Genomic DNA, 55,826 nt, shown 5'->3' on the forward strand with positions numbered 1-55,826 from the left:
CGGGGTATCAACATATCTGGCGTTGACTTTTGGCACGCTGTTGAGTTCTCAAGGAACGGACGCTTCCTTTGTACTCACCCCGGTTTCCCTGGGCTTTCCTCCGGGCGCTTCCCTTCGGTGTTTCGTTCTTGCGTTTCCGACTCTATCAGACTCTTTCGTGTCCGATTTCCTCGGTGCCTTTCCGGTTCCCGCTTTCGCGTTTCCCTTTCCGGCGAGTCCGACTTTATCAGAAGTTTTTCGCCGGTCTGACCGGCTTCAAGGTTCTGATGAGTCGATGGCTTCCCGGGAAATTGAATTTCCGGAAGCAGATAGATGTTAGCTGGTTGCAGTCGAGGTGTCTACCTCTAGGCAACTGTTTGAATCTACCTCCTCGCTCCGGCTGTGTCAACAGCTTTTGCGAGGCGAGGAGGACACTAGCAGGTCAGGCGGGCCCCACGCACATCACGCCGCAGTCGGGAGTGCCGCGCTGCGGTCTCCGGCGTCCAGGTCGCCGGTCTCGCCTGCGCGGGCGGCTCGTCCGCCCAGTACGTAGACGTAGAGGAGGAACAGCAGTTCCGCGGTGATGCCAATACCCACGCGGGCCCAGGTGGGGAGCCCGGATGGAGTGACAAAGCCTTCGATGACGCCCGAGACGAAGAGCACCAGGGCCAGGCCTATCGCCATGCCCAGGGCCGCGCGGCCCTCCTCGGCCAGGGCTGTACGCCGGGAGCGCGGGCCTGGGTCGATCACGGTCCAGCCGAGGCGTAGGCCCGTGCCCGCGGCAACGAAGACAGCGGTGAGTTCCAGGAGGCCGTGTGGGAGCACCAGGCCCAGGAAGATGTCCAGGCGGCCCGCTGAGGACATCAGGCCGATGCCGATGCCCAGGTTGAGCATGTTCTGGAAGAGGATCCAGATGACAGGGAGGCCGAGGAAGGCGCCCAGGATCAGGCAGAGGGCGGCCGCCTGAGCGTTGTTCGTCCATACCTGGGCGGCGAAGGAGGCGGCGGGGTTGCTCGAGTAGTACGTCTCGTACTGGCCGCCGGGCCGGGTGAGCTCACGGAGCTCGTCAGGAGCCGCGATCGCGGCCTGTACCTCGGGGTGGGTGCCGATCCACCAGCCGATGAGGACGGCGACGAGAGTCGACAGCAGCGCGGCGGGCACCCACCAGTGGCGGGTGCGGTACATCGCCGCGGGAAAGCTGGCGGTAAGGAAGTGTGCAGCGTCCCGCCAGCTTGCTTGGCGGGTACCGGTGACGGCGCTACGCGCGCGTGCCACGAGTTGGGTGAGCCTGCCCGTTAGCTGGGGGTCGGGGGCGCTGGACTGGATCAGGGAGAGGTGGGTGGCTGTGCGTTGGTAGAGGACGACGAGTTCGTCGGCTTCCGTACCGGAGAGGCGGCGTCGGCGGCGCAGCAGGGAGTCCAGACGGTCCCACTCGGCGCGGTGGGCGGACACGAAGACATCGAGGTCCATCAGGCTGCTGCTCCTCGTACTGCGGCGCGGTGCGCACTCAGCTTGGCAGACTGGTTGTTCTAGGGGCAGGGCAGGAAGGACAGCGGGTGTGAGTGAGCATGTGACGGGTGAGGCGGTGGCCCTCGAACTGCGTGCGGCAAAGCTGCCGAGCCGGGGGCTGGCCATCCTGATAGATCTCACCGTGGCCATCGGCGCGTATATCGCGCTGTCCATCGGGCTGATCGCCGCGACGGCATCGCTGGACGATGCGGCGGGCGCGGCGATCGCGGTGGCCACGTTCCTGCTGGTGCTGGTCGGTATGCCGATCGCCGTCGAGACGCTGAGTCACGGGCGGTCGCTGGGGAAGCTGGCTTGTGGGCTTCGGGTGGTACGGGATGACGGCGGGCCGATCCGGTTCCGGCATGCGTTGGTGCGCGGGGCGATGGGGATGATCGAGATCCTGGGGACGTTCGGGGTCGTGGCCTGCGTCGCTTCGCTGGTGTCGGCGCGGGGCAGGCGGCTAGGGGACGTGTTCGCGGGGACGCTGGTCATACGGGAGCGAGTGCCCGCGGGCCGGACGCCGTACATTCCCCCTCCGCCGCCGTGGCTGGCTGGCCGGTTCTCCGGCCTTGATCTGTCGGGGGTGCCGGACGGTCTGTGGCTGGCGATACGGCAGTACCTGACGCGGATGGGACAGCTGGACCCACAGGTCGGCTCGGCGATGGCGGAGCGGCTCGCTGGTGATCTCGCGGCCTGTACGGGGGCTCCGGCGCCGGAAGGGGCGCCGCCGACGGCGTATCTGGCGGCCGTGGTGCACGAACGGCAGGCGCGCGACGCCCGGCGCGTCTTCGGTTCTGGAAGGCCTGGAGATTCTGGAGGTGCTGAAGGTTCTGGAGCAGCGAGGACCGGTCAGGGAACCGCCGCGGGGGCGGTTCCGGACTCCGGTCCGGCGGACGCGCCTGTTTCGGTGCGGCCTGCGGCGGAATCGGCACTGCCTGCGGCGGATGCGGGAAGGACCCCGCCGACCACGGGGTTCGCGCCACCGGCGTAGCTGAGACGGGCGGGTACGGGCGGCTGGCAGCCGCGGGTCAGGGCAAGACCGAGGGCGGGGACTCGAGGTGTTCCAGCTCGATGCCCGGGGCGGCGAGCACCACGTCTCCGGCGATGTGGATGGTGTCCCGTTCACCGGTGTCCAGGGCTGTGACCTGGTACTCGTCCACAGTCAACGGGCCGTTGTCAGTGGCGTGTGCTTCGCTTTTCAGCAGGGCCCAGGACTGGTCGAGGGTGCGCGGAGCCAGGACCGGGTCGGTGAAGCGGACCAGACGTACCCGCGTGGCGGGGGTGCCGGGGGTCAGGCGCAGGAGTCGGGCCGTGGCGATCAGGAAGGCGGGGGATGTGCCGGTGAACGCGTGGGCGGGGACGTTGCCTTCCGTGGCGTGGCTGCCGGTGGGGTCGGTGCGCACCCAGGTGACGCCTTCGAGTGCGGCGCCGCGTACCTGCCAGCTCGCGGCGTGGAGTTCGAGGCGGATAGGGCGGCCGAGCTCGTCGATGGCCAGGTCGACGGAGCCCGCGTGGTCGCCGGAGGGGGCGGTGGTCTGGGAGACATAGCGCCAGCCGGACGGGCCGGGGGCGCAGTGGAAGTGTTCTTCGCCGAGGGGGGTGTGATCGTGCGGGTCATGGAGCGAGTAGCGGCCGCGGGGCATGAGAATCGGGTCCTTCACGGGGCAGACCCCCGCCACGGGGGCGAGGGCCTGCGTGATGCCGATGTTGGTGCGTGTGCGCTGGTGCCGGTGTTGGTGCGCCGGTCAGTAGCGGCGCACCGGTCAGTAGCGGTAGTGGTCGGGCTTGTACGGGCCCTCGACCTTCACACCGATGTAGTCGGCCTGCTCCGGGCGGAGCGTGGTCAGCTTCACGCCGAGCGCGTCCAGGTGGAGACGGGCGACCTTCTCGTCCAGGTGCTTGGGCAGCACGTAGACGTCGGTCGGGTAGTCCTGCGGCTTGGTGAACAGCTCGATCTGGGCCAGCGTCTGGTCCGCGAAGCTGTTGGACATCACGAACGACGGGTGACCGGTCGCGTTGCCCAGGTTCAGCAGGCGGCCCTCGGACAGCACGATCAGGACCTTGCCGTCCGGGAAGGTCCAGGTGTGCACCTGCGGCTTGACCTCGTCCTTGACGATCCCGGGGACTGCGGCCAGGCCCGCCATGTCCAGCTCGTTGTCGAAGTGGCCGATGTTCCCGATGATCGCCTGGTGCTTCATCTTGGCCATGTCCGCGGCCATGATGATGTCCTTGTTGCCCGTCGTGGTGATGAAGATGTCCGCCTGCGACACCACATCCTCCAGCGTGGCCACCTGGTAACCGTCCATCGCCGCCTGCAGCGCGCAGATCGGATCGATCTCCGTGACGATCACCCGGGCACCCTGGCCGCGCAGCGACTCCGCGCAGCCCTTGCCCACGTCCCCGTAGCCGCACACGACGGCGGTCTTGCCGCCGATCAGGACGTCCGTGGCCCGGTTGATGCCGTCGATCAGCGAGTGGCGGCAGCCGTACTTGTTGTCGAACTTCGACTTGGTGACGGCGTCGTTCACGTTGATCGCGGGGAAGAGCAGCTGACCGTCACGGTGCATCTCGTAGAGGCGGTGGACACCCGTCGTGGTCTCCTCCGTGACTCCACGGATCTCCGAAGCCAGCTTGGTCCACTTCTGCGAGCCCTCGGTGATGGTGTCGTTGAGGACCTGCAGGATGACGCGGTGCTCGTCGGACTCGGCGGTGTCCACGGACGGGACCTTGCCGTCCTTCTCGTACTCGACGCCCTTGTGCACCAGGAGCGTGGCGTCGCCGCCGTCGTCCAGGATCATGTTCGGGCCGCCGGTGGGGGTGTTCGGCCAGGTCAGCGCCTGCTCCGTGCACCACCAGTACTCCTCCAGCGTCTCGCCCTTCCAGGCGAAGACCGGGATGCCCTGGGGGTTGTCCGGAGTGCCGTTCGGACCGACCGCGATGGCGGCGGCGGCGTGGTCCTGGGTGGAGAAGATGTTGCAGGACGCCCAGCGGACCTCCGCGCCGAGCGCGGCCAGGGTCTCGATCAGTACGGCCGTCTGCACGGTCATGTGCAGCGAACCCGTGATCCGAGCACCGGCCAGCGGCTGCGCCTCCGCGTACTCACGGCGGATCGACATCAGGCCGGGCATCTCGTGCTCGGCGAGCGTGATCTCCTTGCGGCCGAACGCGGCAAGGGAAAGGTCGGCGACCTTGAAGTCCTGTCGGCTGTCGACAGTGGTCATAAGGAGCTGCTCCTCGTGGTGGGTCGAGGTCGGGCATGGCTGATCTGCGGCGGCGGGCACACGAATGCCCGGGCACTCGGAACAGTCCGTCGGAGGCCCTCTCTCCCTCGGCCGGCCCGCATAACGGGCCGCCCGACCGCCATCAGCAGCGACGTCTGGCTCTGGTCACGAATCTACACCGATCGGCCCAGTGCGTCCCAGTCCCCCTCCAGCCGACAGCAGCCGACTCCTGTCACGCCAGCGCTACGCCGAACGTGTCCGCCACGCGTGTCAGTGGTCCGGGGTGGGTCCGCCCGGCGACGCGGCGGGATCGGCGCCGGCCGCCGCGGCGGCCGCGCTGTGGACGTCCGGCTCCAGGTAGATGACGCGGGCGATCGGGACGGCGGTGCGGATGCGTTCCTCGGCAGCGTCGATCGCGGCGGCGATATCAGCGGCCGTCTCGTCGTGCCGTACCGCGATCTTGGCGGCGACCAGCAGCTCCTCCGGGCCCAGGTGGAGCGTGCGCATGTGGATGAGGTGGGTGACGGTCTCGCCGTCCACGAGCGCGGCCTCGATCTTCTTGACCTCGTCCACCCCGGCGGCCTCGCCAAGCAGCAGCGACTTGGTCTCGACGGCCAGAACGATCGCGATCAGGATGAGCAGGACACCGATGCACAGGGTGCCGATGCCGTCCCAGACGCCGTTGCCGGTGGCCAGGGCCAGGCTGACGCCGGCGAGGGCCAGGATCAGGCCGACGAGTGCGCCGAGGTCCTCGAGCACGATGACCGGCAGCTCGGGGGCCTTGGAGTGGCGGATGAAGTCCTTCCAGGACTGCTTGCCGCGGATCGCATTCGACTCCTTGATGGCCAGCCGGAAGGAGAAGGTCTCGGCGATGATCGCGAACACCAGGACGCCCACCGGCCAGTACCAGTGCTCCAGTTCATGCGGGTGCTGGACCTTCTCGTAGCCCTCGTAGAGGGCGAACATGCCGCCGACCGAGAAGAGCACGATCGAGACCAGGAAGGCGTAGATGTAGCGCTCGCGGCCGTAGCCGAAGGGGTGTTGCGGGGTCGCCTCGCGCTGCGCCTTCTTGCCGCCGAGCAGCAGCAGGCCCTGGTTGCCGGAGTCGGCGAGCGAGTGCACGCTCTCGGCGAGCATCGATGACGAGCCACTGAAGACGAAGGCCACGAACTTCGCTACCGCGATCGAGAGGTTGGCAACGAGTGCCGCCACGATCGCCTTGGTACCGCCTGACGCGCTCATCTGAGTCGGATGTCCCTTCATGTGCTTGACATGCCGCGCTCATGCCAGGCGCGGCGAGACATTGTCGCAGCACGATCGGGGCGACTGTGAGTCAGACCACCACAGTGGCACGGAAGACGGTGCCGCTGCCGTCGAGTCCAGCCCGCTCACCAGCCGGAACGAACACCGACTGGCCGGGTGCGAGCTCGCATTCGGCCACCCGTACGGTGCCCGCCGTGCACAGCACGATCTGCGGCGTACGGGCGGTGAGGTCGCGGGGCGCGGAGCCTTCGGCCAGCACCAGGCGGGAGAGCCGGAACTCGTCGATGGGGGTGGCGTAGACCTCCTCGCCGTCCGGGTCCGCCTCGGGGCGCAGCACGCCGGGGTCGGTGGGCTCGAAGTGAACGACGCGCAGGAGTTCGGGGACGTCCACATGCTTGGGTGTGAGGCCGCAGCGCAGGACGTTGTCGGAGTTGGCCATGATTTCGACGCCTAGGCCACCCAGGTAGGCGTGCGGCACACCAGCGCCGAGGTAGAGGGCCTCACCGGGCTGCAGTTGGACGGGGTTGAGCAGCATCGCGGCGAGGACGCCGGGGTCGCCGGGGAAGTGGTGGGCGAGCGTGGCGTAGGGGGCGTACGCGCCGCCCAGGCGCTCCGCGGCGGCGGCGGTCTCGGTGACGGTGGCGGCCATCTCGTCGTGGTCCGCGCTCAGTACGGCCGTCAGGATCTCGCGCAGGGCGGCGTCTTCGGGGTGGGCGTGCAGCAGGTCGACATACGGCTTGAGGGAGTCGATGTCGAGGGCTTCGAGCAGCCGTGCCGTGTCGGCGGGGGCGCGGAAGCCGCAGAACCCGTCGAAGGGGGTGAGCGCGCAGATCAGTTCGGGCTTGTGGTTGGCGTCCTTGTAGTTGCGGTGCGGGGCGTCGATCGGGACGCCCCGGCGCTCCTCGTCCTCGTACCCCTCTTTCGCCTGCGCGAGGTTGGGGTGGACCTGGAGGGAGAGGGGGGCGCCGGCCGCGAGGATCTTGAACAGGAAGGGCAGCCGCGGCCCGAACTTGGCGACGGCTTCCGGGCCGAGTTCCCGTTCGGGGTCGGCCGAGATCACCTCGTTCAACGGCCCGCGCTCCGTGCGGGAGGGCGCGCCGGGGTGGGCGCCCATCCACATCTCGGCCTGCGGTTCACCGGTCGGTTCGACGCCGAGGAGTTCCGGGATGGCGGTGGTCGAACCCCAGGCGTAGGGGCGGATGGTGTTGGTGAGGCGGTCCATGAGGGCTCTTTCAGGTCATACGTACGTTTCTGCCGTACGAGGGACGAGCGACGTTGGTCATGATCGACCCATGGAAGCGAGCGCCAGGTAAACGGCGGCGAAATCTGTGACGGCGATCATCTCCGCGAGTGCCTCGAGTTCGCTGCCCTCTTCGGGTTCGAGCTCACTGATCGCGGTGCCGTGGCTGAGGGCCAGTTCGCGGGCGGCGGGGGCCGCGCTGAGGCCGCCGGCGGGGCGGTCGCGCAGGAGTACGGCGCGGGCGCGCAGGGCTTGCGACTCCTCGACGCGGTCGCGGAAGAAGTCCTCGGGGTCGGCGCCGGCCGCGAGGGAGCCAACCAGCAGGGTGCCGTGAGCGGGCAGCGCCTCGGGGAGTTCCGCGGCCAGCGCGGGGCGGCCGGCCAGCTCGGCGAGCAGGGCGGCGAAGCGGCGGCCGGCGGGGCCAGCGGCAGGGCCCTCGGTCCAGATCAGCGGAAGGGACTCGTCGAGCTCGGCGGCGAGTGTCTTGGCCGGATTGCTGTACGTGGCGATGGCGGGGCCGCAACGCTCGGCGGTGCGGTCCAGGCGGTCGGCGACCTTCTGCAGGGTGCCGGGGTCGGCGTCGACCAGGCCGGTCCTGCCGAGGAGCAGCAGCAGCGGGGTGAGCAGGGCCCACAGGGCGTCCAGGCCGGACACGGTGGCCTCGTCGTACTCATCCTGCGCCTCTTCGTACGGTGCGGTGGCCATCGGGACCGTGAGGCCGTGCTTTCCGCTGACCGCCTCGGCCAGGGGCGAGCGGGCCGGAGCGACGGCGACCACGGTGCAGCCGCGCCGGTAGGCCTGGTCGGCGAGGACCTCAAGGCCGGGTTCGGTGCCGTCCGGGGTGGCGATCAGGAGCAGGTCGACGGGGCCGGCCCAGCCGGGCAGCGACCAGCGCAGGGCGCCGGCGGCGGGTGCGACGCCGGTGGGGCGCAGTCCGGTGACCTGGCATCCCGCGCCGGCGAGCGTACCCAGCAGGTCGGCCACGCCGGTGGCGGCGGTGCCGGGGCCCGCGATGAGGACGGAGCGGGGGCGGCCGTCCGGTCTGAGCTCGGTGATGCCTGCCTCGGCCGCGTGCCGGACAGCGGTACGCACGCGGGCCCCAGCCTCCGCCGCGCCACGCAGCAGCCCGCGGCGGTCGGATCGGGCGAGTGCCTGGGGGTCGTCGAGGAGCGAGTCGTCGAGCACGAGGGTTAATCTCCGATCGCCGATGTCGGGTGTGCCGGGGGTGCACCGCGCCCGGTGGTGTGCCGGAGGCGCCGGGCCTTATGCGGGGCGGCGGGCCTCGTCGACGAGCAGTACGGGGATGCCGTCCTTGATGGGGTAGGCGAGGCCACAGCCCTGGCCGGTGCAGAGCAGCTCGCTGTCCGTCTCCTTGAGGGGGGCGTGGCAGGCCGGGCAGGCGAGGATCTCCAGGAGGCCGGCTTCGAGCGGCATGGGGGTGGGTCCTTTCGAACGGCGAATCCGGACGGGTGCGGGCGGATTCACTGGTGGGGGTTCACTGGCGGATTCACTGACGGGTTCACTGGCGGTTTCGCATGAAATGCAGCCTGGTCAGCGTACCGCCGTGTGGGGTGCCGCGCCGGGGTACGGCACCCGCGGATGCCGGGGCTCGACGCAGCCGGTCGGGGTGAGCGGGCGCCGTCGAGCGTGGTGTGGCTCGACGGCGCCCGGTACGTGCCGGAGGCCTGCGCTACTCGGCTATCCGCGGACGAGGGTGAGGACCTCGTCGCGTACCTGGGACATCCTGGCCGCGTCGCGCGCCTCGACGTTCAGGCGCAGGAGTGGCTCGGTGTTGGAGGGGCGGAGGTTGAACCACCAGTCCGAGCCCGCCACGGTGAGCCCGTCGAGCTCGTCGATGGTGACGCCGTCCTGGTGCTCGTACGCGGCCTTCACCGCGGCCGTGCGGCCCTGCTGGTCGGCGACGGTGGAGTTGATCTCGCCGGAGCCCGCGTACCGGTCGTACTGCGCGACCAGCTCGGACAGCGGGCCGTCCTGGCCGCCGAGGGCGGCGAGGACGTGCAGGGCGGCCAGCATGCCGGTGTCGGCGTTCCAGAAGTCCTTGAAGTAGTAGTGCGCGGAGTGCTCGCCGCCGAAGATGGCGCCGGACTTCGCCATCTCCTCCTTGATGAAGGAGTGGCCCACTCGGGTGCGCACCGGCGTGCCGCCGTGTTCCCGCACCACCTCGGGGACGGACCACGAGGTGATGAGGTTGTGGATGACGGTGCCCGCGCCGCCGTTCCTGGCTAGTTCGCGGGCGGCGACCAGTGCGGTGACCGCAGACGGGGAGACGCCCTCGCCGCGCTCGTCGACGACGAAGCAGCGGTCCGCGTCGCCGTCGAAGGCGATGCCGAGGTCGGCGCCCTCCTCGCGGACGCGCTTCTGCAGGTCGACGATGTTCGCCGGGTCGAGGGGGTTGGCCTCGTGGTTGGGGAAGGTGCCGTCCAGCTCGAAGTACATCGGGACGAGGTCGAGCGGCAGCCCGGCGAAGACGGTGGGGACGGTGTGGCCTCCCATGCCGTTGCCCGCGTCGACGACGACCTTCAGCGGCCTGATGGAGGTGAGGTCGACCAGGGACTTCAGGTGGGCCGAGTAGTCCTGGAGAGTGTCCCGCTCGGTCAGCTTGCCCTCGGGGCGCGGGCTCGGCGGGACGCCGTCGGCGAGCCACTGCTCGACCAGCTCGCGGATCTGGGCCAGCCCGGTGTCCTGGCCGACAGGGGCGGCACCGGCCCGGCACAGCTTGATGCCGTTGTACTGCGCGGGGTTGTGCGAGGCGGTGAACATCGCGCCCGGCAGATCCAGCGCGCCGGAGGCGTAGTACAGCTGGTCCGTGGAGCAGAGGCCGATCACCGTCGCGTCGGCGCCACGAGACATCGCGCCCTGGGCGAAGTTCGACGCCAGGCCGGGCGACGAGGGGCGCATGTCGTGGCCCACCACGATCGCGTCCGCTCCGGTGACCTCGACGAAGGCCGCGCCGAAGAGTTTCGCGAGCCGGTCGTCCAGCTGATCCGGGTACACCCCTCGCACGTCGTACGCCTTCACGATCTGCGACAAATCAGCCACGGCCAACCCTCTCCCCTACGTCCTGAGTTCTGCGTCCTGTAAGCCCGGCGCGAGTCCTCTGAGCCCTGTGAGTCCTGCGCGGACAGCTAAAACTACCCGGCCGGACTGACAGTGGTTCCGGGAACGGTGGTCAGGCGTCGGGAGACCGCAGTACGCGTAGGTGACCTCGGCGTGCGACCTCCATCGGGTCCGCCGCCCGCGGGCCGTCTCCACCGGCCTGTGCCGCGCGCTCCTGGGGCCTGGCGGCTTCGCGTACGGCGTTGGCGAGGGCTTCGAGGTCGTCGCCGCTGGGGCGGGTGGGGCCCGCGCCGTCGGTGAGCCGGACGACGTCCCAGCCGCGTGGCGCTGTCAGGCGCTCGGAGTGCTCGGCGCACAGGTCGTAGCAGTGGGGTTCGGCGTAGGTCGCGAGCGGTCCGAGTACGGCCGTCGAGTCGGCGTAGACGTACGTCAGCGTCGCGACGGCGGGACGGCCGCAAGCGGTGCGCGAACAGCGACGTACAGGGCTCACGATGTTGGACGGTACCGCACTCTTGAGCGGGCTGCGACGACTCTCCGCGAGGTCACCCCACCGTGTCGTGGCGTGAATCCTCCCCTCGGTGCCGCTAAAGCCACGGGGCTGACCTGCGGGGACCTCAGGACACAGAAGGGCCACTGATGGTGAACGCGGTCACTACCTGGCATAAATGCCGTCATTTGCCATGCGGGCGATGGTCCGTGAATCAACCGCAATCGGGCCGAAGTCTGGCTGGAACGGTCAGGAAACGACAGGCCTTGCGCCAGAGGGAGAACCGGTGGTGCGGAGGACTACGCTGCGTCAGTGATGGACAAGCCCGTACCGCCCCCCTCCGCCGACCCCAGGCCCCGCCGCCGCGACCGCCATGGCCGGGGCATGCGCGGCCCGGTGGCTCCCCCTCAGGTGCCACTCTCGGCAAGCCGGTCTGAGGTGTTCATGGATCTGGTGCAGGACTCGGTCGAGCGCATCGAGCGGCGGGTGCCGCAGCTCGCCGACATCGAGTTCCTGGTGCTCGACGTGCCGCGCCTGGACCGCCCGGCCGACGCGGCGGACGGCTGGGGCGAGTCCGTCCCGCTGGGCGGCACGATCGCCGCGCGTGAGGGCAGGCCCGCGCGCGTCGTCGTCTACCGGCGGCCGGTGGAGATCCGTACCAAGAACCGCGAAGAGCGCGCGATCCTCGTCCACGAGGTCGTCGTGGAACAGGTCGCCGAACTGCTCGGGCTGTCTCCCGAGACGATCGATCCCCGGTACGGCGAGGACTGAGCGCGTCAGTCCCCGAGCACGGAGAGGTCCTGCCTGGCGTCCGGAACCGCGACCGTCCCCCGGTCGTCCCGGAGGGTCTGCACGGTGAACATCGGCACGCCGTCCTCGGGCATTTCGAGCGTGCGCGCCGCGTGGACCGTGCCGGACAACTGCTCGACCGTCAGCGCGTAGGCCCCCTTCAGACCGTTCGGTACGAGCGATTCGATCTCGCGGGTCGTCCCGCCCTTGACCTCGTACGTCTTGGTCACCGGCGAGCCGCCCTCGCTGCCCGCCGACGCGGTGACCCGGACCTTGGCGGTCTTGTCCGGGGCCACCAGGGACAGGGTGGTGCCCTTGGCATGGTTTTCGGCCACCGTCGCCCGGTCCCCGACCGGGCCCGCGGCTGGGATGAAGGCCACCTCCCGCTGGTCGCCCTTGCCCCGGGTGACCCGCAGCGCCGCCACTACGGGCGACTCCTCGTCTACTGGCGTGAGCAGCAGCGAACCGGGCTCGCCCTTGGTGACGTCACCGAGGTCGACGGCGGCCGTCATCCCTCCCTTGACGTGCAGGGTCTCGTTTCCCGCCGGGGTGATCAATCCGTTCGGACCGGCGATGGACACCTTCAGGTCGGCGTCGTCGGAGCCGGGCGCGAAGGCCACCAGGCGCACATCGGTCGCGTCCTTCGGGATGCCGGGCAGGACGACGGTGGCGGCGGGGTCGGCGGACGCGGGCAGCCAGTCGGCGCCCAGCTGGTCGTCCGATGCCTGTACGGAGGCGCCTACGCGGCCGGAGCGTGCGGTGACGTGGGCCGTCAGGTTCGTCACCGCCGTGTCTGACGTGTCTGATGTATCCGATGTGTCTGATGTGTCTGAGGCGGCCTTGTCGGAGTCTCCGTCGGTGTCCTCCGCATCCGCGCCGTCCTCGTCGTTCTCAACGTCCACGCTGTCCTCGACGTCCGCGCTGTCGGTCAGCGTGGACAGCAGCACCGAGGCGGTGGACCGGGGCGGGACCTGGATGCCCTCGCCGGTCTCGGACTTGATCGCGCCCGCTGGCCCGTGCAGTGCGATGTCGACCACGGCGACGGAGTCGTCCGGGTTCGTCAAGTGGACATAGTCGCTGCGGTTCTTGGCGGTACTGGCTCCCGGGAACCAGAACTCCGTGCCGGGCGTTGAGCAGGTGACGCCCAGCAGACCGCGGCCGCCGCCCGCCGTGACCCGCGTGGTCTGTTGGACCGTCCAGCCGGGGGCGAGCGCGCCCGTGGCCGTACCGATCAGTGCGGGGGCTTCGGCGCCGGAGACCTCGCCTGCCACGGGCTTTCCGGGTGCCTTCGGTTCGAGGACGGGCTTGGCCTTGTCCGCCGCCTTGGTCTTGCCCGCCGCCTCGTTTGGCGCGCCCTGAACTTCAGCCGAGCCCTTGCCCCCGGAGGTTCCGGAGGTCTTGGGAGTGAAGGAGGTGTATGCCGTTTCCGCGAGATCCGATGCACTCGGCGCCGGGCAGAGCAGGGTCGATCGCTCGACGGGCCGCTGGGCCGCCGCCTGCGCTCCCCCGTCCTGGGTGCCGTCTGGCGCGGTGAGCGTGGCGAAACCCGTGACGGCGGCGAGCGCGACGCCCGCCGCGATCAGCGAGAGGGTGGTGCGGTTCACTGCTGGCTCCCGTCGGGGCGCTCACGGTAGGGGTCATATGACTGCGGCTCGTGGGGCTGTCCGCCGGGCTGCTGCCCGTACGACTGGCCGTCGTACGCGTACGGGTCGTACTGGGCCCCCTGATAGGGATCGGCCCGGTAGGGGGCAGCCTGGTACGGATCGGCTTGGTACGGATCGGCCTGGTACGGCTGGTCGTACGAGCCTGGCGGGGCGTACCCGTCCGGTGGGTACTGCGCGCCGTCGCCCTGGTACTGCTGTTGCGCGTACGCCCCAGGGGCGGCGCCCGCCTGCGCGTTCGTGTCCCACTGGTCGTACGACGGCTGCTGGGGCACCTCGGCCGGTGCCTGCCGCGGCGGTGGGGGCGGTCCTTCGGCGAGCGGAGCGTCCTGCTCGTTCTGGGCACGCAGCCTGCGCGCCCTGCGTCCCTCTCCAGCCACCGGCTGGGCCGGTACCGGGGTCTCCACCTCCGGAAGGTCGTCGTCGACGGTGCGTCGGCGCCCGGGCAGCGCGAGCACCACCAGGACGACGCCGAGCGCGCCCTGTGCCCACAGCCAGCCGGTGTGGGCACCCGACGCCTGGTAGGTGACGTCCAAGCGCCCGCCGGAGGCCGGGAGTTCGAAGCCCTGAGCCCAGCCGTCCAGCGTCGTCGTGGTCAGCGGCCTGCCGTCCAGTGTCGCCGTCCAGCCGTCCGCCGCCGCGTCGGCGAGGCGGAGCACCCGGCCGTCCTGGCCAGCGGGGATCTTGGTGTGGATTTCGACGGGTCCGGCCGGTACGGGCCGTGGCGCGCCGGACTCGGGCACGATCGTGGCCCGCGCGACCTCCTGGTCGACCCGCCACAGCGCACTGCCGTCCTGCTGGCTGAGCCGGGTGAGACCGGGTGTGCTGTCCAGTACGCGGCTCATGGCGCGGGGGGCTCCGTCGCGTACGAGGACGTAGCGCACCGCGAACGGGGCGAGCTGGTCGGCCTGGTCCGCGCCGGAGCCCGCGACGAGGTGGGCGACGGCCTTGTCGAGTCGGCTGTTGGTGCCGCCCGCCGCGGTCAGTTCGGCGTCGCCGAGCCGGGCGCCGGAGCCGCGTACCAGCGTGTACGCGACCTCTGACGCCTTGTCGCCGCCGAGCACCAGGGTGCGGGCCTGGTCCCGGGTGCCCGCTTCCTCCGCGACGAACGCGGGTACCTGTACCGGGTCACGGCGTTCCAGTGGGCCGTCCGCGCCGCGGATCATCCAGCCCACGGCAGCCAGCAGCGGTCCGGCCGCGGCGGCGAGCGCGATCAGCACCGCCACCGGCTGGCGCCAGCCGAAGCTCTGCTCGGCCACCCGGAAACGGGCCCCGTCGGCGCCGAGTACGGCGGCGGCGAGCAGCGCGATGCCGTACACGAGGGTCGCGGGCCCGGACCAGCCGGAGTTGTTGGCGAGGACGGCGACGACGAGCGAGGTGAGCGCGACGGTCCAGGCGCCGCTGATCGCCAGCCGCCGGTCCTGGCGCAGCAGCGCGGCGAGCGCGGCGAGCACGACGCCGAGCATGAGCAGTCCGCTCGCTGCCCCGGGGCCACCGGGGCTGATGCCGAGCAGGTCGAGCGGTTCGGCGGAACCCTCGCCGTACTCCAGGCCGGTGGCGCGGAAGAAACCGAACGGCAGCAGTGAGAGCGACCAGGGGGCGAGGATCAGCAGCGGTGTGCCGAGCGCGGCGAGGAACCGCGGCCCGTAGGCGATGAGGTCGCGGCGGCGCAGGACCAGCAGCGCGACACCCAGGACCAGCGCGATCGGCCAGACGCTCGGCGTGAAGGCCGTCGCGATGGTGAGCAGCAGCGCGTACGTCCAGGTGGCGCGCCAGCTTCCGCGCGCGCCCGGCGCACTCGCCGTGCTCGCCCCCTCGGGCGAGGTGCCGGAGGAGTCGGAGGTGGCCGAGGTGCCGGAGGAGTCGGTGTGCAGTCCGGCCGCGGAGATCCCGGCGCGGGCGATCAGTGGCAGCAGGATCGCCAGGACGGCGGTGCCGATCCTGCCGCCCGCGAGTGCCCCGGTGACGGCGGGCAGGAGGGCGTACGCGACGGACGCCCAGGCCCGCAGCAGCCGCGAGCTGACTAGCGGCCGCGAGGCGAAGTACGCCGCCGCCCCGGCCAGCGGCACCGAGCCGACGAGGAGCACCGTGACCGCGAGCCCGGTGGAGCCGAAGAGCAGCGTGGCCAGTGCGGCGACGAGGGCGAGATAGGGCGGCGCCGACTCGGTGTTGCCGGTGCCGACCGCGTGCCAGCCGTCCAGGTAACGCGCCCACAGCTCGCTGGGGTCGGCGGGCGCGGGCAGCAGCGCGCCGCCGGTGAGCGCGCCACCGCCGATCAGCGCACGGCAGGCGACCAGCGAGACGAGCAGCAGGGCGGCGAAGAGCAGCGGTCCTGGCTTGCGTGCGAGCCGCTTGGCGCGGGCGAACTGCTCGATCTCCAGATAGTCCGCGTCGTCGTCGCCGGGACCGGACTCGACGGCGCCGTGCCGCCCGGCTGAGGCGCTTTCGGTGTCGGCCCGGCCGCCCAGGCTGGAGGCGACCTGCTCGACGGTGGCCCGGACGGTCGCGCCGGGCGGCGGGAAGAGCGGGCGCAGCTCGGACGCTTCGACGGCGGCCTTGCCGCGGCGGCGCCGGGCACTCATGATCCGGCCGGGCCGCAGCACGGTGGCGAGGAGTCCGGCGATCTCGTCAAGTGCCTGACCCGGCGCCTTGCCGACCAGGTAGGCGATCGTGCGCAGTACGGTGCCGAGCGTCAACCGGAGCAGGACCCAGGGCAGCGCGACGGCGCGCGCGTTGACGAGCAGGGTGTAGGCCGCGCCCGCCTTGTCGACGCGGTGCGGGCTCGCTGCCGTACGCCCGACGCAGTCCACTGTGCGGCGCTCGCGGGCGGATGCCTCCGCGTGCCGCAGTACCGCGTCCGGCGCGATGAGTACGTGGTGTCCGGCGGCGTGGGCGCGCCAGCACAGGTCGACGTCGTCGCGCATCAGGGGGAGCTTGCGGTCGAAGCCGCCGAGCTCCTCGTAGACATCGCGGCGGATCAGCATGCCCGCGGTCGAGACGGACAGCACGGGGCGCGGCTGGTCGTGCTGGCCCTGGTCCTGCTCGCGGCGGTCGATGCCGGTCCAGCGACGGCCGCTGTTGGCGATGGTGACGCCAACTTCGAGGAGCTGGCGGCGGTCGTACCAGCCGCGCAGCTTGGGGCCGACGATCGCGACGTCACGCCCGGCCTCCCGCTCTCCCTCGACGCGGCGCAGCAGTTCGGCGAGCGCGTCGGGTTCGGGCGCGCAGTCGTCGTGCAGCAGCCAGAGCCACTGCACCGGCTCGCCGTACGGCAGGTCCGGGAGGTCGTACGCGTCGTCACGCCAGGTCCTGCTGACCGGGTCCCAGCCGCTGGGCCGCTTCAGGTAGGGCAGGTCGTCGGGGGTGAGGACACCGGCCGTACGGGCCGCCTCGTCCACGGCGGTGCCGAATCCGGTGCGCCGGGCGAGGTGCAGTACCCGCTGGGCGCCCAGCGCCTCGGTGACGAGCGCGGCGGAGTCGTCGGCGCTGCCGGTGTCGGCGGCGATGGCGTTCTGCACGGGGCGTTCCTGGCCCACGAGGCCGGCGAGCGCTTCGGGCAGCCAGCGGGCGCCGTCATGCGAGACGAGTACGGCGGTGACGACGTGCCGGGGGAACTCGGGTGCGGCGGCGTCGTGCGGGACCGCCGGGTGGCTGTGCGCGGACATCGAGGTACGGGCCCCGGTTCGGTGGGTTGCGGTGGACTCCTGCGCCCCGCGGGGGCACTGAGGTCTCGGACGGGGGCCACACTAACGGCTGACAACACAGCGGTCCGCTGCCTGTGGATAACCCACGGACAGCGGACCGTTCGACATAACGTTCGACTAAACAGGAACCTTTCAGACCGCGGCCTTCTTCAGTCGGCGGCGTTCACGTTCCGACAAGCCACCCCAGATTCCGAATCGCTCATCATTGGCCAACGCGTATTCGAGGCATTCGGAGCGGACCTCACAGGCGAGGCAGACCTTCTTGGCCTCACGCGTCGAGCCGCCTTTCTCGGGGAAGAAGGACTCGGGGTCGGTCTGGGCGCAGAGTGCGCGCTCCTGCCAGCCGATCTCGTCTTCCGCGTCCTCGACCAGCAGTTGTTCGAACAGCTCGGTCATGTGCGCCCCTCGTCTGTCTGTGCAGTCCCCGTGATGCTGCCGCTACCGGTTTCGGCTGAACGACACGAGTGAAATTACAAGTGTGCTGATCCAGGCCAGTCAAGCCGAGATCTGCTATTGGGCCTCTTATTCACTCTGCGGAACCAAGGGTTTGCGGAAAGTGTTCAAATCGGCCTAAACCATGACACTTGGCGCTGGCCCCGCTGACCCCTCCACGCGCCCTGCCGATAACAGGAAGGACGGCTTGGAGTTTGATCTCGTTGCCCTTCGAGCACCAAAGCGAGCCTGATCACAGTCAGATCACGGGACCGCGAGGTTTACCCGCCCGGATGGGGCCCCACATGTCCCGCGCGTCGGATGCACAAACCTTTCACCGGGAAGAACAACCGGATGCGGTGAAACATGTCTCGCAATACGGACATCAAGTTGACAGCTGGACGTGTGAGCCGGTCTCCTATGGGGCATGCTCGCGACCTCAGCGCCGACCCGGACCCACGCCAGTGGTCCGCTCCGCGCTGCCCGCATGAGCTGTCAGAGCTGTCTGAGCTGTTGCTGTTCCAGCTGTTGAGCCTCACCGCGCTCCAGCTTCACCACCGCACCACCCCCGCCTCTGGCCCGCGATCCGGGCGATGCCCCTCCCGCCCGTGACCCGGGCGACTGCTCCGCGACACCCCAGCACTCAATGCCGAGGAACCACCGCCCGATGAACAGCAGCGACAGTGACCTGCAGATCGCCGGCGACCTCTTCGAGGTCCCGCACCTCCTCAAGGCCCCCCGCGAGCACCCCGAGACCGTGGCCGACTTCGTGGGCCTGGCCCGCTCCATCGCCGCCGACCGCTCCCAGTGGGAACACCTCGTCGAGTACGACGCCACCAGCCGCTGGTACCACCGGCTGCGCACGGGACCCGGCTACGAGGTCTGGCTGCTCAGCTGGGTGCCCGGGCAGGGCAGCGGGCGGCACGACCACGGCCAGTCCTCCGGCGTACTGACCGTCCTGGACGGCCGGTTGACCGAACGCGCCACCATCGAACGCAGCACTATCGAACGCGGCACGACCGAGCGCAGCACGACCGAACAGGCCCAGGTCGCCCGCGAACTCGGCTCCGGAGCACAGCGGGTGTTCGCGCCCGGTTACGTACACGAAGTGGTCAACGAGACCCTCGAACCCGCCGTCAGCCTGCACGTCTACTTCCCCGGTCTGACCGAGATGCCGATGCGTTCGGCCCAGTGCTCCCCGGGCGCCCACACTGTCAGTGTCGCCTGACAGACTGCGTGCATGCGCATTGTTGTTCTGGCCGGCGGCATCGGTGGTGCCCGTTTCCTTCGCGGCCTCAAGGCCGCCACACCCGACGCTGACATCACCGTCATCGGCAACACCGGTGACGACATTCACCTGTTCGGCCTCAAGGTCTGCCCCGACCTCGACACCGTGATGTACACGCTCGGCGGTGGCATCAACGAAGACCAGGGCTGGGGCCGCAGCGACGAGACCTTCCAGGTCAAGAGCGAACTCGCCGCGTATGGCGTGGGACCCGAGTGGTTCGGCCTCGGCGACCGGGACTTCGCCACCCACATCGTGCGTACGCAGATGCTGGGCGCGGGCTACCCGTTGAGCGCGGTGACCGACGCCCTGTGCGACCGGTGGCAGCCGGGTGTACGGCTCATCCCGATGTCCGACGACCGGGTTGAGACCCATGTCGCCGTCGAGTTGGAGGGCGAGCGCAGGGCCGTGCACTTCCAGGAGTACTGGGTACGGCTGCGGGCTTCCGTGGACGCGCTGGCCGTGGTGCCGGTCGGCGCGGAGCAGGCGAAGCCCGCGCCCGGTGTCCTGGAGGCCATCGCCGCGGCCGACGTCGTGCTCTTCCCGCCGTCCAACCCGGTCGTCAGCGTCGGCACCATCCTCTCGGTGCCGGGCATCAGGGAAGCCATCGCCGACGCCGGGGTGCCGGTCGTGGGCCTCTCCCCGATCGTCGGGGACGCGCCCGTGCGGGGGATGGCCGACAAGATGCTCGCCGCGGTGGGCGTGGAGTCCAGCGCCGCCGCGGTCGCCGAGCACTACGGCTCGGGCCTGCTGGACGGCTGGCTGGTCGACACGGCCGACGGCGCGACCGTCGAGCGCGTCGAGGCGGCGGGCATCCGGTGCCGGGCGGTGCCGCTGATGATGACCGACCTGGACGCCACGGCCGAGATGGCGCGCGCGGCGCTGGCGCTGGCCGAGGAGGTACGGACATGACCCCGCCCTCCCCGGACACCCCGGACGCCCCGGACGCCCCAGCCTCCCCGGCTTCCGCAGCCTCCCCGGCCTCGTACCGGGTGTGGGCGGTGCCCGGCATTCCCGAGGTCAGGGACGGCGACGACCTGGCCAAGCTGATCGCCGCCGCCGAACCCTCGCTCGCCGACGGCGATGTCGTACTGGTCACCTCGAAGATCGTCTCCAAGGCCGAGGGGCGGGTGCTCGCCGCCACGGACCGCGAGGCGGCCATCGACGCCGAGACCGTACGGGTGGTGGCACGGCGCGGGACGCTGCGCATCGTCGAGAACCGTCAGGGGCTGGTGATGGCGGCGGCGGGTGTGGACGCGTCCAACACCCCCGCCGGGACCGTCCTGCTGCTCCCCGAGGACCCCGACGCGTCGGCCCGGCGCATCCGGGACGGACTGCGGGACACGCTCGGCGTACGGGTCGGGGTCGTGGTGACCGACACCTTCGGGCGGCCCTGGCGCAGCGGCGTCACCGATGTCGCGATCGGGGCCAGCGGGGTGCGGGTCCTGGACGATCTGCGCGGCGGCGTCGACGCGTACGGCAATCCGCTGAGCGCCACCATCGTGGCGACGGCCGACGAACTGGCCGCGGCGGGTGACCTGGTCAAGGGCAAGGCCGAGGGGCTGCCGGTCGCGGTGCTCCGAGGGCTGCCGGGGCTGGTGCCGGGCGACGACGACCAGACGGCGGACAGCGACGGGGCGGACGGCGCACGGGCGCTGGTGCGCACCGCCCCGAACGACATGTTCCGCCTCGGCACGTCGGAGGCCGTACGGGAGGCCATGACCCAGCGGCGTACGGTGCGGGCCTTCACCGACGACCCGGTCGACCCCGGAGCCCTGCGGCGCGCGGTGGCCGCGGCCGTCACCGCACCGGCGCCACACCACACGACGCCCTGGCGCTTCGTCCTGCTGGAGTCCGCGGCCTCCCGAACCCGGCTCCTCGACGCGATGCGGGACGCGTGGATCGCGGACCTGCGGCGGGACGGCAAGTCCGAGGAGTCCATCGCCCGGCGGATACGGCGCGGGGACGTGCTGCGCGAGGCGCCCTGCCTGGTCGTGCCCTGCCTGGTGACCGACGGGGCACACACGTACGGGGACACGCGGCGGGACGCGGCGGAGCGGGAGATGTTCGTCGTCGCCACCGGCGCCGGGATTCAGAACTTCCTGGTGGCCCTGGCCGGGGAGCGGCTGGGCTCCGCGTGGATCTCGTCGACGATGTTCTGCCGGGACGTGGTCCGCGAGACGCTCGACCTGCCCGCCGACTGGGACCCCATGGGGGCCGTCGCCGTGGGCCGCGCCGCGCAGGAGCCACGCGATCGCCCGGAGCGCAGCGTGCGGGACTTCATCACCGTACGGTGACGCGGTCGGGGTGCGGTGACGGCGTCGGGGTGCGGCTACAGCTGGGCGATGTCCACCCTGGGCATCTTCGGGGTGCGCCGTGGCGGGATGCGGCCGGAGAGCAGGATCAGGCGGGCCGCCCGGTGCCGTTGGCCCTCGTACGGCTTCAGCAGGTCGAGCATCGCCGTGTCGTCCGCGTCCCGGGCGCCGGTCAGCGCGTAGCCGACGATGCCCGGCAGGTGCAGGTCGCCGACGGTGACCGCGTCGGGTGCGCCATGGCTGCGCTGGACCGTCTCGGCTGAGGTCCAGGGTCCGATGCCGGGGACCCGTTCCAGGCGGGCCTGGGCCTCGCCCGGTGGCATGGTCGCCGCCTCCTCCAGGCGGCGCGCCACCCGGACGGCCCGCAGGATCGTGCTGGCCCGTTTGTTGTCCACGCCCGCCCGGTGCCATTCCCAGGAGGGGATCATCCGCCAGGTGCCGGGGGCGGGCATCACGTACATGCCGTCGGGCACGGATACGGACGCGGATGCGGATGCGGATGCGGGACCCGGCGCGGGTTCGCCGTACTTCCGGACCAGCAGCCGCCACGCGCGGTAGGCCTCGTCCGTGGTGACCTTCTGCTCCAGGATCGACGGAATCAGGGATTCCAAGACCAGGCCGGTCTGGGTGAGCCGGAGCCCCGGGCGGCGCCGCGCCGTCGCGGCGACCAGCCGATGGCGCGGCTCGAACGCCTCAGGTGCGTCTGACTCACCCAGCAGGTGCGGCAGTTGGTGCAGCAGCCAGTCGGCCCCCGGGCCCCAGGCCGCGGCCCGGACAGCCCCACCACCGCCGCTGCCACCGCCCCCGTCAGCGCCGTGGGACGCGGCGACGCGCAGCGTGCCGGGCCCGTCGGGCGTACGGCAGGCCCGCCAGACCGCACCGTCCGGGGTGATCCGGAAGGTGGGGTCGGCGGGGCCACGGCGCAGCGGGCCCAGGACCAGACGGAGGTCCAGGGGGCCCGGCGCGCGCCAGTCACGGGTGGGGGTGAAGCGGCCTGCCACGGGCGTCGGGTCCTAGGGAGGGAGAGGGAGAGGGAGAGGGAGAGGGAGAGGGAGAGGGAGGGAGAGGGAGACGGACGTACGCATCGGACGGAGTCGGGGGTAGTCCGAGCGTAGGCGACCCACGGCCGCCCCCGCCCCTACTGGTCCGAAGAGAAGCGAACGCACCCCGCCGGAAGCACGGCGTCGCACCAGATCCGGGCACCCGCACGCAGCTCGTTGTCCGGGCCCACCGCCGCCCCGTCCCCGATCACCGCCCCGGACAGCACCGTACGGGCCCCCACCCGCGCACCCGCCCCGACCAGCGAATCCGTCACGACGGCGCCCTCTTCCACGACCGCGCCGTCCAGCACCGTACTGCCGACGACCCGCGCGCCCGCGCCGATCACCGCACCGGCCCCGACGACCGTGCCACCCGTGAGCTTGGCATCAGCCGCGACGGACGCGCTGGGCAGGATCAGACGGTCCCCTCGGCGGCCGGGCACGGCGGGAGACGGGGCGCGGCCGAGAACCAGGTCGGCCGAGCCCCGTACGAAGGCCTGTGGAGTGCCGAGGTCCAGCCAGTAGGTGGAGTCGACCATGCCCTGGAGGTGGACCCCCGAGGACAGCAGCTCGGGGAAGGTCTCGCGTTCGACCGAGACGGGGCGGCCGACGGGGATGGTGTCGATGACGGAGCGCCGGAACACGTACGCGCCCGCGTTGATCTGGTCGGTCACGATCTCCGCGGGCGTCTGCGGCTTCTCCAGGAAGGCCGTCACCCGGCCGGACGGGTCGGTGGGGACCAGTCCGTACGCCCTGGGGTCGTCGACCCGCGTGAGGTGCAGCGAGACATCCGCGCCGGACGTCTCGTGGGTCGAGATCAGGGCGGGGATGTCCAGGCCGGTCAGGATGTCGCCGTTGAAGATCAGCACGGGGGCGTCCGGGCCGGAGCTGAGGTGCGAGGCGGCGTTGCGGATCGCGCCGCCGGTGCCCAGGGGCTCCCGTTCGGTGACGTACTCCAGGCGCAGGCCCATCGATGATCCGTCGCCGAAGTACGGCTCGAACACCTCGGCCAGATAGGAGGTGGCGAGGACGACTCGCTCGACCCCCGCGGCCCTGGCGCGCGCCAGCTGGTGCGTCAGGAACGGTACGCCCGCCGCGGGCACCATGGGCTTGGGAGTGTGGACCGTGAGCGGGCGGAGGCGGGTTCCCTTGCCGCCGACCAGGAGGATCGCCTCCGGTGCCAGGGGTGCCGACTGTGCAGCCAATGCGGTCTCTGCTTCCTGCCGGGGCCGAGGTGCGGCCGAGTGTGCGTGTCCCCGGCCGCACCGCCCCGAAGCGCCAGACCCGAAGCGCCAGGCTCAGGCGCCAGACCCGACGCGCTGAGCCCGAAGCGCTAAGCCCGAAGGCCGCGCGGTGGCCCGGAGGTCACCTGCCCTGGAGTCGGGCCGATGTACTCCGTGCCGTGCCCAGCTTGCCGTAGAGCTGGCGCCCTGGGCATTCGGTGGCGAAGCCGTCGCGGTGACCGGAGATCACGTTGAGGCGGACATTCTTCCCCTTCGCGTGGAGATTGCTACCCCCGGAAGTGAGCGAAGTCGTGCCTTCCGGGTTCCGCCCGAAGAGACCCAGCTTCCACGCGGTGAGTTTGGCGACCGCGTTCAGCGCGGCCGTCGGGGGTTTCTTGCTGGTGTAGGTGCCCAGGACGGCGATGCCGGTGGTGTTGGAGTTGAATCCGAGGGTGTGGGCACCCATGACCGGCTTGGTGACACCTCCCGCGCGCCCCTCGTAGATGTTCCCGCACTTGTCGATGGCGAAGTTGTAGCCGAAGTCCCGCCAGCCACTGCTCAGGGTGTGGTAGCGGTAGATGGCGCGCAGCAGCGCGGGCGCCTGTGCGCAGCTGTAGTTGTTGCCGGTGGCGGTGTGGTGGACGAAGGCCGCCTTGACGGTCTTGGTGTAGAGGAACGAGCGTTCGCGGAGCCTTTCGTCCGCGCCCCAGCCCTTGCGGGTGATGATGCCCGGGCGCGGTCCGATGTACGGCTTCCCGGCGATCTCGCCGCGGGCCGCGGCCAGGTCGGCCTCGGTCTCCTCCTTGCTGAGTGCCGGGATGACCAGGGCGCCGAGCGGAGCCAGTTGGGCGTTGACGGCGGAGCTGGCCGCGGCCTCGGCGGTGAGGGGGGCGGCGGCTTCGGTCTGGGCACCCTGGCTCTGCGGGTCGTCGCGCAGGACCCTTGGCAGGGTGGCTGTGGCTGTGGCGGTGGCGGTGGTGTCCGCTGGGCGTACGGGGTCGGCGCCCGGGTCCACGAGTTCCAGGCGCAGGCCGTCGGGGAGCTGGGCGCGCTCGGCGGACGCTTGCCCGGCATCGGACGGTTGCCCGCCATCGGACGGTTCCTCGGCCCGTACGCGGACCTCGACTCCGTCGGACGCGCCGACCCAGAGCGGGGCCGTGGCACCGCGCCGCTCACCCGACTCGCGCTCGGCGGAGCCGGGGTCGGCGGCGTGCTCGCTGTTGTGCGTCTCGACGTCCTGCCAGTCGGACCAGTCGGCGGTGTCGGCGGCGCGGGTACGGACCTGGACCCGGCCGTGGAGTTCGGCGTCCGCGTCGTCCCAGATGACGCCGACGAGGGAGAAGGGCCGCACGTCGCGTGGCGCGATGCCCTGGTCGCGTACGCCCGCACCGTCGCGCAGCGCACGGCCTTGGCCAAGGGGCGCGAGCGGCAGTGACTGGGTGGACCCGGCGGCGGCCGCGGAGTCGGAACGTGCGGAGACGGGGGCGGCGCTCCTGGCCACCGCCGCCTGAGCTCCCGCCGGAAGAACGAGCGGGAGACAGAGGGCGGCGGTGCAGGTGACACCGATCGAGGAAGCAAGGAATCCACGCATGGCGTTGATCGTGGAGGCAACCAGGCGGCTTCGCACATCGGGGAATTGACGGTGCGCCGGTATCCCGGGCGCGTCGCGTTCCACCGCCCACGCACCTGCGCCCGGTGGCGCCGCGTACGCTGGCCGCGTGAACGCGACCGACCGCACCCCCGCCGACCTGCTGCGATCCGCGCTCGCCGCGGACCCCGGGCGCCCCCTGGTGACCTTCTACGACGACGCGACGGGCGAGCGCGTCGAATTGTCCGTGGCCACCTTGGCCAATTGGGTGGCCAAGACCGCCAATCTGCTCCAAGGTGACCTCGCCGCCGAGCCCGGCGACCGGCTCGCGCTGCTGCTGCCCGCGCACTGGCAGACCGCGGTGTGGCTGCTCGCCTGTTCGTCGGTGGGCGTGCTCGCCGACGTCGGCGGCGACCCGGCCGACGCCGACCTGGTCGTCAGCGGCCCCGAGTCCCTGGACGCGGCCCGCGCCTGCTCGGGCGAACGGGTCGCGCTCGCGCTGCGCCCGCTGGGCGGCCGCTTCCCGCAGCCGCCGTCCGGCTTCCTGGACTACGCGGTCGAAGTACCGGGCCAGGGCGACCGCTTCGCGCCGTACGCGCCCGTCGATCCCGGCGCACCGGCACTCGCCGTCGGCGGTACGGAGCTGTCCGGGGCCGAGCTGATCGCGCGGGCCGCCGCCGACGCGGGCGACCTGGGCCTGGCGCCGGGCGCGCGGCTGCTGTCCTCACGGCCGTACGACACCTGGGACGGACTGTCCGCCGGTCTGTACGCGCCGCTCGCGGCGGGCGGGTCCGTCGTCCTGTGCCGCAACCTCGACCAGCTGGGCGAGGGCGGCTTGGAGAAGCGGGTGGCGAGCGAACGGGTCGACACGACAGCGCTCTGACACGGACTGGCTCGCGCAGGCTCTGAAGTCGTGCGCACGCTCTGATACTCGCGCGCCGCACGGAAAGTCCACCCGTTCGGCGCACACGAAGCCGGGCCCGCAGGCCCGAACCGGGCGCGGGCCGCATTCTCGGTAGCAGTACGTGGTACGCGGCACGCGGCACTACGCCGCGTGTTACGCCGCCGCCGATGCCAGGAGTGGACGCCGACGTGACCGACACCGCAGGCACGCCCGCCGAGCCAGAGGAACCGGCCGACGACGCGCCCGCGCCCACCACGCCCGACGCCCCAGACGCCACAACCGCTCCAGACACCCCAAACTCCCCAGACGCCCCCCAGCGCCGACGACGCCGCCGCCGCTGGCTGCGCTGGACCGCCCTCACCATCGCCGTGATAGCCCTGGCCGCGGTCGGGATCGGCTGGCTCCTCTTCCTGAAGCTGGAGGGGAACATCACCGAGGACACCGGCACCGCGGCCGAGCTCGAGCGCTACGAACGCGAGCGCCCCGCCCCCGCCTCGCACGACGCGCAGAACATCCTGCTGATCGGCTCCGACACCCGCTCCGGCCAGGGCAACAGCGAGTACGGCAGGAACAGGGGCCAGCGCTCCGACACCACGATCCTGCTGCACCTCGCCGCCGACCGGCGCAGCGCGACCGCCGTATCGCTGCCCCGCGACCTGATGGTGGACATTCCCAGCTGTCGCAGGGCGAGCGGCTCCCGCGCTCCGGAGCGGTTCGGCCAGTTCAACTCGGCGTTCGCGGTCGGCGGCGCCGCCTGCACCATCCGTACGCTCGAGAAGCTCACCGACATCCGGATCGACCATCACATGATCGTGGACTTCCAGGGCTTCAAGAAGATGGTCGACGCGGTGGACGGCGTCGAGGTGTGCCTCAAGCGCCCGATCGACGACCCCGACGCGCGCCTCAAGCTCAGCGCCGGAAAGCACAAGCTCAACGGCGAGCAGGCACTCGGCTACGTACGCGCCCGCAAGACCCTCGGCGACGGCAGCGACACCGAACGCATGGACCGCCAGCAGCAATTCCTCGGGGCGCTGGTCAAGAAGGTCAAGAGCACCGGCGTCCTGCTGAATCCGACCAAGCTCTACCCCGTACTCGACGCGGCGACCTCGTCCCTCACAACGGACCCCGGCCTGGCCGGACTCACCGACCTGTACGAACTGGTGCGCAGCATGCGGGACATCCCCACGGACCAGGTGCGGTTCCTCACCGTCCCGCGTCAGCCGTACGCGTATGACCCGAACCGGGACGAGTTGGTGCAGCCCGACGCGGGGCGGCTCTTCGACCGGTTGCGCGAGGACGCTCCGCTGCGGGTGACCCCGCCGGAGCCCGAGCCAGAGCCAGAGCCCGAACAGGAGCAGGAGCGGCAACGGCCCCCCGGAGACGACCCCGACTCCGACCCCACCTTCCGCGGCAACACGGCCGACCGTGCCACCTGCGAGTAAAGCGATCGCCAAACACCACCCGTCCCAGGCCGGGAAAGGAACGTATTGCCCAGTTGTAGGGGCGTGGAATCCGTCACCGGCGTCGCTCGACGCTGACCTGGCCGGATAGTGTGAGCGATCCGGTGCGACCGGCCAGGTGGCCACGCACCGCAGGACCGACTGACGGGCGCCTCGGAGGGGGAGGCGCCGCGTGGCCCCGACGGAGGACGCAAGCAACCGTGGACGCGCAAGGCCGTGGGCGGGCGGAGAACATCGACCCCGCAGACCAGTGGGTACTCAACCCGGAGACCGGCGACTACGAACTGCGACTGACCCCCTCCGCAGGGCGATCGGACGTTCCCGGGCCGCGTAGCGCAAGGCGGGCCGCCGCCAGCCCGTCGACCGGCGCCCCCCGCCGTCGTACCGCGGCCCCGGGCCGTGGGGACCCGGGCCGTGGGGCCCCGGGGCGCGACGCACCCGGACGCGACCGCGGCCGACCTGGACGCGAGGCCCCGGGCCGCGAGGTGCCAGGCCGCGAGGTGCCGGGCCAGCGCGGACGCCGCCGCCAGGGAGAGGCGAACCCACCCTGCCGTCGTAGGGGAAAGGGCAAGCCGAGGCAGTCCAAGGGCAAGAAGATCCTTAAGTGGACCGGCCTCGTGGTGGCCGCGTCGCTGGTCATCGGTGCCGGGAGCATGTACGCCTACTACCAGTACCTCGAAGGCAAGATCACCGGCATAGACGCCGACGGCGCGAGCACCGGCGGCTTCAGTAAGGACCGGGCGATCAACATCCTGATCGTCGGCACCGACAAGCGGACCGGCAAGGGCAACGAGGGGTACGGCGACGCGGGCAGCGAAGGCCACGCCGAGACCACGATCGTGCTGCATGTCTCCAAGGACCGCTCGAACGCGACCGCGTTGAGCATCCCCCGGGACCTGGTCACAGATATCCCGGATTGTCCGACCACGCAGGAGGACGGCACCAAAAAGACCATCCCCGGCACGCAGCAGACCCGTTTCAACGAGAGCCTCGGGCAGCTGGGCCGTACGCCGAGCTGCACCATGCGGACGGTCACCGAGATCACCGGGATCGTGCCGGACCACTTCATGGTGGTCGACTTCAACGCCGTCAAGACGCTGTCCACGGCGGTCGGCGGTGTGCCGATCTGTCTGGCCAAGGACGTCGACGACCCCAAGTCCCACCTCAAGCTCCCGGCGGGCGACCACCGGGTCAAGGGCGACGACGCCCTGGCGTTCGTCCGTACTCGGGGCAGCTTCGGAAACAAGGGCGATCTCGACCGCATCAAACAGCAGCAGCAGTTCCTGGCTTCGCTGATGCGCGAGATGAAGTCGACGGGCACGCTCACCAGCCCGCTGAAGATGAAGGACCTGGCGGAGGCCGCGGTCGAGGCACTGACCGTGGACAAGAAGATCGCCAAGCTGAAAAAGCTCACGGATCTCGGCCTGGAACTGGGCAAGACCGAGATGAAGAACATCACCTTCACCACGCTGCCGGTGAAGGACAACCCCGCCGAGAAGACCCCCGTCACGGTCGTCGTCGACGAGCCCAGAGCAGCGCCACTGCTCTCCATGATCCGGGACGACATCTCACTGACCGAGGTGGAGAAGGACAAGAAGGCGGCCAAGAAGAAGGCCAAGGCCGAGGAGGAAGCCCGACTTGAAGGCCCCAGGGCCGAAGCCTCCGAGGTACGGGTCAACATCTACAACGGCAGCGGCAAGCAGGGCGCCGCGCAGTCGACGCTCACCTGGTTGCAGACCCAGCACGCCATGAACAAGGCCAGCCAGCTCGGCAACGCGCCCGAACCGCTCAAGAAGACCAGGCTCGAATACGCTGAAGGCCAGGCCGACCAGGCGCGCAAGCTCGCCGACCTGATGGGTCTGCCCGCTTCGGCGCTGAAGCCGGGCGAGGGCGAGCAGACCGCGCAGGGACTTCCGGCGATGGTGCTCACCCTGGGCTCCGACTTCAAGGGCGCGGGGACGTCCATCACCGCTCCGTCGAAGGCGCCGGAAGATATTCAGAGGGTGGAAGCGGACAAATCCGTTTGCGCTGAATGACTCCCACCGGGCAGCTCCCCGCCACAAGCGGGGACGGCCGGACGGGATGGCCACAGCTCGGGGAGGGCATTGGCATGGGGCGAGGCAGTGTGCGCGCGCAGGAGGTCGAACACCGGGACAGGCACGCCGACGGTGACCTCGGCAAGGACCCGCGACGCGAGGCGGGCGATGATGACCAGCCACCTACGCGGGGTGCGACGCGGGGAGCAAGACGGGGAGCAAGACCCCGGCGTCGTAAGGGCCGGATACTGCTCTGGGGGACAACGGCCCTGGCTGGTCTTGTCCTTGTCGCGGCGGGCGGCGGATACCTCTATCTGCGGCACTTGGACAACAACATCAAGACCTCGCCGATGCCCGACAAGGGGCGGGCCGCCGAGCACACCCCCAACGCCGCGGGCCAGACGCCGTTGAACATCCTGGTGATCGGCTCCGACGCGCGGGACTCCGAGGCGAACCAGAAGCTGGGCGGCGCCAAGGAGACCTTCGGCTCGCCCCCACTGGCCGACGTACAGATGCTGATCCACCTCTCCGCCGACCGCAGCAACATGTCCGTCGTCAGCATGCCGCGCGACACCCTGCTGGAGATCCCCGAGTGCCGGGACCCGGAGACCGGCAAGGTCTACCCGGCGAGCACCGGCCGGACGATGACGAATCTGAGCCTCGGCCGTGGCGGCCCCGGCTGCACGGTCGCCACCTGGGAGAAGCTCACGGACATCCGGATCGACCACTTCATCAAGCTGGACTTCGCCGGAGTGGTCTCGATGGCAGACGCCGTCGGCGGCGTGCCGGTCTGCGTGGAGGACAACATCCACTCACTCACCCGTACGGGCAAGGGCTCCGGGCTGAAGCTGGAGGCGGGCACCACCAAGGTCAAGGGCGAGCAGGCCCTCCAGTGGCTGCGCACGCGGTACGGCTTCGAGGACGGCACCGACATCTCGCGCGCCAAGGCCCAGCACATGTACATGAGCGCCATGGTCCGTGAGCTGCGCGCCAACGCGACGCTGACCAACCCCGGGAAGATGCTCAACCTCGCCGAGAAGGCCACATCGGTCCTTGAGGTCGACGAAGGACTCGACAAGGTCAAGAAGCTCTACGACCTCTCGACCGAGCTCAAGAAGGTCGACCCGAAGCGCATGACGATGACGACCATGCCCTGGCAGTACGCGGTCGTGGACCGCAACCGCGTCGAGCCCAAGCCGGGCGAGGCCGAGCAGATGTTCCGGCTGATCCGCGAGGACATCGCGCTCGACGGCAAGGACAGCGAGGACAGCAAGGACAGCAAGAAAAAGACGAAGCCCACAGAGGAGGTCTCCGTCGATCCGGTCGGGGAGCCCGCCGACACTGGTGTCCTGGTACGGAACGGCACCGGGACCGACGTCCAGGCCCCGGTGCGCGGCCGGGCGACCGCCGTCGCGCAACTGCTCGTGGGCAAGGGCTACACCCTGGCCGCGGCGGACGGCGCGCCGACCCCCGCGCAGGAGCGGACACGTATCAGCTACCCGAGCCCCGACCTGGAGGGTGACGCCCAGGCGGTCGCCAAGGCCCTTGGCCTGCCGCTGAGTTCGGTGCGGCAGTCCACGGACGTCACGGGCATCACGGTCGTCGTGGGCGCGGACTGGCGCGAGGGCGACACCCCGAAGAAGGCGTCCGAGGGGTCTGAGGGTGCGGGCGGCGACGACAACAAGGCGCCGGAGTCCGCCGATCTGCTGAACGGCGCGGACGACGAGGAATGCATGCCCGTCGACCCCAACTTCACCTGGGAGTAGCGGGCTTCACTCAACGGGGTGTCACCAGGCGCGGCCCGCCTGGAGCAGGTGGTCGTGGACCCGGGCGACATGGGGGTTGTCCGATGAGCCCGGGCGCTGGACGAGGTAACCGGTGTTGATGGGGGATTCGTCCGGGGTGTGCAGAGCGAGGAGGGCGCCGGAGCCGAGTTCATCCAGGCAGAGGTAGCGGGGGAGCACGGTGAACCCGGCGCCCGCGGTCACCGCGGCCAGGACGCCTCGCAGGTCGGGGACGGTCACGGCGGCCTGGCAGTCGAGGCGCCTGCCGAAGACGTGCCGCCAGTAGCGGCGGGCGATGGGCAGGTCCTCGGCGTAGGTGACCAGCGGTACGTCGTGCAGCGCCGCGGGACCCTCGGCGGCCAGGCGCCCCGTGACACGTTCGGCCCAGGCGGGCGCGGCGACCAGGACGAACTCCTCGTCCATCAGGGGCGCGGCGGTCAGCGTGCGGCCGCGCGGGCGGCTGGTCGCGATGACCAGGTCGTGGCGGCCCGCGCGCAGCTCGTCGAGCAGTACGTCCGTCAGACCCACGGCCACCCGCAGTCGTACCCCGTCGGCCACGAGCGGCGCCAGGGCGGGCAGGGCGCGGGTGCACAGCAACTCGGCGGGGCCCGCCAGATGCACCGGGTCGGCACGCTCGCCGTCGGTGCCGTTCCCGGTGCCGTTCCCGGTGGCGGCCGCGAGCGCGTCCAGCGGCGCGGTGACGCGCGCGGCGAGCGCGTCCGCGACCGGGTTCGGCGCGACCCCGCGCGGCAGCCGCGCGAACAGCTCACGCCCGAGTTGGCCCTCCAACGCCCGCATCTGGGTCGTCACCGTGGGCTGCGTCAGACCCAGCAGCTGCGCGGCCGCGGTGAAGGACCCGGACCGGTAGACGGCGAGGAACGTACGCAGGAGATTCAGATCGAGCGGCGATGGCACGACAGGAACCATAACCTCCGCTATGACGTATCGCCAGACCCATAGAAATACGCATGGCAGCCATGGCTCTCCCCATTGGTCGACTCCCGCCGACCGGCCTACCGTCGAGGCATCGCCACGCCCCCTGGGAGAGAGCACACACCATGGCCAAGATCCTTTTCGTGATGACCGGCGTCGACTACTGGACGCTGGCTGACGGCACCGAGCACCCCACTGGCTTCTGGGCCGAGGAGGCCGTCGCCCCGTACGAGGCGTTCAAGGCCGCGGGCCACGAGGTCGTCGTCGCCACCCCCGGTGGCGTCATTCCCACCGTCGATCAGGGCTCCCTGGCTCCGGCCGTGAACGGCGGCGAGGAGGGTGCCGCCAAGATCGCGGCCACCCTCGCCTCTCTTGCCGAGCTCCAGCACCCGATCAAGCTGGAGGACGTGAACCTGGACGACTACGCCGCGGTGTACTACCCCGGCGGCCACGGCCCCATGGAGGACCTGGCCGTCAACACCGACTCCGGCAGCCTGCTCACGCGCGCCCTGGAGTCCGGCATGCCGCTCGGCGTCGTCTGCCACGCCCCCGCCGCCCTGCTCGCCGCCACCAAGGCCGACGGCACCAACTCCTTCGCCGGCTACCGGCTGACCGGCTTCACCAACGCCGAGGAGACCCAGGCCGGTCTCGCCGACAAGGCCAAGTGGCTGCTCCAGGACCGCCTCGTCGAAGCCGGCGCCGACTTCCAGGAGAGCGAGCCGTGGGCCCCGTACGTGGTCGTCGACCGGAACCTGGTCACCGGCCAGAACCCGGCCTCCTCGGCCCCGCTGGCCGCCGAACTCCTCAAGAAGCTGACCTGACCGCACAGCGAACCAGCCAAGACCGAAAGCCGCCCTGGCGCCCCGTGGCACGACAGCGCGTTCACCCGTGGCATGGTTGCTGCCATGACGGGTAGCGCGGCTCCGGGCAGTGAGGTTGCACTTGAGACAAGTCGCCTGCTGCTCAGACCTTGGCGGGTAGCCGAGGCTATCGTCCAGCGTGAGCTGTGGACCGAACGTGATCCCCGAGTGCCGCCGCACCGCCGAATCGACGCGGACGGACACCCCACGGTCGCGGAGCTCGAGGATTCGATCCGCAGCAACCAGCTGTGGTCGAGCGGGTTGCTGGCGGTCGAGCGGAAGGCCTCTCGTGATGTCATCGGCTACTGCGGGCTGGTCGACAGCGGGCGAGGAGCGGTAGGAGAACCGGAACTGGCCTTCGAGCTGCTGCGTCGAGTTTGGTGTCAGGGATACGCGACCGAGGCATCGTTGGCGGTTCTGGAATGGGCGAGATCATCTGGGTACGAACGTCTGTGGGCCACGGTCTGGGCCTGGAACACCGCTTCTCGACGTGTGCTGGCCAAGGTCGGATTCACTGAGACCGAGCGGCAGGAAGTGGACGCGGTGTACGGAACCAACCTGTTCACCACGAGACGGCTCTGACACATCCGATGTTGGCCTTGCGGACGGCTCCGTGCAGTGCTGCGACTCCGAGGATGAGGAGACGGGCGGGCTCACCCGGCCGTAGCCCGCACCGCGGGCCGCCGCGAGGCGATGACCTTCTTCGCGAGCGCGCGCGGGCTGGTCAGGAAGCCGTACCCCCACGACATGTGCATCGTCGCCAGCGCCACCGGAATACGCAGCCGTGCCGCCAGCGCCAGCCCCTTGCCCGCCGGTACGGAGCCCGCGGCGATCGCCGCGAGGTAGCCGCCCGGGATCACCAGGCCCCAGGGGGTTACCAGCGCGCCCACCACAAGACCCGCCGAGATCGCGCACACGGCGGTCGGCGGGGCGAGGTAGCGGAGGTTGATGGAGCCCTCGTGGTAGCGGGCGACGACGTGGCGCCAACGCCCGTAGTCCTTGTACTGCTTGGCGAGCGCCTTCACACTCGGCCGCGGCCGGTACGAGACCCGCAGCTCGGGCGAGAACCAGATGCCGCCGCCCGCCTCGCGGATACGGAAGTTCAGCTCCCAGTCCTGGGCGCGGATGAACTCCTCGTTGTAGCCGCCCTGCTGCTCCAGGGCCTCTCGGCGGAAGACGCCGAGGTAGACCGTCTCGGCGGGGCCCGCGGCGCCTCCGGTGTGGAAGGCGGCGTTCCCGACGCCGATCTTCGAGGTCATCGCGGCGGCGACCGCCCGCTCCCAGTCGTTCTCGCCTTCGGCGTGCATGACGCCGCCGACGTTCTGCGCGCCGGTCTCCTCAAGGAGGCGTACGGCGGTGGCGATGTAGTTCGGCGAGAGCATGCCGTGGCCGTCGACCCGCACCACGACCGGGTGCCGGGACGCCTTGATGGCGGCGTTCAGGGCGGCGGGCGTACGGCCGGTGGGGTTCGGCACGGTGTGGACGCGAGGGTCCTCCCGTACGAGCTCGGCGGCGATCTCGTCCGTACGGTCCGTGGACGGGCCGAGCGCGATCACCACCTCCATCTCACCCGCGTACTCCTGCTGGAGGATCGCGTGGATCGCGTCGCGCAGATGCCGCTCCTCGTTGAGGACCGGCATGATCACGGACACGGGGGTGGGCGCCGACACGGGGGTGGGCTGCACGTCAGGCTTCTCGCTCATCAGGCCTCAGGTTACCGCGAACGGGGGACAGCGGTGCGTGCCGCCCGGTCGCTGCCGCTCTGCGCATCTTGTATGGACGTACGGTTTCTCACGTCCCGGTCCCGATTCCGGATTCCGGCGCGCCCGTCCGTCCCGCGGAGGTGTCCCCCGTGCCCCAGCCACCCCGCTCCCCCGCCCGACCGCCGAGGCCAGGTCCCGGGCGGCCAGGGCGTCCAGGGCGTCCAGGGCGGTCGTCGGGACGGCCCCAGCGCAGGCCTCCGCCGCGGCCGCGCTGGGCCCGGCGGATGGCGACCGGCCTCTCCGTACTGGTGCTCTCGGTGGCCGGGATCGGCCACGCCCTGGTGACCAGTCTGGACACCGGCATCGGCCGAGTGGACCCCTTCAAAGACATGAAGAACCGCCCGGGCTCCGGCGGCGGCATGAACGTCCTGCTGGTCGGCACCGACGGCCGCGACAAGATCACCGAGCAGGAGCGGCAGGACTACCTGCTCGGCGGCGCCCCCTGCAACTGCACCGACACCATCATGATCGTGCACCTCTCGGCCGACCGGCGCCGCGTCAGTGTCGTCAGCCTGCCCCGGGACTCGTACGCCGTGGCTCCCGCGCACATCGACCAGACGACGCGCGAACACCACAAGGCCCACCCCATCAAGCTCAACAGCGCCTACGCGGAGGGCGGCCCGAACCTGACGGTGCGGACCGTCGAGCGTGCGACGAAACTCAAGATCGACCACTACCTGGAAGTGGACTTCACCAGCTTCATCAAGACCGTGGACGCGGTCGACGGGGTCGACATCTGCACCGCCACCCCCCTCAAGGACTCCCACACCGGCCTCGACCTGCCCGCGGGCACCCATCACCTCTCGGGCGGCCAGGCCCTTCAGTACGTACGCTCGCGCTACGCCGACGGCGGCTCGGACCTCAACCGTGTGCGGCGCCAGCAGCGTTTCCTGGCCGCGCTGATCGACAAGGCGACGTCGTCCGGGGTCCTGCTGAACCCGGTGAAGTTCCGCGCCGTCTCCAAGACCGTGCTCAGCTCGGTCCGCGCGGACGAACGCTTCGGCACGGACGAAATGCTCGCCCTCGGGCGCGCCATGCGCGGCTTCTCCCCTTCGTCGTCGGAATTCACGACGGTGCCCACCAGCGAGGGCCGCCCCATCAAGGGCGCGGGCGCCACCCTGGCATGGGACCCGGAGAAATCCGCGAAGCTCTTCAAGACCCTCCGCGAGGACCGCCCGCTGACCCCGCTCAAGGTGAAGAGCACGGTCGTCCCCGTCGAGGTCGCCCCCGAACAGATCCGCGTCCAGGTCGACAACGGCACCACCACCCCGAACCTCGGCAAGCGCGTCGACGCCGCCCTCCGAGCCACCGGCTTCCGCACCACCAACTCCCCCGGCAACGCCGACCGCCGCGACATCCGCCGCACGATCGTGGCCTACGACCCCCGCTGGGACCGCTCAGCGAAGTCCCTGGCCAAGGCCCTGCCCGGCAGCGAGCTCCGCGAGGTGAAGGGCCAGGGCGCGGTGCTGCGGGTGATCGCGGGCGCCGACTTCGAGAAGGTGACGCGGGTACGGGCGAAGGAGGCGAAGCGCGGCGAGTTCGACGCGAGCACCGGCGACCAGGTGGTATGCAACTAAGGCCGCTGACGCCGCTGACGCCCCTCACATCGCTGAGGTCCGCCGATCGCCTCAGGCTGGCTTGCGCCACACGGAGACATGCTTCGCGGAGTCCTGGGAGAACGGCGCCCCATCCCAGTCCGCGACGCGTCGTTCCAGCTCGAGCCCAGCGATCCGCGCCATCAGGTCGAGCTCCGCGGGCCAGGCGTACCGATGCCGGGAGTTGCCACGGCGGTAGCGGCCGTCGTCGCCGTCACGGGTGAAGTGGTGCGAGACCAGAATCTGCTCGACCAGGTCGAAGGTGTCGAAGCCGAGATGCTGTTCGGAGACATCGAACGGCACCGCGACCTGGCCGGGCGGCAGGAACCGCAGCGGCGGCACGCCCAGCTCGATGACGAATCGGCCGCCGGGCACCAGGTGACGTGCGGCGTTGCGGAAGCACTCGACCTGCTCGTCCTGCGTGAGCAGGTTCGTGATGGTGTTGTAGACGAGATAGACCAGCGTGAACTCGCCGGGGACGACGGTGGTGGCCACCATGTCCCCGATGACGACCGGGAGCGTGTCTTCGTCGGCCTTGCGCCGCAGGACCGACGCCATGTGCTCGGACAGTTCGATGCCCACGACCGGCACGCCGCGTTCCCGGAGCGGGACGCCCACGCGTCCGGTCCCGATGGCGAACTCCAGCGCCCGACCGCCTCCGGCAAGCTCGGCGAGAAAATCGAGAGTCGGCCCGAGAACGGCGGCCGAGGACATTTCGGCCTCTTCAGCGTCGTAGCGGTCGGCGTTCGCACGGGTCCACAGCTCACTGCTCGTCACGGGCGGCCACTTTTCCGGGTGCGGTGGGGCACTGTCGACGCATTTTCCTTCCGCCAGCTCCGATCACAGGGTCCGTGGCGGGCCGGTACGGACCGTGGCCGCTTCCACTCCACCTGCGTTTCGGCAGGCTGCCTGTTAGCCGGACCAGGTCAGGGGCCGACCAGCCTCACCTGAAGGCCAGCTCCCGCCCGCTGGTCCCTGCGTCCTTCCGGACTCTCACACAGACACCTCGCAAAGCCCTCGCGGGCCTTGTGAACGCGTGAAATTGAGTGCTGGCACACGGAGTTGGGCTTCGTCAGATCCTGTACTGGTGGTGCGGGATCGCTCGTTCCCAGGCCGCTTCGAAGGCGGCGGAGCACAGCTTCACAGCTTCCGGGTCCGCCGTGATCTCGTCCTCCACGACGGCTCCGTCACCCGAGAAATGGTGCACCCGGAGCAGCTCGCCATCAAACAGCCAGAAGTCGTTGCCCGGCAGGGGGATGGTCGTGGCCCGCCGCCGAGGCAGCCACCGCACTTCCTCCCCCGCCGTGACGTTGGCGTGAGTGACGTAGTGCTCCCACCGGATGTAGTCCGACACCGGCTCGGAAACCACACGGGCTCTGCGGACAGCCACACCCCTGGCGACTGTGTCCGCGATCAACTGGTCATAGGGATGCCACCAGGACTCGCGGTCCTCCCAGTTGATCCGCTCACCACGCTTCCATGCCTCGAACCGGTCCGTGGGTGCGTACGAGTCACGCAGTTCCAGGTGGACAGCGGATCGCTCACACCGGCCAAGCAGCTCAGCGAAGCTGGGCACGCTCAACGCCATCACACACCTCCCTGGTCACCGGAATCATCCGGGCCGGAATCCTGACGACGGCCTCACTGTTGGGCACCGGACCGTTCGCGGGACTGGTCTCCTCGCACTCCACCCTAGCCTCGGGCTCCGACCCGCATGATCGTCTACCCGACAACGTGAATATCCGTGATGCGCCATGGACCCGGTAGGCGCACCCGGCCTACCGTCCTCTTGACGCCAGGGGCCGACCCTGCGTCAAAGGAGGACACGATGACGCGCGAGGAACTGACCCGCCTCACCGGCCAAGCCAAGGGACCCAACTGCGACGACGACGATTGCCCCAACGTCTACAGGACCAAGGGCGGTTCATTCGTTATCCAAGGGGACTTGTCCGACGCGTTCGCCGCGCCCGCTGGCGAGGTCCTGGTGGAGATCCCGGAGCACGTTCTGAGGGAGGCCGTCCGTGCTCTTGGATGGTGAGCAGTGGCGCAGGTTCTTCGACACCTTCGAGCGCGAGGCATGGCGATTCGAGGCGCAGCCCACCTATACCATGCCCAGGGAGCAGGAGAACGTTGCCCGTTTCCTGCACGGCGAGAGCAAGCCCGCCGACCACAATGCCCGCTGGCATGAGCGGGTACGCGGATACGTCGAATCCGGCAAGCGCATCGGTCGCGTCCGCATCGTGCGCCAGCCGCTCACCGACTACCAGCGGTACCAATTCGCGTGGGGTATCCCCGGCAACATCGCGGCCGGGGAGGACATCCGCGTCTTGGACGTAACGCAGGAAGACTACGACTTGCCGCTCACCGGACGTGACTGGTGGATGTTCGACGAAACCCGCATCGCACACCTGAACTTCCGACCGGACGGCACCCAGATCAATCGCGAGGCGTACGAAGGGGACCTCGCTCCCTACCGGGAATGGAAGCGAATCGCCCTGGAACATGCCATGCCCTTCGAGGAGTACGTGAAGGGCCTTGACGTTTGACCCTGCCCAGCTAGGTCAGTCAAAGGCTGACCTAGCAGAAACACTCCGCACTATGCGCAAGCGAGCCAGCCGTACACAGGTCTGGCTCGCTCGGCGTTGCAACATGTCTCAAACCAAGCTCAGCAACATTGAGACTGGTCGAATCACGCCGGGCCTTGTCGATGTCGAGTTGATCCTCAGAGCCCTTGACGCACCCCCAGAACTCGTGGCGGAAGTTGCTTCCCTTGCGCGACTCGCCAACACGGAATGGCAGGGCAAACGGGCGTCGTGGCGCAGGGGACTAGAAAAGCGACAAACGGAATTGGCAGGCCTCGAAGCGGAAGCCACAACGCTCCGCTACTTCCTGCCCGCAATGGTGACAGGGCTGCTGGCCACCCCTGAGTATGTCAGGGCCAGCCTTGGCCACTCGCCGGTGGACATCTCGAAGACGGTGGCCAAGAAGCTGGAGCGGCAATCGGTTCTCTACGACGACGCGAAGCGGTTCACGTTCCTGTTGACAGAGCAGGCCGTCAGGTGGGCCGTGGTTCCGAGTGCAGCGATGGCCGTGCAGATCGACCGTCTCGTCTCGCTGTCGCATCTCCCTAACGTACACATCGGCGTAATTCCCCTGGGAGCGACTGTTGAACGCGGACCGATGAACACCTTCACGGTCTACGACCAGCGACTGGCAACCGTCGAGAATTTCACCGGGCGCCTGGTTCTCCAAGACGCCAGGGATATCGCTGAACACCTTGAAGTTTTCGGCCTGTACGAGCGTCACGCGCTGTTTGGTGAAGAGGCAAGAGCGCTCCTAGGGGAGTGGGCTGCCGCCTACCGTTCGTGATCGTCTACCCCGCAACGTGAATATTGCTGGAGCATCCGCGCTGAGTGGTCGAGGATTTGTGTATGCCGACCGATCAGCGAATCCCAAGTGACCAGTCTCCGGCGAAGGGTTGGCGGATAGACCCGATTCCGAGCCGTCCGGCATACCGGGATGAGGACGGGCACATCAGGGTTCCGATGTGGCTGACGAAGAACGGTCGGCATGTAGCGGACACGGAAATGGTCCTGCTGCCCTCCGAGGCCGAGCTATTGCACGACAACGTGGCGAACGCGTTGGGTGACGCGAGGTCGGCCGTCGCCGCACTACTGCGGGGCAGCGGTGCCGCGTTCGGCCCCGGCGTGTTCGTGGTCCCGAAGGACGGCCCCGGCTGGGTCTGAGTCCGCCGCTTCCACCTGCTCTCACAACGGAAGGTGAACCATGCCCGAAACCGACCTGTACAGCCTCCCCATGTCCGGGACCGCCGCTTTCAGTAAGGCGTGCGGCGGCAACACGCACCCCGACGGGGAATCGTGCGTGACCCTCGCGCGCATCGGTACCGACGCGTGGGCGCTGGGCGACAGCAAGCGGCCGGGCGGGGAGCCGCTGCGCTTCTCCACGGCCGAACTGGACGCGGCCGGTATCGACCCGGCCCGCTTCGGGCTCTCTGCCTGACACCTCATCGCCTCCGGCCGATTCCCGTCCCCCTCCGTAAGGCGGGGGACGGTCGGGTTCCATTCCTCCGTACGCCCTCGAAGGGGAACGGCAGTTGCACCATCATGGGTATCTGTGGACCGGCCCGAAGCAACGGTTCGATGATGAGGCGCTGAGGCGGCCTCCGTGCTCTGACCCGCCTCCGGCGGATAGTAAGCCGGAGCTGATCCAGCGGTACAAGGAAGTGAAGGCGGAGTTCCCCGTTGTGGACCTCCCGCCACTCGAAACGGCGTACTGGCTCATCAAGCCCAGGAAGCTGGTGCGCGGCACCTGGGAGGATCCGATGGAAGCGACGCAATGGCTCGGGGAACAGCTCACCGAGTACGCGCCCCGCTTCGATTCCGAAGCCGACCGCGACCGTACGCGGCTGGCAGTGCTGGTCAACTCCGCCGCTGAGCGGCTGGATTGGGGCGGTGACGTGTCGCAGGGGTTCTACCTGGAGCGGCCCATGTACCTGTCCCTGGCCCTGGTGTGCTGCTCTCCCAACCGCGCCCTGCCGGAGCTGGGCTGCCCGGTTCGGTAGTCCGACCAGCAGGCCCCGGCCCGCTCCTTCGGGCCGAGGCCTGCTGGTTGGCTAGAGGAGTGCTGTCACCGCCGCCGCCTCGGGCGCGATGCTGGTGCGGTGCAGTCGTCGCGGTCACGGTGGCTGTAGTTGACCAGCGGTGCGCCCGTCGCCCGGTCATGGACGTGCTTCTCGTACGGCTCGTCGGGCTTGATCGCCCGTTCGCAGCGGCAGCAGATCACGACCGGCACGCCTCCCTCCGGGCCTTACGCCACGCGTCCTCCAGGGCTTTACCGTCCGGGCACAGGGCCGGGCTCGTGCGGCATGCCGGGCACTCGAGCGGGTGGTTGAGCAGCGCTACGTACGCGTCGCGGTGACGGTCGCTGTCCCACAGAGGGCACATCAGACCACCCCCGCCGCACCGACCAGGTGCCGGTCAAGGTCGACGCCGAAGTCGGCCGCGAGCACCAGGGCCAGGCGCCGACGCCGCTGCCGGGCCCGTTCCTGCCGCTCCTCGTGGTCGACCAGGTACGGGCGAACGAGTGCGGTGTCCTCACCGTGCAGCGGTACGTCCAGTCCGTACGGCGAACGAGGACCCGAGGGCCGTGCCCGCTCGCGTCGGGGCGCGACGAGATTGGGTACGGAGTACGAGCGGGCCCTGCCGGGCGCGGGAAGGACTGCTGGCCGGGCGACGTGTCGGCCGCACCCCCGCAACCCGAACACCAGGCTCGTCCACAGAATGAGCACGCGGATAAGGTCTGCCATAGCCGAAGCTCCAATCTTCGGTCAGCCCCGGTGTGGAAGGGTCAGAGCTTCCGCGCTGGGGCGTTCTTGTGTGCCTGCATCCTCGAGACTAGCTGACTAATGGACTAGCTCGATAGTCGACCAGTGGAATTGCTCGCATGCTGGGTATATGCAGCTTGATCGTTCAGTGCCGTTCGCCCCGCAGGTCGCCGACGACCTGCGACGCAGGTCGCCGACGACCTGCGACGCAGGTTGGACGCTGGAGAATGGCGCAGCGGGGACAAGTTCCTGGGCACTGTGGCGCTGAGCGCCGAGTACGACATCAGTCAGTCGACGGCCGTGCGCGCCGTGGCTGTCTTGGTGGCCGAGGGACGGTTGCGTAAGGAGATCCCGCACGGGTTCTACGTGGTGTAACCGCGCCCATGCCAACGACCCCCGGCGCAGGCCGGGGGTCGTTGTGTTTGTGCAGGTGAGAGGCGACGGTGACAGCCGCCCTGGCCTGCGGAAACCCTGCTAGGGCAGGTTCCTGGCCATCACGATGCGCTGGACCTGGTTCGTGCCCTCGTAGATCTGGGTGATCTTGGCGTCGCGCATCATGCGCTCGACCGGGTAGTCGCGGGTGTAGCCGTAGCCGCCGAGGAGCTGGACGGCGTCCGTGGTGACCTCCATCGCCACGTCCGAGGCGAAGCACTTGGCGGCCGCGCCCTGGAACGTGAGGTCGCTGTCGCCGCGCTGGGACTTGGCGGCGGCCGCGTACGTCAGCTGGCGGGCGGCCTCGATCTTCATGGCCATGTCGGCGAGCATGAACTGCACGCCCTGGAAGTCGCCGATCGGCTTGCCGAACTGCTTGCGCTCCTGGACGTAGCCCTTGGCGTAGTCGAGGGCGCCCTGGGCGATGCCCAGTGCCTGGGCCGCGATGGTGATGCGGGTGTGGTCCAGGGTCTTCATGGCGGTGGCGAAGCCGGTGCCCTCCTCGCCGATCATGCGGTCGGCGGGGATGCGGACGTTGTCGAGGTAGACCTCGCGGGTCGGGGAGCCCTTGATGCCGAGCTTCTTCTCCGGGGCGCCGAAGGAGACGCCCTCGTCGGACTTCTCCACGACGAAGGCGGAAATGCCGCGCGAGCGCTTCTCGGGGTCCGTGACGGCCATCACCGTGTAGTACTCGGAGACGCCCGCATTGGTGATCCAGCGCTTCACGCCGTTGAGGACCCAGAAGTCGCCGTCGCGTACGGCCTTGGTCTTCATGCCCGCCGCGTCCGAGCCCGCGTCCGGCTCGGAGAGGCAGTACGAGAACATGCCCTCGCCCTGGGCGAGCGGGCCCATGTACTTCTTCTTCAGCTCCTCGGAGCCGGAGAGGATCACCGGGAGCGAGCCGAGCTTGTTGACGGCCGGGATGAGGGAGGAGGAGGCGCAGACGCGGGCCACCTCCTCGATCACGATGACCGTGGCGAGCGCGTCGGCGCCCGCGCCGCCGTACTCCTCCGGCACGTGCACCGCGTGCAGGTCGTTCGCCGTGAGGGCGTCCAGCGCCTCCTGCGGGAAGCGGGCGTCCTCGTCCACCTCGGCGGCGAACGGCGCGATCTTCGCCTCGGCGAGCGAGCGGACGGCGTCCCGGAGCATGTCGTGCTCTTCAGCCGGGCGGTACAGGTCGAAGTCGGTCGAACCCGCCAAGTCTCTCACTCCCAAAGGTGCTAACTACCGTTAAGTAACCTTGATTTTAGAGGCCAGGGGCCCGGCTCGCCTATGTCACCGCCGCGTGACCTTGGCGACAGCGGCGGAGAGGCCCCTCGTGCGGCCCCGTACAGCCCCGGATACAGCCCCGGATATGCTCGGGCGCGCAGTCCGCGCCCGCACCTGCCGCACCCGTCTGGAGCTCCCGTATGGCCCTCAAGATCACCGTGATCGGTACCGGCTATCTCGGTGCCACGCACGCCGCGGCCATGGCCGAGATGGGCTTCGACGTCCTGGGGCTCGATGTGGTCCCCGAGAAGATCGAGCTGCTCAGCACGGGGAAGGCCCCGATGTACGAGCCCGGGCTCGATGAGCTGCTCGGGCGGCATGTGGCCGGGCTGCCCGGCTCCAGCGGCCGACTGCGCTTCACCACCTCCTGGGAGGAAGTCGGGGAATTCGGTGACATCCACTTCGTCTGTGTGAACACGCCGCAGAAGCACGGCGAGTACGCCTCCGACATGAGTTACGTCGATGCCGCCTTCGGCTCGCTCGCGCCGCACTTGAAGCGGCCCGCCCTGGTGGTCGGCAAGTCGACCGTGCCGGTGGGTACCGCCGCCCGGCTGGCCCGGACACTGCGCGAGAACGCCCCGGCCGGAGACGGCGCCGAGCTGGCCTGGAACCCGGAGTTCCTGCGCGAGGGCTTCGCCGTACAGGACACCCTGCACCCGGACCGGATCGTGGTCGGCGTGCGGAGCGAGCGCGCCGAGAAGCAGCTGCGAGAGGTGTACGCGGCACCGCTCGGGGAGGGCTCACCGTTCGTGGTGACCGACTTCCCGACCGCCGAGCTGGTGAAGACCTCCGCCAACTCGTTCCTCGCGACCAAGATCTCCTTCATCAACGCCATGGCCGAGGTCTGCGAGGCATCGGACGGCGATGTGGTGAAACTGGCGGAGGCGATCGGGTACGACGAGCGGATCGGGAAGAAGTTCCTGCGGGCCGGGATCGGCTTCGGCGGCGGCTGTCTGCCCAAGGACATCCGGGCCTTCATGGCGCGCGCCGGTGAGCTGGGCGCGGACCAGGCGCTGACCTTCCTGCGCGAGGTCGACTCGATCAACATGCGCCGCCGTGGGCACATGGTGGAGCTGGCCCGTGAAGCCGTGGGCGGCGGGTCCTTCCTGGGCAAGCGGGTCGCCGTGCTCGGCGCCACCTTCAAGCCGGACTCGGACGACGTACGCGACTCGCCCGCGCTGAACGTCGCCGGGCAGATCCACCTCCAGGGCGGCCAGGTCACGGTCTACGACCCGAAGGGCATGGACAACGCCCGCGTCCTCTTCCCGACCCTCGGATACGCCCCCACCGCGACGGACGCCGCCCGGGGCGCCGACGTGGTGCTGCACCTGACGGAGTGGCGCGAGTTCCGCGAGCTGGACCCGGCGGCACTGGGGTCCGTCGTCGCGGAGCGGGTGCTGCTGGACGGCCGCAACACGCTGGATCCGATGCGCTGGCGCGAGGCGGGCTGGACGTACCGCGCGATGGGCCGCCCGGCCGCCTGACCGCCCGGCCGTCTGACTACCTGACTGCCTGACCGCCCGGCCGTCTGACCGCGCCGGTCGGTCGGGCACCGCCGTCAGTCCGGGGCGCCTCGGCGGGCCCGGTACGCGCGCATCTTCGCGCGTGCGCCGCAGGACGCCATCGAGCACCAGCGGCTACGGCACGCGGGGCTGCGGTCGTAGTACGCCCAGTGGCAGTCGGCCGCCTCGCACGCCTTCAGCCGCGGCCAGCTGCCGTCCGCCGCGCCCCCGGCGATCGCCACCGCGACGCGAGCGACGAGGGTCGACGGCTCGGCGGGGCGCAGCACGGCCGAGCCGTCCGCCGTGTCGACGGTGACCAGCAGCGGGGCCTGGGCCAGCAGGTCGGTCAGCGGGCGTGTGCGGCGGTGCGGCGGGTGGCCCGCGTGGGCGAGGCACGCCGCGCGCAGGGCCTCGCGCAGCTCGCGGGCGGCGGCCAGGTCCTGGGCGTCGATACCGAACGGGGCCCGTCCCTCGGCTGAGTCCAGCGTGTCGGCGCCCGTCTCGATGTCCAGGGTGTTGACCAGGGCCTGGACGAGAGCGAGGTCGCCGGGGGCGGGCGCTCGGTCATTCATGCTTGCGATGTTACTGGCTATGGCGGATCATGCAGTAACGGTTACTAGTTAAGGGCAGATGCCGGTAACCGGTCCCTGAGCAGACTGAGGAGCCCGTCATGACTGTCACTGTCGCCAAGCTGGGTGCTGTCGTACTCGACTGTCCCGATCCCCGCGCGCTCGCCGAGTTCTACGCCGCGATCCTGGGCGGCACGGTCGAGGACGACGGCGCGGGCTGGGTCAACCTCACGGGGAACGAGGGCGCGCCCCTCGCCTTCCAGGAGGCCCCCGGCCACGTACCGCCGAAGTGGCCCGCCGCCGACGCCTCGCAGCAGTTCCACCTCGACCTCACCGTCGACGACCTGGACGCGGGGGAGGAACAGGTGCTGGCGCTCGGCGCGAAGGTGCTGGACGCCGAGGACCGGTCGCGTACCTTCCGGGTCTACGCGGACCCGGCCGGGCACCCGTTCTGCCTCTGCGCCTGCTGACCTCTGGCCTCTGACCTCTGACCTCTGACCGTCAGGAGGTCACGAAGGGCGTCAGTTGCCCTGGACCGTGACCTTCTCGCCGTTGTTGAGCTGCTTCACCAGCTGCTCGACCTTGGCCTTGTCCCAGACCAGGTTGGAGCCGTTGTTGCCGGAGATCGGCATGTTCATCGACGTGCCGTCGCCACCCGTGACGCCCTTCATCGCCCAGAACATCTCGGCCAGGTCGTACAGGCCCATGTCCTTGTCAACGATCAGTGTGTCCAGGCCCGCGCCCATCGTCGGGTAGAGCTTGAACGGGTTGAGCACGGTCGAGGGGGTCGCGGTCTGGCTGGCCAGGGCGGCCAGGAACTTCTGCTGGTTCTTCGTACGGTCCAGGTCGCCACCGGCCAGGCCGTAGCGCTGGCGTACGAAGGCCAGGGACTGCTCGCCGTTGAGGGTGTGCTTGCCCGGCTCGAAGTCGGAGCCGGACTTCTTGTCCTTCATCCTCTGGTCGATCTGGATCTCGACCCCGCCGACCGCGTCCACGATGCTCGCGAAGCCGCCGAAGCCGATCTCCGCGTAGTGGTCGATGCGCAGTCCGGTGTTGTGCTCGACGGTGCGTACCAGGAGTTCGGGGCCGTCCATCGCGTAGGCGGCGTTGAGCTTGGTGGTACCGGCCCGCGCCGGGAAGAGCTTGCCGGACTCGGAACCCTTGAACGACGGGATCTGTACGTCGGAGTCGCGGGGCAGCGAGACCATGGTGTTCCCGTTGTCGCCGACGTGCAGGATCATCATCGAGTCGGTGCGCTTGCCCTCAGCGGAGCCGGTACGCAGCCGCTTGCGGTCCTCGGCGGACAGGCCCTCACGGCTGTCCGAACCGACGATCAGGTAGTTGGTGCCCTCGCCGCCGTCGGGGCGCTCGATGACCTTGGAGAGGTCGACCTCGCGGTTGAGCTTGGAGTCGGCCCAGAAGTACGTGCCGATGGTGGTGACGAGTACAACGACCACCAGGACCAGAGCGCCGACCTTGAGGCGACGGCGCCAGTCGGGGGCGGGCTTGCCGGTCGCCCCCGGGCCGCCACTGCCCGTACCCCTGCCCCTGCCCCGGCCGCCGCCATCGTGCGAGCCACCGCCGCTACCGCTACCGGGGCCGCCGCCGTAGACCTGGCCCTCGCTGTAGCCGTCGTACTGGCCGTACTCGGGCCGCGGCGGGACCGCGCCGCCCTGCGGGGGCACGGCGGGTGCGGCGGGTGCGGCGGGCCCCGGAGGGCGGGTGCCGCGCTGGACGTGACGCATCACACGGGCGCCCTCCGGCTCCGGGCTCGCGCTGCCGCGGCCATATCCCCGACCGCCGTTCCCCTGACCGCGGTTGGCGGTCCGCCCTTCGGGCCACTCGTTCATGTGACCTAGTGTGCCGGGCGGGTCAAGCCGCCCGGCAAGGCTTCGTGGGAATCAGGAGCACGGCTGTTGCAAAGCTGATGCAATGCGACCCGGCATAGGGTGGACGGTATGACAGACCAGGCCTTCGTCCCCGACTCGGACATCCCCGGCAAGCCCACCTCCGCTTCCCGCACCACGCTCAGCCACATCATGACGCACAGTGACACCAACCTCCTGGGTACGGTGCACGGCGGGGTGATCATGAAGCTGGTGGACGACGCGGCGGGCGCGGTGGCGGGCCGCCACTCCGAGGGCCCCGCGGTGACCGCGTCGATGGACGAGATGGCCTTCCTCGAGCCGGTACGCGTCGGCGACCTCGTCCATGTGAAGGCCCAGGTCAACTGGACCGGCCGGTCCTCGATGGAAGTCGGCGTACGCGTCCTGGCCGAGCGCTGGAACGAGTCGACCCCGGCCACCCAGGTCGGCTCGGCCTACCTCGTCTTCGCGGCCGTGGACACCGAGGGCAAGCCGCGTACGGTCCCCCCGGTCCTCCCGGAGACCGAGCGCGACCAGCGCCGCTACCAGGAGGCCCAGATCCGCCGCACCCACCGCCTCGCTCGCCGCCGCGCCATCAAGGAGCTCCGCGAGAAGCGCGTGTCCGAGGGCCTCGACGGCGAGAACTGAGAACTGAGAGAGGCGGGGGGCGTCCCGCGTTACGCCATCTGTTGGGCACATGTTGGGCACATGCACCACGATGGTCGACTCCGAGTAGCGGGGCGGGTGCGGGCGACGGACGGTGGGCGGGCAGGCAACGTGCCGAACCGCGCACGTACCGAACCGCACCCCTAAGGAGCACCCCGATGCGCATGATGCTGCGCGCCACCATGGACACCCAGAAGGCCAACGAGCTGGTCAAGAGGGGCGAGGTGGCCGACATCCTGAAGTCGGTGATCGACCGGCTCAACCCCGAGGCGACGTACTTCGCCGGGAACCAGGGACGGCGGAGCTGCGTGCTCGTCTTCGATATGGAGGACTCCGCACAGCTTCCCGCCATCTGCGAGCCGCTTTTCCAGCACATGGGCGCCGACATCACCATTGAGCCGTGCATGAACCTGGAGGACCTCCAGCGCGGCCTTGCCGCCTCCCAGGGCAACCGCTAGACGGAGGCGTCCAGGTCGGTGAGTTTCACGTTGGACGGGGAGCGGCTGAGGCGGAGGTCGCGGGAGACATCCTCCGCCGCGCGTAGGGTCCGGACCGCGTTGTGCCAGGTGAGTTTGGCGAGGTCGGCGGATGACCAGCCGCGGTGGAGGAGTTCGGCGATCAGGTTGGGGTAGCCGGAGACGTCGGTGAGGCCGTCGGGGGTGAAGGCCGTGCCGTCGTAGTCGCCGCCGATGCCAATGTGGTCGATGCCCGCGACCTCGCGCATGTGGTCGAGGTGGTCGGCGACCGTGGAGACGGTGGCGACGGGGCGCGGGTTGGACGCCTCGAAGGCCGCGTGCAGCGCCATCGCGGCTGGGGTGGTGTCGAGGTGGTCGAAGCCGTGCGCGCGGAGGTTGGCGTCGGCGCGCTCGGTCCACTCCACGGCGGCCGGGAGGATGAACTTGGGGACGAAGGTCGCCATCGCCACGCCGCCGTTCGCGGGCAGCCGCTCCAGGACATCGTCCGGGATGTTGCGGGGGTGGTCGCAGATCGCCCGTGATGAGGAGTGGGAGAAGATCACTGGTGCGATGGACGTGTCTAGCGCGTCTCGCATCGTTGTCGCCGCCACATGCGAGAGGTCCACCAGCATGCCGGTGCGGTTCATCTCGCGGACCACCTCGTGGCCGAACGGCGAGAGGCCGCCGGCCTGCGGGGCGTCGGTCGCCGAGTCCGCCCAGGCGAGGTTGTCGTTGTGGGTCAGGGTCAGGTAGCGGACGCCCAGGGTGTGCAGGGCCCGCAAGGTGGCGAGGGAGTTGTTGATGGAGTGGCCGCCCTCGGCTCCCTTGAGGGAGGCGATACGGCCCTCCGCTCGGGCCTTCTCCATGTCGTCCGCGGTGAGTGCGGGCGCCAGTGCCTGAGGGTGGCGGGCCAGCAACTGGTCGACGCAGTCGATCTGTTCGAGCGTGGCGCTGACCGCCTCGTCGCCGGTCAGCGAGCTGCGGACGTAGACCGACCAGAACTGTGCGCCCACGCCGCCCGCGCGCAGCCGGGCGATGTCGGTGTGCAGGTGGGCGCTCTGGTCGGTGGCGATGTCGCGTTGGGTGTGGTCGTAGCCGACCTGTTCGCGCAGCGCCCACGGCAGGTCGTTGTGACCGTCGACGATCGGGGACGCGGCGAGGAGTTCGCGGGCCTGGGTGAGGTAGTCGGTGGCTGACACTGGGGTTACTTGCCGAAGCCGAAGGAGGCCGTGCCCTCCGCCTTCGCCCGTAGCCGCTTGCCCTTCTCCGTCGCCTGCTCGTTCAGCTCCTGCTGGAACTCCCGCATCCGGGCGAAGAGTTCGGTGTCGTACGCGGCGAGCATCCGGGCCGCGAGCAGGCCCGCGTTGCGGGCGCCCGCGACCGAGACCGTGGCGACCGGGACCCCGGCGGGCATCTGCACGATGGAGAGCAGCGAGTCCATACCGTCCAGGTACTTCAGCGGCACCGGGACGCCGATCACCGGGAGCGGGGTGACCGAGGCGAGCATGCCCGGCAGGTGGGCCGCTCCCCCGGCGCCCGCGATGATCGCCTTGAGGCCGCGCTCGGCCGCCTCCTCGCCGTACGCGATCATCTCGCGCGGCATCCGGTGCGCGGAGACGACGTCCACCTCGTAGGGGATCTCGAACTCGGCGAGTGCCTCGGCGGCGGCCTCCATGACGGGCCAGTCGGAGTCGGAGCCCATCACGATGCCGACCAGGGGGCTGGTGCTGGGGCTGGGGCTGGGGCTCGGGTTCGTGGTCATCATTCGGTGATGGTTCCTCGCAGGTAGCCGGCCGCGTGCTGGGCGCGCTCAAGGACGTCGTCCAGGTCATCGCCGTAGGTGTTGACGTGGCCCACCTTGCGGCCCGGCTTCACGTCCTTGCCGTACATGTGGATCTTGAGCTGGGGGTCGCGGGCCATGCAGTGCAGGTACGCGGCGTACATGTCCGGGTAGTCGCCGCCCAGGACGTTCGCCATCACGGTCCACCTGGCGCGGGGGCGGGGGTCACCGAGCGGGAGGTCCAGGACGGCCCGTACGTGGTTGGCGAACTGCGAGGTCACGGCTCCGTCCTGGGTCCAGTGGCCGGAGTTGTGCGGACGCATGGCGAGTTCGTTGACCAGGATGCCGGGCTTCCCGTCGGGTCCGCGGGTCTCGAAGAGTTCGACCGCGAGGTGGCCCACGACGCCGAGCTGCTTGGCGATGCGCAGGGCGAGTTCCTGGGCCTGCAGCGAGAGGGCGTCGGGCAGGTCAGGCGCGGGGGCGATCACGGTGTCGCAGACGCCGTCGACCTGGCGGGACTCCACGACGGGGTAGGCCACGGCCTGGCCGTGCGGGGAGCGCACGATGTTCGCGGCCAGTTCGCGGACGAAGTCGACCTTCTCCTCGGCCAGCACCGGCACCCCGGCGCGGAACGGCTCGGCGGCCTCTTCGGCGGATCGTACGAACCACACGCCCTTGCCGTCATAGCCGCCGCGTACGGTCTTGAGGATCACCGGGAAGCCTTCGCCTTCCGCGGCGAACGCGGCCACGTCGGCCGGGTCGGCCACGATCCGATGGCGTGGACACGGCACGCCGATCTCGTCGAGGCGCGCGCGCATCACGCCCTTGTCCTGGGCGTGCACCAGCGCGTCCGGACCAGGGCGCACGGGGATGCCGTCCGCCTCCAGGGCCCTCAGGTGCTCGGTGGGCACATGCTCGTGATCGAAGGTGATCACATCGCAGCCGCTGGCGAACGCCCGCAGTGTGTCCAGATCGCGATAGTCGCCGACGACGACATCGCTGACGGCCAGGGCCGCCGAGTCCTGGGGAGTATCACTGAGGAGCTTGAACTTGATGCCGAGCGGGATGCCCGCCTCGTGTGTCATACGAGCGAGCTGCCCCCCGCCGACCATGCCGACTACCGGGAACGTCACATCGTCCAGGATATCCGCGCCCCGGTCGTAGGTAACGACGAGCCCCCGGTCACGGCCCAGAGGCTGCCCAGAAGCTGCCCCAGACGCTGTCGGCGGCGCCGATCGTCAGCGCTGGTTAGCATGGTCACGTCGACGAATCGACTTGCCTTCACACGACCTGACGGGGTTGAGCCCAGACCATGACGCAGCACCGCCCACTGCGGGGAAGACTCGACCAGCTACTGCGGGAAGTCGCCAAGTTCGGAGCGGTGGGCGGCGTCGGCATCCTGGTCAACCTCGGGGTCTTCAACCTGCTGCGGCAGACCACGGAGATTCCGGTGGTGCGGGCCTCCATAGTCGCGACGGCCGTCGCGATCTGCTGTAACTACATAGGGTTCCGGTATTTCACCTACCGCGACCGGGACAAGAGCGGCAGAACTCGGGAGATGTCGCTCTTCTTGCTGTTCAGCGCGGCGGGCCTGGTGATCGAGAACGGTGTGCTGTTCACCGCGACCTACGGGTTCGGCTGGGACAGCCAGCTACAGAGCAACATCTTCAAGTTCCTGGGTATCTCGATCGCGACGCTGTTCCGGTTCTGGTCCTATCGCACCTGGGTGTTCCGGGCGCTGCCGCCCATCAAGGACCCCGAGGCGTTGCAGCGGATCACCTGACCGTCGGGGCATCGTCATCCGGCCGCGGCGCCGTCGTACGCGACAGGAACAGGCCGAACACCGGCGGTTTCGCCTGGAGCATCTCCAGCCGCCCGCCGTCCGCCTCGGCCAGGTCGCGGGCCACCGCCAGGCCGATCCCGGTGGAGTTGCGGCCGCTGATGGTCCGCTCGAAGATCCGCGCTCCCAGGTCGGGCGGGACTCCTGGGCCCTCGTCGGTGACCTCGACCACCACCTGGTTGCCGGTGACCCGGGTGCGCAGCGCGACCGTGCCGCCACCGTGCATCAGGGAGTTCTCGATCAGCGCGGCCAGCACCTGCGCGACCGCGCCCGGCGTGCCCACGGCCCGTAGGTCCTTCTTGCCGGAGCTGACCACGGCGCGGCCCTTGCTGCGGTAGGCCGGGCGCCACTCCTCGATCTGCTGCTTGACGATTTCGTCCAGGTCGAAGGTCACGGCGGAGCCGGTACGCGGGTCGCGGGCGTTGGTGAGCAGCCGCTGGACGACGTCGGTGAGCCGTTCGACCTGGGTGAGCGCGATGGTCGCCTCTTCCTTGACGGTCTCCGGGTCGTCGGTGAGCGTGATCTCCTCCAGCCGCATGGACAGCGCGGTCAGCGGCGTACGGAGCTGGTGCGAGGCGTCCGCGGCGAGCCGCCGCTCGGCGGTCAGCATCCGGCCGATCCGCTCGGCGCTGTTGTCCAGTACGTCGGCGACCCGGTCCAGCTCCGGCACGCCGTACCGCTTGTGGCGCGGGCGCTGGTCGCCGGAGCCGAGGCGTTCGGCGGTCTCGGCGAGGTCGGTGAGCGGCGAGGTGAGGCGGCCCGCCTGGCGCACCGCGAGCACGACCGCGGCGACGATGGTGAGCAGCGCGACGCCGCCGATGATCAGCAGGACCCGGCCGACCTCCGTGGTGACCGTGGAGCGCGGCTCCTGGACCGTGACGGTCTCGCCCTGGTCGCCCTGTTCGACGGACTCGATGACGTCGCCGCCCGGCTTGTGGCCGATCTCGATGGGCTCCCGGCCCGGGATCTCGATCAGCGCGTACCGGTCGCCGCCGACCTGGTCGCGCAGGATGCCCGCGGTGATGCGGTCCTCGCCGATCATCCGGCTGTCGACGATGGAGACCAGGCGCAGCGCTTCCGACTCCACCCGGTCCTGGGCGGCGCTGGTGATGGTCCGGGTCTCCACGAGCACGACGGAGACCCCGAAGACGGAGATCACGACGAGCACCACGGCGAGCGTGGAGGTGATGAGTCGGCGGCGCATGGTGAGGTGGGGTGCTCAGCTCTTCTCGAAGGGGTGGGGTGCTCAGCTCTTCTCGAAGCGGAAGCCGACGCCCCGCACGGTGGCGATGAAGCGTGGGTTGGCGGCGTCGTCGCCGAGCTTCTTGCGCAGCCACGAGATGTGCATGTCCAGGGTCTTGGTCGACGACCACCAGGTGGTGTCCCAGACCTCGCGCATCAGCTGCTCGCGGGTGACGACCCGGCCCGCGTCCCGTACCAGGACCCGCAAGAGGTCGAACTCCTTGGCGGTGAGCTGGAGCTCCTCCTCGCCCATCCAGGCGCGGTGCGACTCGACGTCGATCCGTACGCCGTGGGTGGCGGGCGGCGGGGTCGGCTCGGCGGCGCCGCGGCGGAGCAGGGCGCGGACCCGGGCAAGCAGTTCGGCGAGGCGGAACGGCTTGGTGACGTAGTCGTCGGCGCCCGCGTCGAGTCCGACGACGGTGTCCACCTCGTCCGCGCGGGCGGTGAGTACCAGAATCGGGAAGGTGTGCCCCTCGGAGCGCAGCCGTCTGGCCACCTCCAGGCCGTCCATGCCCGGTAGCCCCAGGTCGAGTACGACCACGTCGATGCCGTCCTGCAGACCGGCCTCCAGCGCGGTGGGTCCGTCCTCGCGCACTTCGACCTCGTAACCCTCCCTGCGCAGTGCGCGGGCCAGTGGCTCCGAGATGGACGCGTCGTCCTCGGCGAGCAGTACACGGGTCATGCAGTGATGGTAGTCCGCACGCTCGCGGCGCCGGACGGCGATGGGGCGAGCCTGTGGAACTGGTAAAGAATTCGGCAAGATACCTTCGAAACTAGGGATAGGTTCCCCAAACATCCTGTGATCCATCTCTCATACGCTTCCATATGCCGCATTGCGTTGGCGTATGGTGTCGGAACGTTTAATTCCGCACGACGAGACCTTTGGCTCGCTCTTCCTGCCGAAGGTCTCTTTTATGCGCACAAGTCAACCGCGACCTTGGGTGAGTTGGTGCGCGCCCCCCGAGCGAACAAGGATCGACCATGGCGTCCAGCCTGACGAAGGGCTCGGCCAGTACCCCTGGCACCGAGAAGACCTTCTTCGGCCACCCCCGCGGCCTGGCCACTCTCTTCATGACGGAGATGTGGGAGCGCTTCAGCTACTACGGCATGCGTGCCCTGCTCGTCTATTACCTGGTCTCCGGCGGCGCCGACGCCGCGACCGGCAGTCAGGGTGGCGGCCTGGCGATGACCACGGCCACGGCCACGGCGATCTACTCCGTGTACCTGTCGATGGTCTATCTGATGGCCATGCCCGGCGGCTGGTTCGGCGACCGCGTGTGGGGAGCCCGAAAGACCGTCGTCATCGCGGGCGCCACGGTCATGGCGGGCCATCTCGCGCTGGCCGTACCGGGCCAGGCGATGTTCTTCGCCGGTCTGGCGCTCGTCGCCGTCGGCTCGGGCCTGCTCAAGGCCAACATCTCCACCATGGTGGGCCACCTCTACGACGGCCCGGACGACCCGCGCCGTGACGGCGGTTTCACGCTCTTCTACATCGGCATCAACCTCGGCGCCTTCGTCGCCCCGCTGGTCATCGGCACGGTTGGCAAGGAGCACAACTGGCACCTCGGCTTCGCGCTCGCCGCGGTCGGGATGGGCCTTGGCCTGGTGCAGTTCCTCTTCGGCACCAGGCACCTGAGCGAGAAGAGCGACCTGGTCCCGAACCCGCTCACCGCCGAGGAGCGGCGCGGCGTCCTGCGCAAGGTCGTCTTCGGCGTCCTGATCGCCGCCCTCTTCTACGGTGTCGTGGTCGCGGCCGGGATGTACACCCTCAACTGGGCCCTGGTCCCGCTCACCCTGGCGGGTCTGATCATCCCGATCGCCGTCATCGTCCGCATCAAGCGCGACAAGGACCTGAGCGCGGGCGAGCAGTCGCGGATGAACGGCTACATCTGGTTCTTCGTGGCGGCCGCCGTCTTCTGGATGATCTACGACCAGGGCGGTTCGACGCTGGCGCTGTTCGCGGACGGCAAGACCGCGGACACGGTGTTCGGGCTCGGCTTCTCGGCCACCTGGTACCAGTCCCTGAACCCGCTGTTCGTCATGGCGCTGGCTCCGGTCTTCGCCTGGCTGTGGCTGTGGCTGGCCCGTAAGAACCAGGAGCCCAACACCATCGTGAAGTTCGCGATGGCGCTGGTCCTGATCGGCGGCTCGTTCTTCGTCTTCGTCGTGCCGATGGGCATGGCGTCGGACGGTACGAAGGTCAGCCCGATGTGGCTGGTGTCGGTCTACATGATCCAGACCATCGCCGAGCTGTGCCTGTCGCCGGTCGGCCTCTCGGTGACCACCAAGATGGCGCCGCAGAAGTACGCGTCGCAGATGATGGGCGTCTGGTTCCTCGCCGTCACGGCGGGCGACTGTCTGACGGGGCTGCTGTCGCTGGGCGGGGTCAGCCTCGACGGTACGGGCATCATCGCGGCGCAGGCGACGCTCGCGGCGGTCGCGGGCTTCGCGGTCTATATGTACCGCAAGAAGGTCCAGGCGCTTATGGGCGGCGTGCACTGACGCGCGATCCGTACGGGCGAAGGGCCGCCGCACCTTGGGGTGTGGCGGCCCTTCGCGTTGCTGGGGCTGGGGTTGCTTAGCGCAGGCGCCGCCTCGGCATGAAGGTGAAGACCGCGCCGCCGAGCAGGATCACGGTGCCCGCGACCAGGGCGAGGGCGCGCAGGGCGCCGTTGTCGCTGGCGCCGGTCTCGGCGAGGCCGCCGCCCGTGCC

55 protein-coding genes (1 of these 55 cut by a window edge) are annotated in these 55,826 nt (G+C 70.0%); 25 read left to right on the plus strand and 30 right to left on the minus strand.

Annotated elements, in window-relative coordinates; genetic code table 11:
- Nucleotides 1–441 precede the first annotated feature (441 nt).
- On the minus strand, nt 442–1,449 hold the full coding sequence (locus GCN81_RS25735; RefSeq protein WP_156726884.1) for a stage II sporulation protein M: 1,008 nt from the start codon (nt 1,447–1,449) through the stop codon (nt 442–444).
- Between the two features lie 88 nt (nt 1,450–1,537).
- Between GCN81_RS25735 and GCN81_RS25740 the strand changes: the two genes are divergently transcribed.
- A complete protein-coding gene (locus GCN81_RS25740) occupies nt 1,538–2,479 on the plus strand; it encodes an RDD family protein (RefSeq protein ID WP_156726885.1) in 942 nt (313 codons plus the stop codon).
- A gap of 37 nt (nt 2,480–2,516) precedes the next feature.
- Here the strand turns inward: GCN81_RS25740 and GCN81_RS25745 are convergent, their stop codons facing one another.
- From GCN81_RS25745 to GCN81_RS25780, 8 genes are all read right to left on the minus strand, one after another.
- The gene (locus tag GCN81_RS25745; protein ID WP_156726886.1) at nt 2,517–3,131 is read right to left on the minus strand and encodes a hypothetical protein; all 615 of its coding nucleotides are present in this window, start codon (nt 3,129–3,131) and stop codon (nt 2,517–2,519) included.
- Nucleotides 3,132–3,251: 120 nt separating this feature from the next.
- Nucleotides 3,252–4,709 carry an adenosylhomocysteinase gene (ahcY, locus tag GCN81_RS25750; RefSeq protein ID WP_156726887.1) on the minus strand — a complete coding sequence of 486 codons (1,458 nt, stop codon included), beginning with the start codon at nt 4,707–4,709 and terminating at the stop codon, nt 3,252–3,254.
- Nucleotides 4,710–4,979: 270 nt separating this feature from the next.
- A complete protein-coding gene (locus GCN81_RS25755) occupies nt 4,980–5,951 on the minus strand; it encodes a cation diffusion facilitator family transporter (RefSeq protein WP_156726888.1) in 972 nt (323 codons plus the stop codon).
- A gap of 91 nt (nt 5,952–6,042) precedes the next feature.
- On the minus strand, nt 6,043–7,194 hold the full coding sequence (gene manA, locus GCN81_RS25760; RefSeq protein ID WP_156726889.1) for a mannose-6-phosphate isomerase, class I: 1,152 nt from the start codon (nt 7,192–7,194) through the stop codon (nt 6,043–6,045).
- 57 nt (nt 7,195–7,251) lie between these two features.
- Nucleotides 7,252–8,397 (minus strand): SIS domain-containing protein, encoded by a 1,146-nt coding sequence (locus GCN81_RS25765; protein ID WP_156726890.1) that lies wholly within the window; start codon nt 8,395–8,397, stop codon nt 7,252–7,254.
- A gap of 78 nt (nt 8,398–8,475) precedes the next feature.
- Nucleotides 8,476–8,646, minus strand: coding sequence for a Trm112 family protein (locus GCN81_RS25770; RefSeq protein ID WP_156726891.1), 171 nt, complete (start codon nt 8,644–8,646; stop codon nt 8,476–8,478).
- A 264-nt stretch (nt 8,647–8,910) separates the two neighbouring features.
- Complete coding sequence (locus GCN81_RS25775; RefSeq protein WP_197287780.1) at nt 8,911–10,278, minus strand: phosphomannomutase/phosphoglucomutase; 1,368 nt, start codon at nt 10,276–10,278, stop codon at nt 8,911–8,913.
- 124 nt (nt 10,279–10,402) lie between these two features.
- Nucleotides 10,403–10,780 (minus strand): DUF3499 domain-containing protein, encoded by a 378-nt coding sequence (locus GCN81_RS25780; RefSeq protein WP_231626968.1) that lies wholly within the window; start codon nt 10,778–10,780, stop codon nt 10,403–10,405.
- Nucleotides 10,781–11,092: 312 nt separating this feature from the next.
- On the opposite strand from GCN81_RS25780, the gene GCN81_RS25785 reads away from it, so the two are divergent.
- Nucleotides 11,093–11,548, plus strand: coding sequence for a metallopeptidase family protein (locus GCN81_RS25785; protein ID WP_156727153.1), 456 nt, complete (start codon nt 11,093–11,095; stop codon nt 11,546–11,548).
- A gap of 5 nt (nt 11,549–11,553) precedes the next feature.
- Here the strand turns inward: GCN81_RS25785 and GCN81_RS25790 are convergent, their stop codons facing one another.
- From GCN81_RS25790 to GCN81_RS25800, 3 genes are all read right to left on the minus strand, one after another.
- Nucleotides 11,554–13,170, minus strand: coding sequence for a DUF5719 family protein (locus tag GCN81_RS25790; RefSeq protein WP_156726893.1), 1,617 nt, complete (start codon nt 13,168–13,170; stop codon nt 11,554–11,556).
- Nucleotides 13,167–16,892, minus strand: coding sequence for a glycosyltransferase family 2 protein (locus GCN81_RS25795; protein WP_156726894.1), 3,726 nt, complete (start codon nt 16,890–16,892; stop codon nt 13,167–13,169). The genes GCN81_RS25790 and GCN81_RS25795 overlap by 4 nt, the downstream gene beginning before the upstream one ends.
- 171 nt (nt 16,893–17,063) lie before the next feature.
- Entirely contained in the window at nt 17,064–17,327 is a 264-nt protein-coding gene (locus GCN81_RS25800; RefSeq protein WP_156726895.1) for a WhiB family transcriptional regulator, read from the minus strand.
- A gap of 703 nt (nt 17,328–18,030) precedes the next feature.
- On the opposite strand from GCN81_RS25800, the gene GCN81_RS25805 reads away from it, so the two are divergent.
- Genes GCN81_RS25805 through GCN81_RS25815 form a run of 3 tightly spaced genes read left to right on the plus strand, consistent with a single transcriptional unit; the run spans nt 18,031 to nt 20,945 of the window.
- Entirely contained in the window at nt 18,031–18,591 is a 561-nt protein-coding gene (locus GCN81_RS25805) for a cysteine dioxygenase (protein ID WP_156726896.1), read from the plus strand.
- 12 nt (nt 18,592–18,603) lie between these two features.
- Nucleotides 18,604–19,560, plus strand: coding sequence for a 2-phospho-L-lactate transferase (cofD, locus tag GCN81_RS25810; protein WP_156726897.1), 957 nt, complete (start codon nt 18,604–18,606; stop codon nt 19,558–19,560).
- Nucleotides 19,557–20,945: a coenzyme F420-0:L-glutamate ligase gene (locus GCN81_RS25815; protein ID WP_156726898.1), complete on the plus strand. Its 1,389-nt coding sequence runs from the start codon at nt 19,557–19,559 to the stop codon at nt 20,943–20,945. Before cofD ends, GCN81_RS25815 begins: the two co-directional genes overlap by 4 nt.
- Nucleotides 20,946–20,980: 35 nt before the next feature.
- On the opposite strand, the gene GCN81_RS25820 is transcribed toward GCN81_RS25815, so the two are convergent.
- From GCN81_RS25820 to GCN81_RS25830, 3 genes are all read right to left on the minus strand, one after another.
- Nucleotides 20,981–21,964 carry a DNA-3-methyladenine glycosylase family protein gene (locus GCN81_RS25820; RefSeq protein WP_156726899.1) on the minus strand — a complete coding sequence of 328 codons (984 nt, stop codon included), beginning with the start codon at nt 21,962–21,964 and terminating at the stop codon, nt 20,981–20,983.
- 137 nt (nt 21,965–22,101) lie between these two features.
- Nucleotides 22,102–23,187, minus strand: coding sequence for a mannose-1-phosphate guanylyltransferase (gene manB, locus GCN81_RS25825; RefSeq protein ID WP_156727155.1), 1,086 nt, complete (start codon nt 23,185–23,187; stop codon nt 22,102–22,104).
- A gap of 181 nt (nt 23,188–23,368) precedes the next feature.
- Complete coding sequence (locus GCN81_RS25830; protein ID WP_156726900.1) at nt 23,369–24,817, minus strand: peptidoglycan recognition protein family protein; 1,449 nt, start codon at nt 24,815–24,817, stop codon at nt 23,369–23,371.
- Between the two features lie 127 nt (nt 24,818–24,944).
- Here GCN81_RS25830 and GCN81_RS25835 point away from each other — a divergent pair, with 127 nt between their 5' ends.
- The 4 genes from GCN81_RS25835 (at nt 24,945) to GCN81_RS25850 (ending at nt 30,980) form a co-directional block, all read left to right on the plus strand.
- The gene (locus GCN81_RS25835; RefSeq protein ID WP_156726901.1) at nt 24,945–25,697 is read left to right on the plus strand and encodes a TIGR03089 family protein; all 753 of its coding nucleotides are present in this window, start codon (nt 24,945–24,947) and stop codon (nt 25,695–25,697) included.
- 188 nt (nt 25,698–25,885) lie between these two features.
- Nucleotides 25,886–27,160 (plus strand): LCP family protein, encoded by a 1,275-nt coding sequence (locus GCN81_RS25840; protein ID WP_156726902.1) that lies wholly within the window; start codon nt 25,886–25,888, stop codon nt 27,158–27,160.
- Nucleotides 27,161–27,378: 218 nt separating this feature from the next.
- On the plus strand, nt 27,379–29,214 hold the full coding sequence (locus GCN81_RS25845) for an LCP family protein (RefSeq protein WP_156726903.1): 1,836 nt from the start codon (nt 27,379–27,381) through the stop codon (nt 29,212–29,214).
- Nucleotides 29,215–29,288: 74 nt separating this feature from the next.
- Entirely contained in the window at nt 29,289–30,980 is a 1,692-nt protein-coding gene (locus tag GCN81_RS25850; protein WP_197287781.1) for an LCP family protein, read from the plus strand.
- 21 nt (nt 30,981–31,001) lie between these two features.
- Here GCN81_RS25850 and GCN81_RS25855 read toward each other — a convergent pair whose 3' ends face one another.
- The gene (locus GCN81_RS25855; RefSeq protein ID WP_156726905.1) at nt 31,002–31,925 is read right to left on the minus strand and encodes a LysR family transcriptional regulator; all 924 of its coding nucleotides are present in this window, start codon (nt 31,923–31,925) and stop codon (nt 31,002–31,004) included.
- Nucleotides 31,926–32,056: 131 nt separating this feature from the next.
- Here GCN81_RS25855 and GCN81_RS25860 point away from each other — a divergent pair, with 131 nt between their 5' ends.
- Entirely contained in the window at nt 32,057–32,752 is a 696-nt protein-coding gene (locus GCN81_RS25860; protein WP_156726906.1) for a type 1 glutamine amidotransferase domain-containing protein, read from the plus strand.
- 84 nt (nt 32,753–32,836) lie between these two features.
- Complete coding sequence (locus GCN81_RS25865) at nt 32,837–33,373, plus strand: GNAT family N-acetyltransferase (RefSeq protein WP_231626970.1); 537 nt, start codon at nt 32,837–32,839, stop codon at nt 33,371–33,373.
- 71 nt (nt 33,374–33,444) lie between these two features.
- Here GCN81_RS25865 and GCN81_RS25870 read toward each other — a convergent pair whose 3' ends face one another.
- Nucleotides 33,445–34,494: a glycosyltransferase family 2 protein gene (locus tag GCN81_RS25870; protein ID WP_156726908.1), complete on the minus strand. Its 1,050-nt coding sequence runs from the start codon at nt 34,492–34,494 to the stop codon at nt 33,445–33,447.
- A gap of 149 nt (nt 34,495–34,643) precedes the next feature.
- Between GCN81_RS25870 and GCN81_RS25875 the strand changes: the two genes are divergently transcribed.
- Nucleotides 34,644–36,131, plus strand: a complete 1,488-nt coding sequence (locus tag GCN81_RS25875) for an LCP family protein (RefSeq protein WP_456115055.1) — start codon at nt 34,644–34,646, stop codon at nt 36,129–36,131.
- Between the two features lie 51 nt (nt 36,132–36,182).
- Here the strand turns inward: GCN81_RS25875 and GCN81_RS25880 are convergent, their stop codons facing one another.
- Together GCN81_RS25880 and GCN81_RS25885 are read right to left on the minus strand one after the other, a co-directional pair.
- Nucleotides 36,183–36,926 carry a class I SAM-dependent DNA methyltransferase gene (locus tag GCN81_RS25880; RefSeq protein ID WP_156726910.1) on the minus strand — a complete coding sequence of 248 codons (744 nt, stop codon included), beginning with the start codon at nt 36,924–36,926 and terminating at the stop codon, nt 36,183–36,185.
- A 295-nt stretch (nt 36,927–37,221) separates the two neighbouring features.
- Nucleotides 37,222–37,737, minus strand: a complete 516-nt coding sequence (locus GCN81_RS25885) for a DUF6879 family protein (RefSeq protein WP_156726911.1) — start codon at nt 37,735–37,737, stop codon at nt 37,222–37,224.
- A gap of 240 nt (nt 37,738–37,977) precedes the next feature.
- On the opposite strand from GCN81_RS25885, the gene GCN81_RS25895 reads away from it, so the two are divergent.
- The 6 genes from GCN81_RS25895 to GCN81_RS25920 all read left to right on the plus strand — a co-directional run bounded on the left by GCN81_RS25895 (nt 37,978) and on the right by GCN81_RS25920 (nt 40,731).
- On the plus strand, nt 37,978–38,187 hold the full coding sequence (locus GCN81_RS25895) for a hypothetical protein (protein WP_156726913.1): 210 nt from the start codon (nt 37,978–37,980) through the stop codon (nt 38,185–38,187).
- Nucleotides 38,171–38,695, plus strand: coding sequence for a DUF6879 family protein (locus GCN81_RS25900; RefSeq protein WP_156726914.1), 525 nt, complete (start codon nt 38,171–38,173; stop codon nt 38,693–38,695). Before GCN81_RS25895 ends, GCN81_RS25900 begins: the two co-directional genes overlap by 17 nt.
- Nucleotides 38,685–39,518: a helix-turn-helix domain-containing protein gene (locus tag GCN81_RS25905; protein WP_156726915.1), complete on the plus strand. Its 834-nt coding sequence runs from the start codon at nt 38,685–38,687 to the stop codon at nt 39,516–39,518. The genes GCN81_RS25900 and GCN81_RS25905 overlap by 11 nt, the downstream gene beginning before the upstream one ends.
- 176 nt (nt 39,519–39,694) lie before the next feature.
- Complete coding sequence (locus GCN81_RS25910) at nt 39,695–39,895, plus strand: hypothetical protein (RefSeq protein WP_156726916.1); 201 nt, start codon at nt 39,695–39,697, stop codon at nt 39,893–39,895.
- A gap of 40 nt (nt 39,896–39,935) precedes the next feature.
- The gene (locus GCN81_RS25915; protein WP_156726917.1) at nt 39,936–40,169 is read left to right on the plus strand and encodes a DUF397 domain-containing protein; all 234 of its coding nucleotides are present in this window, start codon (nt 39,936–39,938) and stop codon (nt 40,167–40,169) included.
- A 94-nt stretch (nt 40,170–40,263) separates the two neighbouring features.
- Nucleotides 40,264–40,731 carry a hypothetical protein gene (locus GCN81_RS25920; protein ID WP_156726918.1) on the plus strand — a complete coding sequence of 156 codons (468 nt, stop codon included), beginning with the start codon at nt 40,264–40,266 and terminating at the stop codon, nt 40,729–40,731.
- A 65-nt stretch (nt 40,732–40,796) separates the two neighbouring features.
- On the opposite strand, the gene GCN81_RS25925 is transcribed toward GCN81_RS25920, so the two are convergent.
- A complete protein-coding gene (locus GCN81_RS25925) occupies nt 40,797–40,961 on the minus strand; it encodes a hypothetical protein (protein ID WP_156726919.1) in 165 nt (54 codons plus the stop codon).
- Between the two features lie 151 nt (nt 40,962–41,112).
- On the minus strand, nt 41,113–41,475 hold the full coding sequence (locus GCN81_RS25930) for a hypothetical protein (protein ID WP_156726920.1): 363 nt from the start codon (nt 41,473–41,475) through the stop codon (nt 41,113–41,115).
- A 231-nt stretch (nt 41,476–41,706) separates the two neighbouring features.
- Between GCN81_RS25930 and GCN81_RS25935 the strand changes: the two genes are divergently transcribed.
- Nucleotides 41,707–41,868 carry a GntR family transcriptional regulator gene (locus GCN81_RS25935; RefSeq protein WP_231626972.1) on the plus strand — a complete coding sequence of 54 codons (162 nt, stop codon included), beginning with the start codon at nt 41,707–41,709 and terminating at the stop codon, nt 41,866–41,868.
- Between the two features lie 99 nt (nt 41,869–41,967).
- Here the strand turns inward: GCN81_RS25935 and GCN81_RS25940 are convergent, their stop codons facing one another.
- The gene (locus GCN81_RS25940; protein WP_156726921.1) at nt 41,968–43,125 is read right to left on the minus strand and encodes an acyl-CoA dehydrogenase; all 1,158 of its coding nucleotides are present in this window, start codon (nt 43,123–43,125) and stop codon (nt 41,968–41,970) included.
- Between the two features lie 209 nt (nt 43,126–43,334).
- Between GCN81_RS25940 and GCN81_RS25945 the strand changes: the two genes are divergently transcribed.
- On the plus strand, nt 43,335–44,678 hold the full coding sequence (locus GCN81_RS25945; protein ID WP_156726922.1) for a UDP-glucose dehydrogenase family protein: 1,344 nt from the start codon (nt 43,335–43,337) through the stop codon (nt 44,676–44,678).
- A gap of 74 nt (nt 44,679–44,752) precedes the next feature.
- Here the strand turns inward: GCN81_RS25945 and GCN81_RS25950 are convergent, their stop codons facing one another.
- Nucleotides 44,753–45,268 carry a CGNR zinc finger domain-containing protein gene (locus GCN81_RS25950; protein WP_156726923.1) on the minus strand — a complete coding sequence of 172 codons (516 nt, stop codon included), beginning with the start codon at nt 45,266–45,268 and terminating at the stop codon, nt 44,753–44,755.
- A gap of 98 nt (nt 45,269–45,366) precedes the next feature.
- Between GCN81_RS25950 and GCN81_RS25955 the strand changes: the two genes are divergently transcribed.
- Entirely contained in the window at nt 45,367–45,735 is a 369-nt protein-coding gene (locus tag GCN81_RS25955) for a VOC family protein (RefSeq protein WP_156726924.1), read from the plus strand.
- 51 nt (nt 45,736–45,786) lie between these two features.
- Here GCN81_RS25955 and GCN81_RS25960 read toward each other — a convergent pair whose 3' ends face one another.
- Nucleotides 45,787–47,115 (minus strand): LCP family protein, encoded by a 1,329-nt coding sequence (locus tag GCN81_RS25960; RefSeq protein WP_156726925.1) that lies wholly within the window; start codon nt 47,113–47,115, stop codon nt 45,787–45,789.
- 108 nt (nt 47,116–47,223) lie between these two features.
- Here GCN81_RS25960 and GCN81_RS25965 point away from each other — a divergent pair, with 108 nt between their 5' ends.
- Both GCN81_RS25965 and GCN81_RS25970 read left to right on the plus strand, forming a co-directional pair.
- On the plus strand, nt 47,224–47,778 hold the full coding sequence (locus tag GCN81_RS25965) for an acyl-CoA thioesterase (RefSeq protein ID WP_156726926.1): 555 nt from the start codon (nt 47,224–47,226) through the stop codon (nt 47,776–47,778).
- A gap of 176 nt (nt 47,779–47,954) precedes the next feature.
- Nucleotides 47,955–48,254 carry a DUF3303 family protein gene (locus GCN81_RS25970; RefSeq protein WP_231626973.1) on the plus strand — a complete coding sequence of 100 codons (300 nt, stop codon included), beginning with the start codon at nt 47,955–47,957 and terminating at the stop codon, nt 48,252–48,254.
- Here GCN81_RS25970 and GCN81_RS25975 read toward each other — a convergent pair.
- The 3 genes from GCN81_RS25975 to GCN81_RS25985 are packed head-to-tail and all read right to left on the minus strand — an operon-like array spanning nt 48,251 to nt 51,164.
- Nucleotides 48,251–49,450, minus strand: a complete 1,200-nt coding sequence (locus tag GCN81_RS25975; protein ID WP_156726927.1) for a dipeptidase — start codon at nt 49,448–49,450, stop codon at nt 48,251–48,253. The genes GCN81_RS25970 and GCN81_RS25975 overlap by 4 nt on opposite strands.
- A 5-nt stretch (nt 49,451–49,455) precedes the next feature.
- On the minus strand, nt 49,456–50,013 hold the full coding sequence (gene purE / locus GCN81_RS25980; RefSeq protein WP_156727159.1) for a 5-(carboxyamino)imidazole ribonucleotide mutase: 558 nt from the start codon (nt 50,011–50,013) through the stop codon (nt 49,456–49,458).
- Nucleotides 50,013–51,164 carry a 5-(carboxyamino)imidazole ribonucleotide synthase gene (locus GCN81_RS25985; protein ID WP_156726928.1) on the minus strand — a complete coding sequence of 384 codons (1,152 nt, stop codon included), beginning with the start codon at nt 51,162–51,164 and terminating at the stop codon, nt 50,013–50,015. Before GCN81_RS25985 ends, purE begins: the two co-directional genes overlap by 1 nt.
- A 179-nt stretch (nt 51,165–51,343) precedes the next feature.
- On the opposite strand from GCN81_RS25985, the gene GCN81_RS25990 reads away from it, so the two are divergent.
- Entirely contained in the window at nt 51,344–51,814 is a 471-nt protein-coding gene (locus tag GCN81_RS25990; protein WP_156726929.1) for a GtrA family protein, read from the plus strand.
- Here GCN81_RS25990 and GCN81_RS25995 read toward each other — a convergent pair.
- Both GCN81_RS25995 and GCN81_RS26000 read right to left on the minus strand, forming a co-directional pair.
- Entirely contained in the window at nt 51,807–53,075 is a 1,269-nt protein-coding gene (locus tag GCN81_RS25995; RefSeq protein ID WP_156726930.1) for an ATP-binding protein, read from the minus strand. The genes GCN81_RS25990 and GCN81_RS25995 overlap by 8 nt on opposite strands.
- Before the next feature lie 42 nt (nt 53,076–53,117).
- On the minus strand, nt 53,118–53,795 hold the full coding sequence (locus tag GCN81_RS26000) for a response regulator transcription factor (RefSeq protein WP_156726931.1): 678 nt from the start codon (nt 53,793–53,795) through the stop codon (nt 53,118–53,120).
- A 299-nt stretch (nt 53,796–54,094) separates the two neighbouring features.
- Here GCN81_RS26000 and GCN81_RS26005 point away from each other — a divergent pair, with 299 nt between their 5' ends.
- Nucleotides 54,095–55,615: a peptide MFS transporter gene (locus GCN81_RS26005; protein WP_156726932.1), complete on the plus strand. Its 1,521-nt coding sequence runs from the start codon at nt 54,095–54,097 to the stop codon at nt 55,613–55,615.
- 76 nt (nt 55,616–55,691) lie between these two features.
- On the opposite strand, the gene GCN81_RS26010 is transcribed toward GCN81_RS26005, so the two are convergent.
- Nucleotides 55,692–55,826, minus strand: the end of a protein-coding gene (locus GCN81_RS26010; RefSeq protein ID WP_197287794.1) for a hypothetical protein. 1,281 nt of this gene lie beyond the right edge of the window; the window shows 135 of its 1,416 coding nt (coding positions 1,282–1,416); its start codon lies beyond the right edge, outside the window; it ends in the stop codon at nt 55,692–55,694.

Origin of the sequence: Streptomyces apocyni (assembly GCF_009739465.1) — a bacterium.
In the GTDB taxonomy this organism is placed as follows: Bacteria; Actinomycetota; Actinomycetes; order Streptomycetales; family Streptomycetaceae; genus Streptomyces; species Streptomyces apocyni.

What these genes read in the sequence shown, in the direction of transcription:
- GCN81_RS25735 (WP_156726884.1), bottom strand. Translation starts at nt 1,449, where the DNA reads ATGGACCTCGATGTCTTCGTGTCCGCCCACCGCGCCGAGTGGGACCGT.
- GCN81_RS25745 (WP_156726886.1), bottom strand. Translation starts at nt 3,131, where the DNA reads ATGCCCCGCGGCCGCTACTCGCTCCATGACCCGCACGATCACACCCCC.
- ahcY (WP_156726887.1), bottom strand. Translation starts at nt 4,709, where the DNA reads ATGACCACTGTCGACAGCCGACAGGACTTCAAGGTCGCCGACCTTTCC.
- GCN81_RS25755 (WP_156726888.1), bottom strand. Translation starts at nt 5,951, where the DNA reads ATGAGCGCGTCAGGCGGTACCAAGGCGATCGTGGCGGCACTCGTTGCC.
- manA (WP_156726889.1), bottom strand. Translation starts at nt 7,194, where the DNA reads ATGGACCGCCTCACCAACACCATCCGCCCCTACGCCTGGGGTTCGACC.
- GCN81_RS25770 (WP_156726891.1), bottom strand. Translation starts at nt 8,646, where the DNA reads ATGCCGCTCGAAGCCGGCCTCCTGGAGATCCTCGCCTGCCCGGCCTGC.
- GCN81_RS25785 (WP_156727153.1), top strand. Translation starts at nt 11,093, where the DNA reads ATGGACAAGCCCGTACCGCCCCCCTCCGCCGACCCCAGGCCCCGCCGC.
- GCN81_RS25795 (WP_156726894.1), bottom strand. Translation starts at nt 16,892, where the DNA reads ATGTCCGCGCACAGCCACCCGGCGGTCCCGCACGACGCCGCCGCACCC.
- GCN81_RS25800 (WP_156726895.1), bottom strand. Translation starts at nt 17,327, where the DNA reads ATGACCGAGCTGTTCGAACAACTGCTGGTCGAGGACGCGGAAGACGAG.
- GCN81_RS25805 (WP_156726896.1), top strand. Translation starts at nt 18,031, where the DNA reads ATGAACAGCAGCGACAGTGACCTGCAGATCGCCGGCGACCTCTTCGAG.
- cofD (WP_156726897.1), top strand. Translation starts at nt 18,604, where the DNA reads ATGCGCATTGTTGTTCTGGCCGGCGGCATCGGTGGTGCCCGTTTCCTT.
- GCN81_RS25815 (WP_156726898.1), top strand. Translation starts at nt 19,557, where the DNA reads ATGACCCCGCCCTCCCCGGACACCCCGGACGCCCCGGACGCCCCAGCC.
- GCN81_RS25830 (WP_156726900.1), bottom strand. Translation starts at nt 24,817, where the DNA reads ATGCGTGGATTCCTTGCTTCCTCGATCGGTGTCACCTGCACCGCCGCC.
- GCN81_RS25840 (WP_156726902.1), top strand. Translation starts at nt 25,886, where the DNA reads ATGCCAGGAGTGGACGCCGACGTGACCGACACCGCAGGCACGCCCGCC.
- GCN81_RS25850 (WP_197287781.1), top strand. Translation starts at nt 29,289, where the DNA reads ATGGGGCGAGGCAGTGTGCGCGCGCAGGAGGTCGAACACCGGGACAGG.
- GCN81_RS25855 (WP_156726905.1), bottom strand. Translation starts at nt 31,925, where the DNA reads ATGGTTCCTGTCGTGCCATCGCCGCTCGATCTGAATCTCCTGCGTACG.
- GCN81_RS25860 (WP_156726906.1), top strand. Translation starts at nt 32,057, where the DNA reads ATGGCCAAGATCCTTTTCGTGATGACCGGCGTCGACTACTGGACGCTG.
- GCN81_RS25865 (WP_231626970.1), top strand. Translation starts at nt 32,837, where the DNA reads ATGACGGGTAGCGCGGCTCCGGGCAGTGAGGTTGCACTTGAGACAAGT.
- GCN81_RS25870 (WP_156726908.1), bottom strand. Translation starts at nt 34,494, where the DNA reads ATGAGCGAGAAGCCTGACGTGCAGCCCACCCCCGTGTCGGCGCCCACC.
- GCN81_RS25885 (WP_156726911.1), bottom strand. Translation starts at nt 37,737, where the DNA reads ATGGCGTTGAGCGTGCCCAGCTTCGCTGAGCTGCTTGGCCGGTGTGAG.
- GCN81_RS25895 (WP_156726913.1), top strand. Translation starts at nt 37,978, where the DNA reads ATGACGCGCGAGGAACTGACCCGCCTCACCGGCCAAGCCAAGGGACCC.
- GCN81_RS25910 (WP_156726916.1), top strand. Translation starts at nt 39,695, where the DNA reads ATGTGGCTGACGAAGAACGGTCGGCATGTAGCGGACACGGAAATGGTC.
- GCN81_RS25915 (WP_156726917.1), top strand. Translation starts at nt 39,936, where the DNA reads ATGCCCGAAACCGACCTGTACAGCCTCCCCATGTCCGGGACCGCCGCT.
- GCN81_RS25930 (WP_156726920.1), bottom strand. Translation starts at nt 41,475, where the DNA reads ATGGCAGACCTTATCCGCGTGCTCATTCTGTGGACGAGCCTGGTGTTC.
- GCN81_RS25945 (WP_156726922.1), top strand. Translation starts at nt 43,335, where the DNA reads ATGGCCCTCAAGATCACCGTGATCGGTACCGGCTATCTCGGTGCCACG.
- GCN81_RS25950 (WP_156726923.1), bottom strand. Translation starts at nt 45,268, where the DNA reads ATGAATGACCGAGCGCCCGCCCCCGGCGACCTCGCTCTCGTCCAGGCC.
- GCN81_RS25955 (WP_156726924.1), top strand. Translation starts at nt 45,367, where the DNA reads ATGACTGTCACTGTCGCCAAGCTGGGTGCTGTCGTACTCGACTGTCCC.
- GCN81_RS25960 (WP_156726925.1), bottom strand. Translation starts at nt 47,115, where the DNA reads ATGAACGAGTGGCCCGAAGGGCGGACCGCCAACCGCGGTCAGGGGAAC.
- GCN81_RS25965 (WP_156726926.1), top strand. Translation starts at nt 47,224, where the DNA reads ATGACAGACCAGGCCTTCGTCCCCGACTCGGACATCCCCGGCAAGCCC.
- GCN81_RS25970 (WP_231626973.1), top strand. Translation starts at nt 47,955, where the DNA reads ATGCGCATGATGCTGCGCGCCACCATGGACACCCAGAAGGCCAACGAG.
- purE (WP_156727159.1), bottom strand. Translation starts at nt 50,013, where the DNA reads ATGACCACGAACCCGAGCCCCAGCCCCAGCCCCAGCACCAGCCCCCTG.
- GCN81_RS25990 (WP_156726929.1), top strand. Translation starts at nt 51,344, where the DNA reads ATGACGCAGCACCGCCCACTGCGGGGAAGACTCGACCAGCTACTGCGG.
- GCN81_RS25995 (WP_156726930.1), bottom strand. Translation starts at nt 53,075, where the DNA reads ATGCGCCGCCGACTCATCACCTCCACGCTCGCCGTGGTGCTCGTCGTG.
- GCN81_RS26000 (WP_156726931.1), bottom strand. Translation starts at nt 53,795, where the DNA reads ATGACCCGTGTACTGCTCGCCGAGGACGACGCGTCCATCTCGGAGCCA.
- GCN81_RS26005 (WP_156726932.1), top strand. Translation starts at nt 54,095, where the DNA reads ATGGCGTCCAGCCTGACGAAGGGCTCGGCCAGTACCCCTGGCACCGAG.